The organism is Streptomyces sp. NPDC044704, from assembly GCF_056433525.1.
Genome location: NZ_JBWKGY010000008.1, coordinates 1 through 55,778, shown reverse-complemented (window position 1 = coordinate 55,778; position 55,778 = coordinate 1). Strand labels below are relative to the sequence as shown.

Sequence of the window (55,778 nt, the reverse complement as noted above, 5' to 3'; positions counted from 1 at the left end):
GTAGGCGAAGGGCAGCGCGAAGACCGAGTGCTCGATCATCACGAGCCGCAGGAAGGCCTTGACCTTGCCGTTCGCCCGGGGCGCGGGCGCGGGCCCGGACCCGAGGACGCCCTCGGCAGCCGACGTCATCGCAGGGACCTCCGGAACTGTTCGAGTTCGGCGCGCAGGTCGGTGACCGACTGCGGGCCGATCTCCACCTCCAGCTGGGGCGTGCCCTCCGAGGGCGGCGGGACGACGGCCGCCAGGAAGGCGAAGCCCTCGCCGGCCGGGCGGCCCTCCAGGCGGAGCACGTCGTGGGCGGCCACGGTGAGGACCACCGTGAACTCCTTCTCGGTGTCCGCGGTGGCGTCGAGCAGACTGGCGGCGAAGGCGTCCGCGTCGGCGGTGGACAGCTCGTCGAGGGCGATCTCGCGGCCCTCGCCGTCCGTCCGGTCGGCGATCAGCTGCCACAGGTCGGACGGCCCCGCGAACTCCTCGGGGGTCACTCCGGTGCGCTCGGCCGCTTCCCGGACGCCCGGCTGCGCCGGGTCGATCTCGGGGCGGACCAGCGCGACGCAGGGGGTGTCGCTGCCGATGAAGAGGGCGGGTCCGCCCACGGCGATGTCGCTCACAGGCCGTACTCCTTCCAGCGGCGGTCCACGAGGGCCGCCGTCGCGGGGTCGGACTCCACCATGTCGGGCCAGCCGCCGTCGCGCGTGTAACCCTCCTCCGGAAGTTTCTTCGTGGCGTCGATGCCCGCCTTGCCGCCCCAGAACTGCTGGTAGGAAGCGTGGTCCAGATGGTCGACCGGACCCTCGACCACCGTCAGGTCACGGGAGTAGTCGGTATTGCCCAGCGCGCGCCAGGACACCTCGTGCAGGTCGTGGACGTCGCAGTCCTTGTCCACCACGATGATCAGCTTGGTCAGCGACATCATGTGGGCGCCCCAGATGGCGTGCATGACCTTCTGCGCGTGCTTCGGGTACTTCTTGTCGATCGAGACGATCGCGCAGTTGTGGAAGCCGCCCGACTCCGGCAGGTGGTAGTCCACGATGTCCGGCACGATGATCTTCAGCAGGGGCAGGAAGAACCGCTCCGTGGCCCGGCCCAGCGGACCGTCCTCGGTGGGCGGCCGGCCGACGACGATCGACTGGATCAGCGGACGCTTGCGCATCGTCACGCAGTCGATCTTCAGCGCGGGGAAGGGCTCCTGCGGGGTGTAGAAGCCGGTGTGGTCGCCGAACGGCCCCTCGGGGAGCATCTCCCCGGGCTCCAGCCAGCCCTCGATGACGACCTCGGCGTTGGCCGGGACCTGGAGCGGGACCGTCTTGCAGTCGACCATCTCGATCCGCTTGCCCGCGACGAACCCGGCGAACAGGTACTCGTCGATGTCTCCGGGCAGCGGTGCGGTGGAGGCGTAGGTCACGGCCGGCGGGCAGCCGAAGGCGATCGCGACGGGCAGCCGCTCGCCCTTCGCCGCGGCGACGGCGTAGTGGTTGCGGCTGTCCTTGTGGATCTGCCAGTGCATGCCGATGGTGCGCTTGTCGTGGCGCTGGAGGCGGTAGAGACCGAGGTTGCGCACGCCCGTCTCGGGGTGCTTGGTGTGCGTCAGGCCGAGGTTGAAGAAGTCCCCGCCGTCCTTGGGCCAGGTGAACAGCGCCGGGAGCTGGTCGAGGTCGACGTCGTCGCCGGTGAGGACGACCTCCTGGACGGGCGCGGAGTCGCCCTTCACCTTCTTCGGCGGGACGTGCACCATCGAGCCGAGCTTGCCGAAGGCCTCGCGGACGCCGATGAAGCCCTGCGGCAGTTCGGGCTTGAGGAGGCCGCCGATCTTCTCGCTGATCTCGGCGTACGACTTCAGGCCGAGGGCCTTCAGCAGGCGCCGGTCGGTTCCGAAGACGTTCATGGCGAGCGGCATCGCCGAGCCCTTGACGTTCTCGAACAAGAGGGCCGGGCCGCCCGCCTTGTTCACTCGGTCGACGATCTCCCCGACCTCCAGGTACGGGTCGACTTCGGCCTTGATGCGCTTGAGGTCGCCCTCTCGCTCCAGAGCCCGGAGCAGCGAGCGGAGATCGTCGTAAGCCATGGGGCCCAGTATCCGTCACCCTCTACCCTGGAAGCGTCACCGGGGCCCGACGCGGGCCCGCCGTCACTGCCCGGGAGTCGGTCCCACACCGTGCTGCGCTATCTGCCGTTCCTGCTGATCCTCGCGCTGACCATCTACGCCTTCATCGACTGCCTGAACACGCCCGAGGAAGAGGTCAAGGTCCTCCCCAAGGGGGTCTGGGTGATCATCATCCTGCTCTTCTCGATCGTCGGCCCGGTGGTGTGGCTCTTCGCGGGCAAGAAGCGGGCCGCGGTGGGCGGCGGGGGCGGGGGCTTCGGCGGCGGCCGGTCGCGCCGGACCCAGTGGGTGGCCCCCGACGACAACCCGGAGTTCCTGAAGTCCCTGCGCGACGAGCAGGACGAGAAGGACCAGAAGGACGCGCGGGACGCGAAGGAAGCCCGGGACGCCAAGGAAGCCGCGGAGAAGGACGCCCCGGAGAAGGACGTCTCGGACACGGACGCCCCGGACACGGACAAGGGCAAGGGCAAGGACGACCAGGCCTAGGACCGTCAGGCCCGGGTCGCGTCCCGCGCGCACCGCGCGGGGAACTCTCCCGCGCCGTGCGCGCGTTGAACGGAGACGGACCGCCTCCCCCGCTGCGCCCGGCCTGTTGACCGGCCCGGTGACCTGCCCGGCGACCACCCCGCCCAGCGGCCCCCACATGTGACGCAAAGTTGATTGAACGCGTTCAAGTCGGCTGACAGAATGGCCCCATGCCACTGCCACGGGCCTCTCAGCACGGCGGGCCGCGGATCGTCGACACGGTCCTGCGCAATCTCCTCGCGTACGGCGTGCTCGTCGCCGCCCTGCTCACCATGACCGGCTGGAACACGCAGCACTCCGCCCCCGGCCCCGTCCCCGCCGTCTACGACGCCGACCTCTCCGAGATCGTCGGCACCTGGCGCTGCGTCGAGGGCACCGTGGTCGTCTTCCGTGCCGACGGCAGCGCCTCCGTCACCCTCCTCGACGGCCAGGAACGCGACTACGCGGCGGGCTGGCGGCTTTCCGGCCCCGCCTCCTGGAAGCTCACCAGCGACGACCAGCCGGCCGGCCGCAACCTCGGCCAGCACCTGCGCCTGGACCTGCCCGCCGCCACCGGCACCGCCACCCGCAGCGGCACCACGACCAGGGCCCCGGGCCGCTACTCGTGGACCTTCGAACTGCGCCGCGACGAACGCCGGACCCTGGAGCTGTACTTCTTCCTCGGCCCCGCGCAGGGGCACGGCGCGTACGTCCTGGAGAAGGACGCGTAGCGCCGCACGTACGGCGAGAGGCCCCGCCGCCCGCCCGACGTGGTCGGGGCGGGCGGCGGGGCCTCTCGGCGTACGGCGTCCTGCGTCCTGCGGCGGTCAGACGCCCGCGTACGAGTGCTTGCCGCTGAGCAGGATGTTCACGCCGTAGTAGTTCCAGATCCAGCAGGCGAACGCGAAGAGCGCGAGGTAGGCGGCCTTGCGGCCCTTCCAGCCCGCCGTGGCCCGTGCGTGCAGGTAGCAGGCGTACGCCACCCAGGTCACGAAGGACCAGACCTCCTTGGGGTCCCAGCCCCAGTAGCGGCCCCAGGCGTCGCCCGCCCAGATCGCGCCCGCGACGATGGTGAACGTCCACAGCGGGAAGACCGCCGCGTTGATCCGGTACGAGAACTTGTCGAGGGAGGCCGCCGAGGGCAGCCGCTCCATCACCGAGGTGCGCAGCCGGCCGGGCGTGCGGCCGGCCTCCAGGTGGCTCTCGTAGCTGTCGCGGAAGAGGTAGAGCACCGCGCCGGCCCCGCCGATGTAGAAGACGGCGCCGCAGAAGATGGCGGTGGAGACGTGGATCCACAGCCAGTACGAGTCCAGGGCCGGCACCAGCTGGTCGCTGTCGGTGTACAGCCACTTGGTGGCGATGCCGAGGTCCAGCAGGACGGTGGTGACCAGGATCAGGCCGAGCCAGCGCACGTTCTTCTTCAGCAGGAGCAGCACCAGGTACGCGCCGACGGCCACCGTGGAGAAGGTGATCGAGAACTCGTACATGTTGCCCCAGGGGGCCCGCCGCACCGACATGGCCCGGGCGACGACGCCGGCGGCCTCGATGAGGAAGCCGAGCACCGTCAGGGACACCGCGACGCGCCCGTACAGGTCGCCCTGCTCGTCGCCGCCCGCGGCGCCGGGGCCGTCCGGTACGTCGCGCGAGCCGGAGGCGGCGCGGGTGACGACCTTCGGCCTGTCGAGGACGGCGGTGCCCCCCTTGCCGCGCACCTGCACGGCGGGCGCCCCGGCGTCCTTCGCGGCGGTCAGCGCGGCGGCCGTACGGGCCACCTTGCTGCGGCTGCCGAAGGTCCACTCGGCGATGTGCGCGAGGAAGGCGAGCGTGTAGACCGCCATCGACGAATAGATCAGGTAGTTGCTGATCTGAGCCAGGCTCTCACTGAATGCGACTGCGAGCGGCGTCATCCGCGCTCCCCTTCAACAGATTCCTTGACAGGTGGTTCGGGCGCCGTGGGCGCCTGCTCGTGGAGCGCGGCGGAGAGCACCGCCAGTTCCTCCGGGAGCCGGGCGGACTCGCTGCGGCCGAGGCCCGCCATCTCGACGACGGTCACGCCGTCCTCGCCACGGACCGCCCGGACCCAGATCCGGCGGCGCTGGATGAACAGGGACGCGGCGAGGCCGCCGATGGCGACGACCGCGCCCGCGAGGGCGAGCCCGTTGGCGGGCTGCTGGGTGACCGAGAAGGTCGCCCAGCGCTCGATGCCCTCGAACTTCACGGTGCCGGCCCCGTCGGGCAGGGTCATGGTCTCGCCGGGGAGCAGCTTCTGCTTGAAGAGCTCGCCCTTCTCGTCCTTGAACATCTGCATCTTGGTCGTGTTGAGCTGGTACACGTTCTGCGGCAGGCCCGAGTCCACGCCGAGGCTGCCGTGGTAGGCGTTGAGCGCCAGGACCGGGAAGTTCAGCGCCGGGAACTGCGAGAACATCGTGCCCTGGCCCTCGCCCGCGTAGGTGGGCACGAACCAGGCGTTGAAGCCGAGCTGTTCCTTCTTGCCGGACTTGTCCTTGTACCCGTCGGTGACCTTGACGGCCCCGGAGGACGTGAGGTTGGAGTCCTGCGGCAGCATCGGCACGGCGTCCTTGAAGATCACCTTGCCGGTGGGGTCGGTCACCGAGATGACCGGCGCGTAGCCGTGGCCGAGCAGGAAGACCTTGGAGCCGTCGATCTCCAGCGGCTCGTTGACCTCGATCTCGGTCTTCCGCGGCGTTCCGTGGGCGCCCTCGCTGACGGTGACGTACGCCTTGAAGTCGCGCGGGGTGCCCTTCTGCGGGCCGCTCTCCTCGTAGGTCGCGTCGAACTTGTCGAGCGTGAAGGAGAACGGCGGCAGGCTGTCGGACGAGAAGAGGCTGCCGGACTTGAAGTCGTCGTACTGGGTGAGCGTGTTCGAGAAGCCCTTGCCGCGCAGGACGAGCTTGCCGCCCTCGGACTTGAAGAGCTGCCCCGCGGCGAAGGCCACCAGCATCACGATCAGAGCGATGTGGAAGGCCAGGTTCCCGGCCTCGCGCAGGTAGCCCTTCTCCGCGGCGACGGCTCCCGCGCCCGTCTCCGTACGGAAGCGCCGTCCGCCCAGGAGGGTCTTCGCCGAGGCGAGCACCTCCTCGGGGGACTTCTCCGTCCGCCACGTCGCGTAGACCGGCAGCCGGTCCAGGCGCCGGGGCGCGCCCGGCGGGCGGCCCGTGAGCTGGCCGACGAACTGCCAGGTGCGGGGCACGATGCAGCCGATGAGGGAGACGAACAGCAGGATGTAGATCGCGGAGAACCACACCGAGCTGTAGACGTCGAACAGCTGGAGCTTCTCGGCGACCGGAACCCAGAACTCGTGGGTCCGCTTCCACTCCTCGACCTTCATCGCGTCGACCTGCGTCTGCGGGACGAGCGAGCCGGGGATGGAGCCGAGGGACAGCAGGAACAGCAGGATCAGCGCCACCCGCATGGAGGTGAGCTGCCGCCAGAACCAGCGGGCCCAGCCGATCACGCCGATGCCCACGGGCGCCGACGGGCCGTCCTCCAGGGGGGCCGTGGACAGCTGCGCTCCGGCCGCCGCGTCGGTGGCGTCCGCGGACGCGGACTCGTGCGGCGCCCCGGTGGGCGCCTTGTCGGTCGTACTCATGTCCGTGTAGTCCTCAGATCCCCGCGGTGAAGCCGTCGGTCCAGCTCTGCATCTCCGTGACGATGCTGCTCCACATTCCTGTGACGAGCAGGATCCCGGTGAGGACCAGCATGCCGCCGCCGATGCGCATCACCCACGCGTAGTGCTTCTTCACCCAGCCGAAGGCGCCGAGGGCCTTGCGGAAGGCGACCGCGGCGAGGATGAACGGTACGCCGAGTCCGAGGCAGAAGACGGTGGTCAGCAGGGCGCCCCGGCCGGCGCTCGCCTGGTCGAAGGCCAGCGTGTTGACGGCGGCGAAGGTCGGGCCCATGCACGGGGTCCAGCCGACGCCGAACAGGACGCCCAGCACGGGCGCGCCGACCAGCCCGGCGGCCGGCTTCTTGTGGAAGCGGAGCTCGCGCATCGTCAGGCCGGGGATGAGCCCCATGAAGAACAGTCCGAGGACGATGACCAGGGCGCCGAGCACCCGGGTGATCACGTCCTGGTAGTCGTGGAGGGTCTCCCCGAAGTACCCGAAGAGCGCCCCGGTCGAGACGAACACGGCCGTGAAGCCGAGGACGAAGAGGGTGGCCCCGGTGACCATCCGGCCGCGCCGGGCCTCCGCGAGGTCGATCCCGCCGACGCCGGTGACGTAGGAGAGGTAGCCCGGGACCAGCGGCAGCACGCAGGGCGAGAAGAACGAGACCAGACCGCCGAGGAGGGCGATCGGCAGGGCGACCAGCAGGCCGCCGTTCAGGACCGTGGTGTTGACGCCGGTGGACTCGGCGGCCAGGAGGTACTCGACCACGAGGTCACTTCTCCGCGAGGAGCGGGTCGATCATCGAGCGGAGCTGCTCCTCGTTGAGGGCGACGAGGGCGCGCGAGGCGATCCGGCCCTCCTTGTCGAGGACGATCGTGGAGGGGATGGCCTGCGGGTTCAGCGTGCCCTTGGGGAAGCGGAGCATCAGCTTGCCGTCCGGGTCGTAGAGGCTCGGGTAGGTGATCCCGTAGGTCTCTTCGAAGGAGGCGGCGTTCTGCTTGCTGTTGTCGCGGGTGTTCAGTCCGACGAAGGCGACGTCCTTGCCGCCGTCGGCCATCTCCTGCGAGACCTTCGCGAAGTACGGGGCCTCCGCGCGGCACGGCGGACACCAGGAGCCCCACACGTTGAGGACGACGACCTTGCCCTTGAGCGTGGTCGTGTCGAGGGTCTGACCGGCCACGGTCTCCCCGTCGAGCTTGGGGGCCTCGGTGCGGTCGGCCTTGGCGACGGTGGAGATGCCGCTGGGGCCCGTGACGTAGTTGCCGCCGGCGGAGCCCGCGGACTTGCCGCCGCCGTTGCCGTCGCCGCACGCCGAGAGGGTCAGGGCGCTCGCGAGGGTCACCGCGGTCAGCAGGACGGCACGGCCGCTGGTCGAGCGGCGGCTACTTCGACGGACACGGGCGCGGCTAAGGCTCATGTGAAAAGTTTCGCATGAGCGATTTGCGGATCTTCCGCACCCCCCGACGGGATGTTAAGGCGCTGGTCAGGTACGTCAGCTGCGGGCGAGGTACGTTCCCCAGCCGCCGGCCGGGGCCCGGCCCGGGCCCAGGGCGTGCAGTTTGGCCAGCACGTTCGGGTCCTGGACGTCCAGCCAGTCGACGAACTGCCGGAAGGATATGAGGCGTACGTCCTTTTTGTCCGCCATGCCCTTGAGGGCCTCCTCGACGGCATCCATGTAGATGCCGCCGTTCCACTCCTCGAAGTGGTTGCCGATGAAGAGGGGTGCCCGGTTGGTCTCGTAGGCCCGCCGGAAGCCGCCGAGGTAGGTGGCGGTGGCCTGGGTGCGCCAGGCCGGGTAGTTGGCGGGGACGCCCCGGGTGCTGCTCCCGGACTGGTTGGCGAGGATGTTGTAGTCCATCGACAGCACCTCGAAGGAGCGCCCGGGGAAGGGCAGCGACTGCAGGGGCAGGTCCCAGAGGCCCTCCTTCTTCACCGGCCACGTCTGGAGGCCGCCCGGGGAGCTCGCGTCGTAGCGCCAGCCGAGCGCGCGGGCGGCGGGCAGCAGGGTCTCGCGGCCCAGGAGGCAGGGGGTGCGGCCGCCCGTCAGTTCCTTGCGGTAGTCGAAGGGGAGCGGGTCGAGGTCGGTGAAGCCGGTGTTCGTGCGCCAGCTGGTGACGAACGACACCGCCTGGTCGATCTCCTCGCGCCAGTCGTCCGCGGTCCACTTCGCGACGGAGCCCGGACCGCCGCAGAAGTGGCCGTTGAAGTGGGTGCCGATCTCGTGGCCGTCGAGCCAGGCCTCGCGGACCAGCCCGAGGGTGGTGCGGATGTTCTCGTCCTTCAGGTAGCCGATGTCGGAGGCGCCGACGGGGTTGTTGGGCGGCCGGTAGAGCTGCTTCTTGGACTCGGGCAGGAGGTAGAGGCCGGAGAGGAAGAAGGTCATGGCCGCGCCGTGGTCGCGGGCGAGCTTGAGGAAGCGCGGGAAGAGGCCGTTGCCGACCTCGCCGGCGCCGTCCCAGCTGAAGACCACGAACTGCGGCGGGGTCTCGCCGGGCTGGAGGGGTACGGGCGGGGCCGGCTGACGGGGCTGGGGGCCGGTGGTGGCGGTGGAGCCGTCACCGATCGGCTCGGCCGACGGCTTCGCGGGGCCGCCGGCGCCCTCCGCTCCCTGGCCGCCCGGGCCTGGTCCGCCGCCTCCGAACCCGCAGCCCGCGACACCCGTCGCGGCGGCAGCGCCAAGTCCGAGTCCGAGTACTCCCCTTCGACTGAATCCGCGCACGTCGCTCATGAACTGTCATATAAACGGACAATCCATGGCTGTCGACACCCCGACGCGGCCCAGGTGCGCGGACTTGCCCGAACCGATGCCGAAGCATGGCGTCGATTTGACCTACGGGCCGCCGGACGCGGGAGAGCCGGGGCTGGAGGGCCGGGGGCTGCGAGCCGGGGCGGGAGGGACGGCGGCTGGGAGCCGGGGCGGGAGGGCCGGCGGCTGGGAGCCGGGGGCGAATGCCGGATGCCGGGCCCCGGGTGGGGCCCGGCATCCGGGTCGGGCTGGGGGCGGCCGGGGTTCCGGTGGAACCCCGGCCGGGATCAGGCGCCGAAGGCCTTCGACTTGCCCTTCACCGGCTTCGCTCCGGCCAGCAGGTGCGCCGGGACCAGGTCCCGGGCCGGCTCGCTGTAACCCACCGACACCAGCCGCTCGCCCTGGTACGTGAACGACGTCAGCGAAGCCAGCGTGCACTGCCGGCGGCGCGGGTCGTGCCAGAGCCGCCGCTTCTCCGCGAAGCTGCGCACGATCCAGATCGGCAGCTGGTGGCTGACCGCCACCGCCTCGTGCCCGCGCGCGGCGTCCCGCGCGGCCTCGATCGCGCTCATCATCCGGACGACCTGCTCGACGTACGGCTCGCCCCAGGACGGCTTGAACGGGTTCGTCAGGTGCTTCCAGTTGCCCGGCTTGCGCAGGGCACCGTCGCCGACGCCGAAGGTCTTGCCCTCGAAGACGTTGCCCGCCTCCAGCAGCCGGCCGTCGGTGGCCAGGTCCAGGCCGTGCGTCTTCGCGATCGGCGTGGCCGTCTCCTGCGCCCGCTCCAGCGGGGAGGCCACCACGTACGTGATGTCCCGGTCCTGGAGGTGCTCGGCGACCCGGTCGGCCATCTGCCGGCCGAGCTCGGAGAGGTGGTAACCGGCGCGGCGGCCGTAGAGCACGCCGTCCGGGTTGTGCACCTCGCCGTGCCGCATCAGGTGGACCACGGTGATGTCGCTCACGCGCTCGCCTCCGGGCTCGCCTCGGCGGCCGCACGGGCCGCGGCGGGCAGGGCGGCGGCGATGCGCTCGACCGCCCGCTCGTCGTGCGCCGTCGACACGAACCAGGACTCGAACGCCGAGGGCGGCAGGTAGACGCCCTGCGACAGCATCGAGTGGAAGAACCCGTTGAAGCGGAAGCTCTCCTGCTTCTTCGCGTCGTCGTAGTTGCGGACCTCGTTCTCCGTGAAGAACACGGAGAACATGTTGGAGGCCGTCTGCACCCGGTGCGCGACGCCCTCCTTGGTCAGCGCCTCCGTCACCAGGCCCTGGATCTCCTTCGAGACCGCGTCGACCTTCTCGTACGCCGCCGCGTCCAGCAGGCGCAGCTGCGCGAGGCCGGCCGCGGTGGCGATCGGGTTACCGGAGAGCGTGCCCGCCTGGTAGACCGGGCCGGCCGGGGCCAGGTGGCCCATCACGTCGGCGCGGCCGCCGAAGGCCGCCGCCGGGAAGCCGCCGCCCATGACCTTGCCGAAGGTCATCAGGTCGGGCCTGACCCCGTCGACGCCGTACCAGCCGGCGCGGGAGGTGCGGAATCCCGTCATCACCTCGTCGGAGATGTACAGGGCGCCGTTCTCGCGGCAGAGGTCGGCCAGACCCTGGTTGAAGCCCTCGCCCGGGGTCACGACGCCCATGTTGCCGGGCGCGGCCTCGGTGATCACGCAGGCGATCTCGCCGGGGTGCGCGGCGAACGCCGCCCGCACGGAGTCGAGGTCGTTGTAGGGCAGCACGATCGTGTCCCCGGCCTGCGCGCCCGTCACGCCCGGGGTGTCCGGGAGCGCGAACGTCGCCAGCCCGGAACCGGCGGCGGCCAGCAGAGCGTCGACGTGTCCGTGGTAGCAGCCGGCGAACTTGACGACCTTGGCGCGACCGGTGAAGCCACGGGCCAGCCGGATCGCCGACATGGTCGCCTCGGTGCCGGACGACACCAGGCGGACCTGCTCGACGGGCTCGATGCGGGCGACGATCTCCTCGCCGAGGGCGACCTCGCCCTCACCGGGCGTCCCGAAGGACGTGCCGCGGGCGACCGCGGCCTGGACGGCCTCGATCACCTCGGGGTGGGAGTGGCCGAGAATCATCGGCCCCCACGAGCAGACGAGGTCGACGTACTCCCGCCCGTCGGCATCGGTCAGGTAGGGACCGGTACCGGACACCATGAACCGGGGCGTACCGCCCACGGCACGGAAGGCGCGGACGGGAGAGTTCACGCCGCCGGGGGTCACGAGGGACGCGCGCTCGAAGAGCGTCTGCGAAACTGGGGCTTCATACGGGTACGGGTAGCTCACACCAGCCATGGTCTCAGAGGCCGCGACAGACTTGCGGACGGGCGTTTCACCGCGCCGCCGCGGGGGAGGTCACTGCCATGATGATCAGGCTGCGTGGCGGGGGCCGCGGGGCCGGGGCAGGCAATACCAGTCGGGTGGAGATATGCAACGCGGTGGTGGACCGGGCGAGGGTACGGACGGCCTGGACCCGCAGCGCGCCCGCGATGCCCGCCGCAGAGGCAAGCACCGCCGCCGCGGTGCGGAAGCCGCCGAGCCCGTACCGGGTCCCACCCGCGCGCCCGACGGCGCGGACGGTGCGGACGGCCTCGCCCGGGGCCGCGGCATGGGAGTGACCTACAAGTACTTCGGCGCCCCCGACGGCGCGACGGCCGCGCGGGTCCCGGTGACGATGCGGCCGGAGGAGCTGGGCGGCGACGAGCTCGGCATGGGCGGCATGTTCACCAAGATCAAGCCGGAGACGGTCGCCGCGATGGTCCTGACCGGCATCGAGGGCATACCCCTGCACAAGGTGCCGCCGCTGGAGCTGGTCGTCCTCCACCCCGACTACGCGGTGGTCAAGCTCCCCATGACGGTGGTCGACCCGCTGCGCGGCGTCGGCGAGGAGTCCGTCGGCGCGGCCGCCTTCATCTGGTCCACGGTCCCCGACCGCGGGGGTCCGCGCGACGCGTTCAACGTCTACCAGCTGCTGCACGAGTGGCAGGACTTCTCCCACCGCCTCCACGAAGCCGGCCACCAGCCGTACTGCCTCGTCTGGCCCTGACAGCCCCCGACGGGTCTGGCCCTGATGCCCCCGACGGGGCGGAGCCGTCCGTGGCCCCGGACGCGGTCGCGGACCCGGTCGCGGCACCGGCCGCGGGGCGGGCGCCCGGTCCCGGCGCGATCCCGTTACCGGGTGCGGCTCCCGCGCGTGGCCCCGTTACCGGTCACGGCTCCCGCGCATGGTCCTGCCCGCAGGCGCGGCTCCCGCGCACGATCCCGTTATTGGTCGCGGCTCCCGCGCATGGTCCCGCCCGCGGGCGCGGTCCCTGGAGCGGTCCCCGGCGCGTTGCCCGTCCCTGGTCGCGACCCCACAGCCCGGCCCTGACCCGCCCCCGTTCCCGACCCGTTCCCGTGACCGTTCCCGTGCCCGGCCCCGCCTCCGACCCGTGCCCGTTCCCGCGCCTGACCCCGCCCCCTTCCCGCGCCCGTATCCGTTCCCGTTCCCGCGCCCGCGCCCGTTCTCGCGCCCGACCCCGCCCCGTGACCGTTCCCGTGCGCGTGACCGGGGACGTTCCGCGGACTCCCGGCCCGTTCGGTGCGTAGCGTGGCCCCATGGATCCCATGGAGACAGGACCCGCGGAGACACGCGTACGGCTGGAGCCCTGGGCGGCCGGGGACTTCTGGCTGCTGGAGCGCGCGAACGAGCCCGTCATGACCGAGCACCTCGGAGGCCCCGAGACGCCGGAGAAGCTCGCCGACCGGCACCGCCGCTACCTGGAGCTCGGCGCCCGCGAGCCGGCCGCCGGGCGCATGTTCCGGGTGGTGCTGGAGGATTCGGGCGAAACCGTCGGCTCGATCGGCTTCTGGGAACGCACCTGGCGGGACGAGCCGGTGTACGAGACCGGCTGGGGCGTCCTTCCCGAGCACCAGGGCCGGGGACTGGCCGCCGCCGCCCTGGCGGAACTCGTCCGCCACGTCACCGCCCACGGCGACCGCCCCGCCCTGCACGCCTTCCCCGGCACCGACCATCCGGCGTCCAACGCGGTCTGCCGCCGGGGCGGGTTCACCAACCTGGGCCGGGTCGACTTCGAGTACCCGCCGGGCGTCCCCCACCCCAGCAACGACTGGCGCCTCGACCTGCCCAAGAAGACCGAGCCCTCCTGACACCCCTGGCGCCACTGTCACTTCTGGCACTCCTGGCACTGGCGGGCCCGGCCGGCCCGGGGTTCAGGCCACCGTGAGGACCAGGCGGCCGCGCAGGCCGCCGGCGGCGAGGCGGGCATGGGCCCCGGCGGCGTCCGCGAGCGGCACGGTGTCCGCCACGCGGAGGGTCAGCTCGCCGGAGTCGACCAGCGACACCAGCCGGGCCAGGTGCGCACCGTCGGGCGCGACCTCCTGCTCCTCGACCCGGATCCCGCGCTCCGCCGCCGGCGCGGCGTGGGGGCGCAGGCCGACGTAGACCCCGCCGTCGCGGACGAAGGACAGCGCGGGCTCGCCCAGTACCGCCGCGTCCAGGACCCCGTCGACCGGCCCGGCGGGTGCCGTACCGCGCGGCACGAACCCGGCCGCGCCGAGCGACCGTACGAGACCTTCGTCCTCGGCGCCCGCCAGGGCCGTCACCTTCAGGCCGGCCCGGACTGCGAGCTGGACGGCGAGTCCGCCGACGACCCCCGCCGCACCGGTGACCAGGACCGAGGAGCCCGGGGCGAGCCCCAGCAGGTCGACCGCCCGCGCCGCGGTCAGCCCGCTCAGCGGGAGCGCCGCCGCCGCGGCCGCGTCCACCGACGCGGGGGCCACGGCCACCGCCGAGGCGTCCAGGACCGCGTACTCGGCGTGCGTTCCCAGCGGCTTCACCGGGCCGTACTGCAGCCCGACCACCCGCTGGCCGGCCTCCCAGCCGGACACCCCCGGGCCGACCTCGTCGATCTCGCCCGCCACGTCCCAGCCGAGCCCGAGCCGCTGCCCCTCGCCGCCGAAGACCCCGGAGCGGACCGCCCCGTCCACGGGGTTCACGCCGGCCGCGTGCACCCGTATCCGTATCTGCCCGGCCGCCGGTACCGGCACCGGCACCTCGGCGATCTCCACCCGCTCCGGTCCATCGAAGCCGTTCACCACCGCCGCCCTCATGCTCGAAGTCCCCGTGCTCGAAGCCCCCGTGCTCGAAGTCCGCGTGGCCGTCGTGCGCTCGCTCATGGTCTCTCCCCGTGTTGGTCCGCTGGTTTTCAGCCGTTCCGATGGGCACTAACTTATGGAGAGGTACTCTCCTTTCGTAAGTACGTACTCCGGAGTGCGTACCCGACCCGAAGGTGGGTTCCCCCATGGCCACCCGCACCGCCGCCGCCCTGCGCGAGGAAGCCCGCGCCGCCTACGACGCCTTCGTCAAGGAGTGCCCCACCGGCCAACTCCTGGCCCGCATCAGCGACAAGTGGGTCGGCCTCGTCCTCAGCGCCCTCGGCCAGTCCGAGACCGGCTCCCTGCGCTACAGCGACCTCGGCCGCAAGATCCCCGGCGTCAGCCAGAAGATGCTCACCCAGACCCTCCGCTCCCTCGAACGCGACGGCCTCGTCACCCGTACCGTCACCCCCACCGTCCCCGTGCGCGTCGACTACTCCCTCACCGAACTCGGCCGCAGCCTCGGCGGACTCCTCACCTCCGTGAAACTCTGGGCCGAAAGCCACTTCGACGAGGTCAACGCCCATCGAGAGGCCTACGACCAGGGCACCGCATCCGCTTAATCGGGCGGCGCGGCCCGGCTCGCCGATGGCATGCTGGGGCCGTGAACGGTCCCGGCATTCAGCTCACCCTCGCTCCCGAACTGCGCCTCTTCGCCCCGCCCAGCCGGCGCGCGGAACGCGTACCGACCGCCACCGACGGCGCCTCCAGCATCGGCCACGTCGTCGAGTCGGCGGGCGTCCCGCTGACCGAGGTCGGCCGCCTGCTCGTCGACGGCCACGAGGTGCCCGTCTCGTACGTGCCCCAAGCGGGCCAGTCCGTCGAGGTGTTCGGCGTGGACCGCCCCCAACGGATCCCCGGCGCCCCGCTGCGCTTCCTCCTCGACGTCCACCTCGGCACCCTCGCCCGCCGCCTGCGCCTGCTCGGCGTCGACGCCGCCTACGAGAACGAGGACATCGGCGACCCCGCCCTCGCCACCCGCTCCGCCGCCGAGCAGCGCGTCCTGCTCTCCCGCGACCGCGGACTGCTCCGCCGCCGCGAGATCTTCGCCGGCGCCTACGTCTACAGCGACAACCCCGACGAGCAACTGCGCGACGTCCTGGGCCGCTTCCGCCCGGAGCTCACGCCCTGGACCCGCTGCACCGCCTGCAACGGCCCGCTCCGCGAGGCCGACAAGGACAGCGTGGGCGACCGTCTGGAGCACGGCACGCAGCGCTCGTACGACGTCTTCGCCCAGTGCACCGCCTGCGAGCGCGTCTACTGGCGCGGCGCCCACCACGCCCGCCTGGAAGGGATCGTCGGCGACGCCGTGGCGGAATTCGGCGGCGGCGCCGCCTGACACGGTCCGGTGCGGGCGCCCGGCTGGCAGACTCCCCGGGCATGACCGCCGCCGAGAACACCACGGGCGCCGCCGGCGCCACGGGCCCCGCGAGCCGCCCGGAGACCGGTACAGCCGTCGCCAGTACAGCCGTCGTCGATTCGGCCGTCGCCAGTACAGCCGTCGCCGATGCAGCCGTCGTCGACGTGGCCGTCGTCGGCGCCGGACCCACCGGGCTCCTGATCGCCGGCGACCTCGCCGCCGCCGGTCTCTCCGTCGCCCTCGTCGAAAAACGCCCCCGCACGGCCGCCAACCTCACCCGCGCCTTCGCCGTCCACGCCCGCACCCTCGAACTCCTCGACGCGCGCGGCCTCGCCGACGAACTCGTCTCCACCGGCCGCCGCATCGACCGCCTGAACCCCTTCGGTGGCATGGCCCTCTCCCTTCAACGGCTGCGCAGCCGCTACCCGTTCGTCCTGATCACTCCTCAATATGAGACAGAGAAACTGCTGGAGCGCCGCGCGCTGTCCACAGGAGTGGACATCCAGTACGACAGTCAGGTCACAGACCTCCACCAGGACCACGACACCGCCACCCTCACCCTCACCGGCCCGGCGGGCGGCACCCGCCGCATCCACGCCCGCCACGTCGTCGGCGCCGACGGCGTCCGCTCCACCGTCCGCGAAGCCCTCGGCCTGCCCTTCCCCGGCAAGGCCGTCGTCCGCTCCATGGTCCTGGCCGACGTACGCCTCACCGATCCGCCCGAGGACCTCCTCGCCTTCAACGGCACCGCCGACGCCTTCGGCTTCCTCGTCCCCTTCCACGACGGCTGGTACCGCGCCATCGGCTGGCGCCGCCCCGGCCGGGCCTCCGCCGGCGCAGCCGAACCCGCAGACCCCGCCGAACCCGCAGGCCTCGACGAACCCGTAGGCCTCGACGAGGTCCGCGCCCTCATCACCGACGCCCTCGGCACCGACCACGGCATCCACGAGGCCCGCTGGACGTCCCGCTTCCGCAGCGACGAACGCCAGGTGCCCCGCTACCGCGTCGGCCGCGTCTTCCTCGCCGGCGACGCCGCCCACGTCCACTCCCCCGCCGGCGGCCTCGGCATGAACACCGGCCTCCAGGACGCCGCCAACCTCTCCTGGAAACTCGCCGCCGTCCTCCACGGCCAGGCCCCCGACCCCGAGACCCTCCTCGACAGCTACCACCGCGAACGCCACCCCGTCGGCCGCGCCGCGCTGCGCACCAGCGGCGCCATCGTCCGCGCCGTCATGGTGCCCGGCGCCGCCGCCCGCGCCGCCCGCGGCCTCGCCGCCACGTTCCTCGCCCGCGTCGGCCCCGCCCAGGACCACGCCCTCGGCCTGATCTCCGGGATCGGACTCGCCTACCCGGCACCGCCCGGCACCCGCCGCCCCTCCCCCGCCGGCCGGCGCGCCCCCGACGTCGCCCTGGCCCCCGACCCCCACCGCCCGGACCCCGCCCACCGGGCAACGCGCCTGTACGAGGCCCTGCGCGGCGGCGGCTTCGTCCTCGTCACCCCGCCCGGCGCGGCCACCCCGCCCGGAACCCCCCTCACGCACCGCCACTGGGCCGCGCGGCGACGTACGGCCTGTGTCCTCGTACGCCCCGACGGGTACGTCGCCTGGAGCGCCCCCCGGGCCACCGACGCCGAACTCGCGCACGCGGTGGCCGCCTGGCTGCTCCCCGGCAAGCCCCAGCCCGGACCGGAAGGGCCGGGGTGAACGGGCCGGGGTGAACGGGCCGGGGTGAACCGGGCCGGGGCAACCGGAGGACCCGCCCCGGAAGGGGGCGCCGCCTCAGAAGGCGTAGTCGTCGCCCGTGTCCAGCGCGAGCACCACGTGGTCGTTGTTGGTGCTGTTGCGGTCGGTCGCCCCGCCGTTCCACCACGTGTCGATCCGCACCACCACCTCCGACGGCCGCTCGCGCAGGTTCAGCAGCAGTCCGATGTGCCGGCCCCTGCCGTGCTCCGGGAGCGCGCCCGTCTCGCACACCACCTCGCGCAGACCCGCCCGCGCACAGCCCCCGGCCAGGTCCTGCCGGTCGGCGAGGTCCACCGACAGGCGGATGCGCAGGGTCGCGTTCGGCAGCGCCGAGGGCCCCTCGTTCTCCGGGACCGTCCACACCCTCAGCTGGCCCGGGGTCAGGGCGACCCGTCCGTGGTAGGCCACGTCGGCCTCCGGTCCCACCAGGGCCTCGGCCTGCCCGGCCCCGCCCAGCACCAGCAATCCCGCCAACACCACACTCCGTACGGCACCACGGCGCACCGCCACCACCTCCTCGCGCGGACGCTAGCCAGTCCGCACGCCCCCCGGTCGGACCATCACACGAACGAGGGCGAGCCCTCCCCCATTCGCCTGCGTAGGATTCGAGCCATGCCGATCGCCCGCTCCGCGCTCCTCTTCGCCCTCGCCGCCGTCCTGGAGATCGGCGGCGCCTGGCTCGTCTGGCAAGGCGTACGGGAGCACAAGGGCTGGGCCTGGATCGGCGCCGGAGTCATCGCCCTCGGCCTCTACGGATTCGTCGCCACCCTCCAGCCCCAGGGCGACTTCGCGCGCGTCCTCGCCGCGTACGGCGGGGTCTTCGTCGCCGGCTCCCTGGCCTGGGGCGCGGTCGCCGACGGCTACCGCCCCGACCGCTGGGACGTCACCGGCGCCCTCGTCTGCCTCGCGGGCATGGCCGTCATCATGTACGCGCCACGCGGCCACTGAGCTCACGCCCACCGCGCGCGGCCCCCGGCCGGGAGGCCACCGGCCGGAAGGCCACCGCGCGGGAAGCCGCCGCGCGACAGGCCCCCGGGCCGAAGCCCACCGCGCGAAAGGCGACCGGTCACCGCCCCCGCCTATGCTGACGGAAATCGCCCGTACGAACGAACGAGGAGCCCCGCCCATGAGCACGGCCACCCGCACCGCCGTAGTCACCGGCGCGAGCAGCGGAATCGGCGCGGCCACCGCCCGGCAGCTCGCCGCAGCCGGCTACCACGTCGTCCTGACCGCCCGCCGCAAGGACCGCATCGAGGCCCTCGCCGCCGAGCTCACCGCCGCGGGCCACGAGGCCACCGCCCACGCCCTCGACGTCACCGACCGGCCCGCCGTCGACGCCTTCGCGGCCTCCCTGGAGCGCTTCCCCTCCGTCGACGTCCTCGTGAACAACGCCGGCGGCGCGCTCGGCGCCGAGCCCGTCGCCACCGGCGACCCCGCCGACTGGCGCACGATGTACGAGGTCAACGTCATCGGCACGCTGCACGTGACCCAGGCCCTGCTCCCGGCCCTCACCGCCTCCGGCGACGGCACCGTCGTCGTGCTCTCCTCGACCGCCGGGCACTCCACCTACGAGGGCGGCGCGGGCTACGTCGCCGCCAAGAACGGTGCCCGCGTCCTCGCCGAAACCCTCCGCCTGGAGATCGTCGGCCAGCCGGTCCGCGTCATCGAGATCGCCCCCGGCATGGTCAAGACCGAGGAGTTCGCCACCACCCGCTTCCGCGGGGACACCGAGAAGGCCGCCAAGGTCTACGCGGGCGTGGCGGAGCCCCTGTCCGCCGACGACGTGGCCGACACCATCACCTGGGCGGTGACCCGTCCCAGCCACGTCAACATCGACCTGCTGGTGGTCCGGCCCCGCGCCCAGGCCTCGAACACGAAGGTCCACCGCGAGCTCTAGTGCCGCTCAGACCAGCCCGGCCGACTTCAGGTGCGGCATGAGGGCCGCCGGCTTCAGCCCGGCGGCCTTCGCCGCGTCCAGGGCCCGCTGGAGGTCGGCCGCCAGCGTCGGCGTGAAGTGCAGCAGCACGATGTCGCCCGCCTTCAGTTGCGGCGTCGGCGGGGTCTGGTTCCAGGTCGTGAAGTCGTGCGTCCACGTGACCAGCGCCTTCACCCCGCACGCCTTCGCCGCGAGCCGCACGTCGTCGTTGACGGCACCGTACGGGGGCCGCAGCAGCTTCGGCGTCTTCCCGAAGACCGCCTCCAGCTGCTCCCCGGCCCCGCACACCTCGGCGTCCTTGCCGGCGGCGTCGAGGGTGGTCAGGTCGGGGTGGTTCACCGTGTGGTTCTCCACCGTCACCCGCCCCTGCCCGGTCAGCCCGGTGAAGTAGCCGGTGTCGTACGAGGTCGCCCCCGGCAGCAGGAACAGCGCGGCCGGGACCCGCTTCTCCAGCAGGATCCGGGCGGCCTCCGGATCGTGGTTCCAGCCGTCGTCGACGGTGATGAAGACGACCTTCTCCTGGGTCGGTACGTGCGAGACGACGGGCGGCAGCCCCACTCCGGCGGCCTGGGCCTGACCTGCGGCACCGAGGGCGAGCGACAACGACGCGAGCGCGGCGACGACCACGCGGGATCTCCACATGCCGCACACCTTGGTCTAGACCAACTCCCCCCGTCAAGCCCCTACTTGGCGACCCCGTCGGCCCACAGCGGGAACGGCCGCAGGCAGCTGCACCCCACCACGTCGGCCGGCCCCCGTTCCGGCACCTCGACGCTCGCCGTCACGCTCCACCGCACCGTCGTGCGCCGCCATGCCTTCCCCTCCCCGCCCAGCAGCGCCTCCGCCTCCCGGTAGCGGAGGCCGGAGCCGTACCGGAACGCCATCGAACGGGGCGCCGACAGCCGGTCGGTCCGCGTGAACGTGCAGGTGACGAGGGACTTGCCGTCCGCCAGCCGCACCACCGGCAACTCCAGCCCCCCGGCCACCTCCAGCTCCTGGCGCCACGTGACCTCCCGCATCTCCGCGTCCCCGGCGTTGTACGCCCCCACCACCTCGGTGGTCAGCTCACCCGGCACGAAGTCCGCGCTCTCCGCCTCCCCGTCCGGGGCGGTGAAGGTCAGGTACTTCGCGTACCGCCCGCACACCTCCCGGTCCGCCCCGGCCGCCGGCGACAGCACCGCCGCGCCCCCCGCACCCCGCGCGAACCCCGCCACCTCCCGGTCCCGCACGTCGAATCCGTACCGCGCGTACGCGGTGTCGTCGAACACCCCCGGCCTGCGGGGCGCGTCGTACACCCAGGACAGCGCGACCGCCTTCCACTCGGCGCCCGGCGCCGCCTGGACGAAGTAGTGCACGGCGCGCGCCCGCGGGTTGTCGATGGGCGAGTCGCCCCGGCTCAGCGAGACGAACGACCGCGGGTACGCCGGCTGGTCCTTCTGCGCCGGGATCAGGAACTCCGCCCCCCGGAACAACTCCGCCGTCCACTCCGTCGTCCGCTCCGTCGTCCGCTCCGCCTTCCGCTTCTGCCGCACCTCGACCCGCGCGAGGCTCTCCGCCAGCAGCGGCCCGGCCTCCACCTGGGCGAAGCCCCCGCCGTCCAGCCCCTCGATCGCCGCCTTCCGCACCGTGACGTACCGGTCGAAGACCTGCCGCGCCTGCTCCGCGCCGATGACCTTCGCCACGACGGGCACGGCGGCCGGCGCCTTCCCGCCCCCGCCACCGGGCGCGCACCCCCCGGCCCCGACCAGGCAGCCCACGACCACCCCGGCCACCCGAACCCGCCACCGACCAGCCACGCCCCACTCCCCCACACCCGCCCGGCCCACCAGATCAGCGCATGAAAACACGCCCCCGGCCACACCCGGACGACGCCCCGATCACGATCGAGCCACCCCGCCACGGCATGTGCCCGTACGAGCGTCTCCCTGGAACTCCCGCGGGCCTCCTCCTGGGCCTCCTCGGCGGCGACGGCCGAGACGCGCGGAGGGGCCCGGACCGCAACCGGTCCGGACCCCTCCGCTTTCCCGCCGACCACACGGCGGCAGCCGCCCCGCGGCGGCCTCAGCCCTTGATGCAGATGACCTGCTTCAGCTTCGCCACGACCTGGACGAGGTCGGTCTGCTGCTCGATGACCTGGTCGATCGACTTGTACGCGGCCGGGATCTCGTCCACGACGCCGGAGTCCTTGCGGCACTCCACGCCCTGCGTCTGCTCCGCGAGGTCGCGCGCCGAGAACCGCTTCTTCGCCGCCGTACGGCTCATCTTGCGGCCCGCTCCGTGCGAGGCCGAGCTGAAGGACTTCTCGTTTCCGAGGCCCTTCACGATGTACGAGCCCGTACCCATCGAGCCCGGGATGATCCCGTACTCGCCGCTGCCCGCGCGGATGGCGCCCTTACGCGTGACGAGCAGGTCCATGCCGTCGTACCGCTCCTCCGCCACGTAGTTGTGGTGGCAGCTGATCTCATGGTCGAAGGAGACCTTCGCCTTCCGGAACTCCTTCCGGATGACCTCCTTGAACAGGCTCATCATCGCCGCGCGGTTGTACTTCGCGTACTCCTGCGCCCAGAAGAGATCCTGCCGGTAGGCGTCCATCTCCGGCGTGGCGGCCAGGAAGACCGCGAGGTCGCGGTCCACGAGCCCCTGGTTGTGTTCGAGCCCCCGGGCCACGCCGATGTGATGCGCCGCGAGCTCGTTGCCGATGTTCCGGGAGCCGGAGTGCAGCATCAACCAGACCGAACCCGACTCATCCAGGCAGAACTCGACAAAATGGTTTCCTCCGCCGAGCGTTCCGATCTGCTTCACGGCGCGCTCCTGACGGAATTTGACCGCGTCGGTGAGGTAGTCGAACCGCTGCCACAGGTCCTCGTACCCCGTGACCGAGAAGCCGTACAGCCGCGCGGGGTCCACCGCCTCCTTGTGCAGCGCCGCGCCCACCGGAATCACCTGCTCGATCCGCGACCGGAGCTTCGACAGGTCGCCCGGGAGGTCGTTCGCCGTCAGGGAGGTCTTGACCGCCGACATGCCGCAGCCGATGTCGACGCCGACCGCCGCCGGGCAGACCGCGTCCTTCATGGCGATCACCGAGCCGACCGTGGCGCCCTTGCCGTAGTGGACGTCCGGCATCACGGCCAGGCCCTTGATCCAGGGGAGGCCGGCGGTGTTGTGGAGCTGGCGCATGGCGCTGTCCTCGACCGATGCCGGATCCGTCCACATCCGGATCGGGACTTTCCCGCCCGAAACCTCTACATACGACATAAGACGTCAATCCCCCGAAGACCACAGAAAAGTAGGAAAACGCAAAAAGCCTCGCTCATCGCCCCAAAGCAGTCAGGGAACCGGCGCCGGCACCAGCGTGTGCGATAGACATTGTGTCCATCCGCGCCCAAGTCGCGGCAACGCATTTTCCCCAGGGAGCCAGGAAGCCAGTGGACGTGGAGCGCAAGACGGTACGTCGGCGGGTCCTGCCCGGCATCGCGATGCTCACCGCCCTCGCGGCAGCCGTGACCGGCCTGACCGGCTGCACCGACGGCAGCGGCATGGGCACCGGCGACCCGAAGAACGGCGGGAACACCGCCGCCCCCGCGCAGCCCGGCAAGTACCGCAGCCTGCCGCAGCCCTGCAAGGCGGCCGACGGCAAGCGGCTCCGGGCGATGCTCCCGGCGTCCGAGTCCCTCACTTCCGAGGCCCGCGAGCAGCTGTACGAGGGGACCGCGGACGCCTCGTACGACGGCGACCGGCACGTGGGCTGCCGCTGGAACACGCAGGTCCCCGAGGGGACCCTGCTGCTGTCGGTCAACTTCGAGCGGGTGGTCTCGTACGACCGGGCCACCACGAGCGACGACGACAAGGCGCACCAGGTGTACGTCAGCCGGCTGACGGCGGCCCACCTGCCGTTCCCCGGACCGGCCACGACCCCGGGTGCGGGCTCCAGTGGCAGCCCGAGCCCCGGCGGCGCGCCCGCGCCGGGCGCCACCCCCGGGGCCGGGGCCCCCGCGTCCCCGTCCGACGCACCCTCCGGCGCCCCGTCCGGCACCCCGGGCGCCCCTTCCGCTTCCGCCTCCGCTTCTGCCTCCGTCGCCGCCTCTCCCTCCGCGTCTCCGTCCGCCTCTCCGGAGCTCGGCTCCCGCGTCCTGGAGGGGCTCGGGAACGAGGCCTTCCTCGACGACAAGCTGAGCGCGGCCGGCGCCACCGCCGCCCAGGCGCGCACCGTACGGATCGTGTTCCGCACCTCGAACGTGATCGTCACCGTCGAGTACAGCGTGCAGCCCGCCGGCCCGGGCACCGTGCCCCCGAGTGCGGAAACGCAGGACAAGGCCCGCCAGTTGGCACAGGCCCTGGTGGAGCGTTTCAACGAATGACAGCCCCGCCCGCCCGGGGCGTGCGCGCCCCGCGTGACGGCGCGCACAGCAGGCGGGCGCCCGGTCGGGCTACCGTTGCACGGGTCCAGCGCCCGCAACGCGTCCGTCAGAAGACCGTCGAATGACCCTCAACGTCTGAAGGAAACATGCACCGATCAGCCTCGCGCCTCACCCGCGTCCTCGCCTGCGCAGCCGTCCCGGTGATACTCACCGTCGCCGGGTGCTCCTCCGATTCGGGCAAGGACTCGGGCAAGTCCTCCGGCAAGAAGTCCGAAGCCTCCGCGTCGTCCAAGCCGAGCGCGAAGCCGTCGGCCGTGCTGGAGAAGGTGGCGTTCGCGAAGCTGCCCGACCCCTGCAAGACCGTCGCTTCGAAGAGCATCGACTCCCTCGTCCCCGAGGCGAAGGAGAAGAACGGCACGGCGACCAAGTCGAACGACCTCTCCAGCCGCGCCAGCTGCTCCTGGAACGGCCTCGACACGGACGGCCTGAAGGGCTCGCAGTACCGCTGGCTGTCCATCTCCCTGGTGCGCTACGACTCGCACGCCTCCCTCGGCAGCGGCAACAAGCGCGCCGAGGAGCAGTACAACAAGCAGATCGAGGCGTCGAAGACCACCGAGGGCGCGAACGACGTCAAGGTCGAGCAGGCCGGCGGGATCGGCGACCAGGCCACGTCCGTCGTGTACGGCGTGAAGAAGGACGTCGACTTCTTCAACACGACCGTCGTGACCCGCACCCAGAACGTCGTGATCACCATCGACTTCAACGGTGCCGCCTACGAGGGCGCGGGCGCCCCGGACAAGACGAAGATGCTGGAGAACGCGATCGCGGCGGCCAAGGAGAGCGTGACCTCGGTCGGCACCGCCAACGAGCAGCCGGACGCCTCGCAGGCCCCGGACGCGGGCTCGCCTTCGTCCTCCGCTTCGGGTTCCGCTTCCCCGTCCTCCTCGGCTGCGGCGCAGTAGCAGGTCACTGGGGGGACCTACGGGACCACTGACATCCAGTCACCCGTACGCTGTGCCTGCCGTAGCTCGACAAGGGGAGGGGATCGCGTGTGGCCGCGATGCAGCTGACTCGTACGCACCGGATACTCATCGGTGTCGTGGTCGCCGGAGCCTTGGTCATCGCGGGCATCGGTTTCGCGGGTTCGTACTCCGCGGTGCGCGCGCTGGCGCTGCAGAAAGGCTTCGGCAGTTTCTCGCTGGTGTTCCCGATCGGCATCGACGCGGGCATCTGCGTGCTGCTGGCGCTGGACCTGCTGCTGACGTGGATGCGGATCCCGTTCCCCCTGCTCCGCCAGACCGCCTGGCTGCTGACCGCGGCGACGATCGCGTTCAACGGCGCGGCGGCCTGGCCGGACCCGCTGGGCGTCGGCATGCACGCCGTGATCCCGATCCTGTTCGTGGTCACGGTGGAGGCCGCCCGGCACGCCGTGGGCCGGATCGCGGACATCACCGCGGACCGGCACATGGAGGGCGTGCGCATCACGCGCTGGCTGCTCTCCCCGGTACCCACCTTCAAGCTGTGGCGCCGGATGAAGCTGTGGGAGCTGCGCTCCTACGAGCAGGCCGTCTCCATGGAGCAGGACCGGCTGATCTACCAGGCCCGGCTCCAGGCCCGGTACGGGCGGGCCTGGCGCCGCAAGGCCCCGGTGGAGGCGCTGATGCCGCTGCGGCTGGCCCGCATCGGCGTACCGCTGTCGCAGACGGCTCCGGAGGGGCTGGCGGCGGCGGGCATCGACCCGGTGCTGCTGCCCCCGGCCCCGGTGAGCGTCGCGGCGCCGGTGGCGGCCGCTGCCCCGGTGGCCGCCGCGGCCCTGCCGGCGGCCGCCCCGCAGGAGGCCGAGCTCGCGGCCCCGGTGGCCGGTCAGCCGGTACCGGAGACGGCCCCCGGAGCCCCGGAGCGGCTCCAGAAGCAGCAGCCGGAACAGGCACCGGAGCAGGAACAGGCTCAGGTACAGCCGCAGGCTCCGGAGCAGTTGCAGGCCCAGCCGCAGGCCGCGGTCCCGGCCCAGCCCGCCGTCACGCACGCCCCGCCGCCCTTCGCGGTGGACCCGACGGCCATGCCGGCCGCCCACAACAGCGCCTGGTTCGCCGGGCCCGTGGCCCCGGACGCGACGGAGTACAAGGGGTCCTACAACCCCCAGTACGTCGAGGGCCTGGAGCCGACCCCGGTCATGCCCCCGGCGGGCCCGGAGGAGCAGCTGCCCGTCCCGGCGCCGCGGGACGAGCCGGGCGAGGAGCTGGACCAGGAGAAGTTCGAGGAGGCGGCGTACGAGGCGTACCAATCCCACGTGGAGGCGAACGGCCGCCACCCGAGCGCCCAGCAGGTGGACCAGGCCCTCACGGAGCTGCACGGGTTCATCCACCCGGACAGCGTCTCGATCATCGACGCGATGATGCCGATGCTCAAGCAGCGCTACCAACGCCACCTGGAGAACGACTTCATCTCCTGAACCCGCCGGACCTCCCGGACCGGTTCCGGGAGACACGGACAAGGGCCCGCACCCCCACCGGGGTACGGGCCCTTCGTCACGTTCCCGCGATCAGACGGCCAGCAGCTTGCGCACCCGGTCCGCCCCCACCGCGAGGAGCAGCGTGGGCAGGCGCGGTCCGGTCTCCCGGGTGACGAGCAGCCGGTAGAGCAGGGCGAAGAAGGTCCGCTGCGCGACCTTGAGCTCCGGCGTCGGTTTGGCGTCGGGCTCCAGGCCGGCCATGACCTTCGGCACGCCGTAGACGAGGGTGGTCAGCCCGTCGAGGGACCAGTGCGTGTCGAGCCCGTCCACCAGCATCCGCAGCGACTGCCGCGCCTCCTCGTCGAGGGAGGACAGCAGCTCGGTGTCGGCGTCCTCGCGGACGAGGGTGCGCTGGTCGGCCGGGACCTGGGTGGTGATCCAGTTCTCGGCGCGGTCCAGGCGCGGCCGTACCTCGTCGAGGGAGGTGAGCGGCTGCGTCGGGTCGAGGTCGGTCAGGATGCGCAGGGTCTGCTCGTCGTGGCCGGCGGTGATGTCGACGACCGACGCGAGCGTCCGGTACGGGAGCGGGCGCGGGGTGCGGGGCAGCTCGGCGGCGGCGGTGCGCACGGCGCGGGTGTGCGCGGCGGCGTCGGCGGGCAGGACGGAGCCGTCGGCGACCTTGGCCTCCAGCTTGTCCCACTCGTCGTAGAGCCGCTGGATCTCCTGGTCGAAGGCGATCTTGAAGGACTGGTTGGGGCGGCGGCGCGCGTACAGCCAGCGCAGCAGCTGCGGCTCCATGATCTTCAGCGCGTCGGCCGGGGTCGGGACCCCGCCCTTGCTGGAGGACATCTTCGCCATGCCGCTGATGCCGACGAACGCGTACATCGGTCCGATCGGCTGCTCGCCGCCGAAGATGTGCACGATCTGGCCGCCGACCTGGAACGACGAGCCGGGCGAGGAGTGGTCGACGCCGGAGGGCTCGAAGATCACGCCCTCGAAGGCCCAGCGCATCGGCCAGTCGACCTTCCAGACGAGCTTGCCGCGGTTGAACTCGCTGAGCTTGACCGTCTCGGTGAACTCGTCCTCGGTGCAGACGTAGGTCAGCTCGGTGCTCTCGTCGTCGTACGAGGTGACCTTGGTGAAGTCCTTGCCGCACTCGCCGCAGTACGGCTTGTACGGGAAGTACCCGCCCTCGCCGGCGCTGCCGTCGTCCTCGGCGGCCGCGCCGGAGCCCTCGGCGGCCTCCAGCTCGGCCTCGTCGACCTGCTTCTGCTGGGGCTTCTTGCCCGGCTTCTGCTTGGTGCGGTACTGGTCGAGGACGGCGTCGATGTCACCGCGGTGCTTCATCGCGTGCAGGACCTGCTCGCGGTACACGCCGGAGGTGTACTGCTCCGTCTGGCTGATCGGGTCGTACTCGACGCCCAGCTCTTCCAGGGCGCCGATCAGGGCGGCCTTGAAGTGCTCGGCCCAGCTGGCGTACGGGGATCCGGCCGGGGCCGGGACGGAGGTCAGCGGGCGGCCGATGTACTGGCCGTAGGTGTCCTCGTCCACGCCCGGGATGCCCTGGGGCACCTTGCGGTAGCGGTCGTAGTCGTCCCAGGAGATCAAGTGCCTGACCTCGATGCCCCGGCGGCGGATCTCGTCCGCGACCAGGTGCGGGGTCATGACCTCGCGCAGGTTGCCCAGGTGGATCGGACCGGAGGGCGAGATTCCGGACGCGACGACGACAGGTTTGCCGGGTGCTCGGCGCTCCGCCTCGGCGATGACCTCGTCCGCGAAACGGGAGACCCAGTCGGTCTCGGTGCTGCTCTGAGCCACGACACGTCCTTCTACTCGAATGCTGGCTTCAGCCATTCTCCCAGACGGAGGGGAGCGCTCCGGGGTTGCTTCCACCCCCTGATATCCCGCGAGGCCGACGGTCCCCACGTGGGATACTCGGCACTTGTCGGAACACCCAAGTGCACCTTCAGGCACAACCTCACAGGAACGGCAGCTCATGGCCTCGGTCCCTTCCCTCGCTTCTTCCGTCAATCAGCGCGTCGCGGACGCCCTCGCCTCCGCCCTGCCGGAGGCCGGTGCGACCGACCCGCTGCTGCGACGAAGCGACCGGGCCGACTTCCAGGCCAACGGGATCCTCGCGCTCGCGAAGAAGGCCAAGGCCAACCCGCGCGAGCTGGCGACGACCGTGGTCGAGGGCATCCCGACGGGCGACCTGATCAAGGAGATCGAGGTCTCGGGCCCCGGCTTCCTGAACATCACGATCACCGACAAGGCGATCATCGAGACCCTGGCCGCGCGCGCCGCGGACGACCGCCTCGGCGTCGCCCGCGCGGCGAACCCGGGCACCACGGTCATCGACTACGCGCAGCCGAACGTCGCGAAGGAGATGCACGTCGGCCACCTGCGTTCCGCCGTGATCGGCGCCGCGATGGTCGAGATCCTGGAGTTCACCGGTGAGACGGTGATCCGCCGCCACCACATCGGCGACTGGGGCACCCAGTTCGGCATGCTCATCCAGTACCTGCTGGAGCACCCGCACGAGCTGGACCACAAGTCGGACGAGGAGGTGTCCGGCGAGGAGGCCATGTCCAACCTGAACCGGCTCTACAAGGCCTCGCGCGCCCTCTTCGACTCCGACGAGGAGTTCAAGACGCGGGCCCGGGCCCGGGTGGTCGACCTCCAGGCGGGCGAGCCGGAGACCCTCGCCCTGTGGCAGCGGTTCGTCGACGAGTCGAAGATCTACTTCTACTCCGTCTTCAACAAGCTGGACATGGACATCCAGGACCAGGACGTGGTCGGCGAGTCCGGCTACAACGACATGCTCGTCGAGACGTGCAAGCTGCTGGAGGACTCGGGCGTCGCCGTCCGCTCCAACGGCGCGCTGTGCGTGTTCTTCGACGAGTACAAGGGCCAGGACGGCAACCCGACCCCGCTCATCGTCCAGAAGTCCGACGGCGGATTCGGCTACGCCGCGACCGACCTGTCCGCGATCCGCGACCGCGTCGGCAACCTGAAGGCCTCGACGCTGCTGTACGTCGTCGACGCCCGCCAGTCGCTGCACTTCAAGATGGTCTTCGAGACGGCCCGCCGGGCCGGCTGGCTGAACGACGGGGTCAAGGCCGTCCAGCTGGCCTTCGGCACCGTCCTCGGCAAGGACGGCAAGCCGTTCAAGACCCGTGAGGGCGAGACCGTGCGGCTCGTGGACCTGCTCGACGAGGCCGTGGAGCGGGCGACGGCCGTGGTCCGGGACAAGGACGAGGAGCGCGGCCTGCTCACCGCGCAGGAGATCACCGAGAACGGCCTCCAGGTCGGCATCGGCGCGGTCAAGTACGCGGACCTGTCCACCTCGGCCGCGCGCGACTACAAGTTCGACCTGGACCAGATGGTCTCGCTGACCGGTGACACGTCCGTGTACCTCCAGTACGCCTACGCCCGGATCCGGTCCATCCTGCGCAACGCGGGCGACCGTTCCCCGGCGGCCCACCCGGAGCTGGAGCTGGCTCCGGCCGAGCGGGCGCTGGGGCTGCACCTGGACGGGTTCGGCGCGCTGATCGAGGAGGCGGCCGCGGAGTACGCCCCGCACAAGGTGGCGGCGTACCTGTACCAGCTGGCCTCGCTGTTCACGACGTTCTACACGGAGTGCCCGGTCATCAAGCCGCAGCCGGAGCTCGTCGTCGGCGAGAACCGGCTGTTCCTGTGCGAGCTGACCGCCCGCACCCTCAACAAGGGCATGTCCCTCCTCGGGATCCGCACTCCCGAGAAGCTCTGACACCGGCCCGGCGCACGGCCGGGTGAAACGCGTACGGCCCCGGCACCCGCTGCCGGGGCCGTACGTATTTCGGATTTCAATTTCCTCCTGCCGGGCCCTCCGCTCTCACTAACCTGGGCGCGTTCCAAGGGGTTCGGGGTGGGTCCGGGCGTGGGTTCGGAGCCCGGGGAGGAAAGAAACATGCAGTTCAAGCGGATGGCCGTGGTGGCCGCGGCGGCAGTGGCGGGTCAAACACTGCTGATGGCGGCACCGGCGCTGGCCGAAGACCAGCCGGCGGTGACGGTGCCCGACGCGGCACCGACGGAGGAGCCGGCCGCGCAGCCGACGGGGGCGGAACCGGAAGCCGAACCGGAGGCGGGGGCGGAGAAGCCGGAGTCGGAGAAGCCGGCCGGGCCGCCCGAGGCCGTGGAACCGGTGCAGGTACCGGCACCGGCACCAGCCCCCGTGGAAGCGCAGGCTCCCGTACCCGTACCCGTACCGGCGCCCGTGTCCGCATCCGCGGAGGCCGCCGGGGACGAGGCCCAGGAGTCCGGGTCCGCCCGGATGCTGATGGGCCCCGAGGTCACCGTCCGCGGCATCCCCCAGGGCGGCTTCCCGGCCGACGGCAGCTGGACGCCGCTCACCGTGACCGTCGACAACTCGGGGCACGTCACCGTGCCGGACTACACGCCGGTACTGGGCGTCGCGCAGCCCTCGGGGGCGTTCCAGCCCGCCCACGTCAACGTCGAGTTCCGTACGGCCGGCGGGGCCTGGCAGGCCGCCGCGCCGGTGCAGGGCCCGGACGCGGCGCACGCCCTGGGGTACGCCCTGGGCACCGCCGCGTCGGTGCCGGCCGGCCAGGTCCACACGGTCGAGGTCCGGATCAGCTTCGCGGCGGGCACGCCGGCCGTGCCGTTCGACCTGACGGCGGACGGCACGAGCCGCGTCGGGAACACCACCAGCGCCTCCCCCACGTCCTCGTACGCGACGAGGATCGCCGGCGCGCCCGGCGGTGACGAGGAGCCGGTCCACGTCGACGGACCCGCGCTGACGGTGAGCGGCGTACCGGAGAGCCTGCGGGCGGGCGGCGACTGGACGAACCTCTCGGTCCGCGTGGACAACACGGGGAAGGGGGCGTTGGCGGCGTTCAACATGGGACTGGTCATGGCCCGGCCGGACTTCGTCTCCATGGAGGCCTCGCAGATCACGGTCGAGGCGCAGCGCACGGGCGCCGACGGCACGCAGAGCTGGCAGCCCCTGGAGGTCCTGTCGGAGGAGGGCGGCTACTTCTTCGCGGCCGGTCTCACGGACGGCCCGATCGCCGCCGGGCAGACCTTCGACGTCCAGGTCCGCGTCCGCTTCGCCGCCGACACCCCGACCGGATCGGTGTCCTTCTTCTCCTGGGGCACGTCCCAGGTCGACGCGGAAACCCCCCCGCCCTGGGCCGGCTCCCGCTCTCCCCGCCACCTCACCACCCTCCTGACCCCATCCACCCCGGGCACCGACCCAGGCGGCACCCCGGGCGGCACGCCCGGCGGAGACCCCGGCGGCACGCCGGGCGGCGACCCCGGCGGGAACCCCGGCGGGAACCCAGGTGGAGACCCCGGCGGCACCCCTGGCGGAGACCCGGGCGGAACGCCCGGTGGGAACCCTGGTGGCACGCCGGGCGGCGACCCCGGCGGGACCCCGGGCGGGAACCCCGGAGGGAACCCCGGCGGCGACCCGGGCGGGAACCCCGGTGGCGACCCAGGCGGGAACCCCGGCGGCACCCCGGGCGGGAACCCCGGAGGGGACCCGGGTGGCACGCCGGGCGGAACGCCCGGAGGGGACCCGGGTGGAACGCCGGGCGGCACGCCCGGTGGGAATCCCGGCGGCGACCCGGGTGGCACGCCGGGCGGCAACCCCGGCACCCCGGGCGGAACGCCGGGCGGGACGCCCGGCGGCACGCCGGGCGTCGACCCCGGCACCCCGGGCGGAACGCCCGGCGGGAACCCCGGCGGAACGCCCGGTGGCACCCCCGGCGGTGTGACGGGCGGCCTGCCCACCGGTACCGGGAACGTGCCCGTGCCGAACGGCGGTGCCCAGCCAATCGGCGGCCAGCCGGGCGGCGGCCAGCCGGGCGGCGGCCAGCCGGGCGGTGAACTCGCCGCCACCGGCAGCGCCACCGGCTGGGCCTTCGGCGGAGCCGGCCTCACCGTCGCCCTCGGAGCCGCACTGGCGGCCGGCACGGGCCGCCACCGCCGCCGCACCACCTGACGGGCCGGCCGCCGGGGTCCCCACCTGAAGCCCGCCGTCAGCCGACCCGCACCACCTGACGCCCGCCGCCAGACGACCAGGCGACCCGGCCCCACCAGAAGGGGCCGCCGCCGGGCGGCCGCCCCACCCCGTCGGCCCGCCGCCAGGCGACCCGTCACCCGTACGGCTCGGTTCGGGCCGTACGGGCCGGGTAGGGGACGGCCCGTCCTTCCCCCTGCACCACCCGGAGGCACCCGTGCCCGACATGAACGGCCCCTACAAGCCCGGCACTCCCTGCTGGATCGACCTGTTCGTCCCCGACCAGCAGGCGGCCCTCGACTTCTACTGCGACCTCTTCGGCTGGCAGGGCGAGATCGGGCCCGCCGAGCAGGGCGGGTACTCCGTCTGCACCCTCAAGGGCAAGCCCGTCGCCGGCATCATGAAGGCGTCGAACCCGGACGGTTCGGTCCCCGACCCGATGCCGCCGACCGTGTGGACGACGTACCTGTCCACCGACTCCATCGACTCCACCCTCAAGTCCGTCTCCGACGCGGGCGGCACGGTCATGATGGGCCCGATGGACGTCATGGACCTCGGGCGGATGGCGGTCGTCTCCGACCCCACCGGCGCGGTGTTCGGCCTGTGGCAGCCCGGCACGTTCGACGGAGCGGGCATCGTCAACGAGCACGGCGCCCTCATCTGGAACGAACTCAGCACCAGCGACGTCCCCGCCGCCGCCGCGTTCTACACGTCCGTCCTGCCCGTCACCACGGCCGCGTCCGACATGCCGGGCGCCGAGGGGTACACCGAGTTCAAGGTCGGCGGGCGCGCGGTCGGCGGGATGATGAACCTCGACAACCTCCCGCCCGGTACACCGCCCAACTGGCTGCCGTACTTCCACGCCGACAGCGTCGACGACATCCAGGCCGCCGCCACCCGCGCCGGGGGCAACGTCCTCGCCCCGGCCTTCGACATGGCGGCCGGCCGCATGGCCGTCCTCACCGACCCGCAGGGCGGCCCGTTCGCGGTGATCACGGCGCGCGCCCCGGAGCAGCCGGCGTAGTCGCTCCGCGTGGTGTGACGGGGCCCACGGGAATGTTCCTCCCGAGGGCCCCCTCCTTTCCGGCATGAACACCACGACACGCCTCCGCCTGGGCCGCGCGACGGCCGCCCTCCTCGCCGCCGACGGGCTGCTGCACCTGTACTGGGCCACCGGCGCGACCTGGCCCGCCGCCGACGAACGGGCCCTGTCCCTGGCCGTACTCGGCCTGGAGACCTCCTTCGCCCCGCCGGTCGTACTGCCGCTGGCCGCCGCCACCCTGACCGGGGCCGCGGCCGTCCTCGCCCACTCCCGGGGCCGGGGCGGGCGCGTCTCCCGCGCGGTGACGGGCGCGGTGGCGGCGGGCATGGCCGTACGCGGACTCGCGGGCCTGGGGTGGGCGGCCGGTGTCCTCGACTCGCCGTCCGGCAGCCCCTTCTACGTGCTCAACCTGGCGGTCTACACCCCGGCGTGCCTGGTCTTCGGCTGGGCGGCGGCACGGCTGGCGCGGGCCGCCTGAGGTCAGCGGAACTCGCACCAGACGACCTTGCCGGGGGACCTCGGCAGCACGCCCCAGCCGTCGGCGAGGGCCGCCACGAGTGTCAGGCCCCGGCCGGGCGGGCCGTCCGTCATCCGCGCCAGCCCGGGCCCGCTGTCGTGCACTTCGGCCCGTACGGTCCCCCCGAAGACGAGCAGCCGCAGCAGGTAGCCCCGGCCGCGCGGAACCCCGTACCGCAGGGCGTTCGTCGCGAGCTCGCTCACGCAGAGCAACACGTCGTCCTGCCGGGCGGTCGCGTCCCACGCGTGCAGGGTGTCCCGTGTGAAGTGCCGGGCGGCTGCGACGCTTTGGGGCGCGCGGAGGTACAGCCGCTCGCGCAGCAGGGCAGCTTGAATATTTAGGTTCACGGGACGATCGTCGCGTTCCGTGACTAGCCTGTGGCAGTACGCCAACCCGTACCCGCACATCCAGTACGGGTTGGTGCGGGTACTTCGCGGGCGCAGGTGGGGAGTTCACGTTCATGCCACCAAGGAAACGGGCTCGGCCCAACTCGACGGCAATGCGGATGGTCGGCGAGCAGGTAGCCGTCTGCCGGATCGCAAAGGGACTGACCCAGAAGGAACTAGGCAAACGGGTGGGCCTCACGGAAGAGAGCATCGCCTCGATCGAGCAGGGCCGACGGCCGCTGATGCCGGATGTGGCCGAGCTGATGGACCGGGAGCTGGGACTACCCGGGGTGCTGACGGTCGCCGCGCACAGGATGCCGCAGGTCGACGTGATCCCGCCGTGGGCGGAGCCGCTGATCAACCTGGAGAAGAAGGCCATTGGGCTGGCCTCCTACGAGAACCAGGTCGTCCCGGGGCTGCTCCAGACCGAGGCCTACGCGCGCGCGGTTTTCCGGAGCCGGACGCCGATCTACACCGACGGCGAGATCACGGACCAGACAAATGCCCGGCTCGACCGCCAGTCAGCACTCCGGCGTGAGAAGCCGATGCTGGCAAGCTTCGTGATCTGGGAGCCCGTCCTGCGCTGCCCGATCGGCGGTCGCGAGGTACTCGACGAGCAGTTCCGGCACCTGCTGGCCTGCTCCGAGCTGACCGGCGTGTCCCTACAGGTCCTACCGCTTGACCGGCCCGTCCATCCGGCCCTGGACGGGCCGTTCGTCCTGATGGAGACCCCTGACCACCAGCACATCGCGTACCTCGAAACGCACCGCGGCAGCCTGGTCGTTTCGGACCTCGACGAGGTCAGCATCCTCTCCCAGAAGTATGCGATGCTGCGAACTCAGGCCCTCAACCCCGACGAAACCAGGGACCTGTTGAAACGGCTGCTAGGAGATCCATGAGCACCCAACTCACGTGGTTCAAGTCCAGCTACAGCGGCAGCGAGGGCGGCAACTGCGTAGAGGTCGCCGCCGGCGCCGACACCGTCCACGTCCGGGACTCGAAGGTCCAGGACGGCCCCGTCCTGGAGCTGGCCCCCGCCGCCTGGGCGGCGCTCACGGCGTGGACCGCTCGCTGATCAGCGAGGCCAGGCCGTCCAGGATGCGGTTCAGGCCGAAGCCGAACTGGAAGTCCGGCTCGTCGGAGCCCGAGAACGCGTCGGAGTCCAGCAGCCGCGTCACCGCCGGGTGGGTTTCCGGGCCGGTCATCAGCCGCAGGGTGCGTACGTAGCGGCCCATCACCTGGTCCGGTGAGACCCCGGACTTCACGATGGCGTCCATCATGTCCGCGGCCATGACCGCCTCGTTCCGCACCAGGCCGCCGATCAGGATGATCGCCGAGATCTTCTCGCCCTCGCCCAGGCCGGTGCCGGCCAGCGCCGCGAGCCCCCGTTCCATCCAGGCGAGCTGGTTCGGGCTGACCGGTGCCCCGGTGAGCGGGATGCGCAGGATCCAGGGGTTGGCCATCAGGACGGCGCGCTGCGCGTACGCCCACTCCGACGCCAGCTCCCGCCAGCCCGCGTCCGGCCCCGCGGCGGACTCCGGCGGCAGGCCGACCCCCGCGTCCGACATCAGGATGTAGAGCTCTTCCTTCGCCGTGACGTACCGGTAGAGGGACATCGTGGAGACGCCCAGTTCCTTGGCCACCCGGCCCATGGACACGGCGTCCATGCCCTCCGCCGCGGCCAGCGCGACCGCCGTTTCCACGATCTTCGGGAGCGTGAGCGTCGGGCGCGGGCCCTTGCCGGGGCGTTCGCGCAGGCCCCAGGCCATTTCCAGGCTCGCCGGAAGCCCGGTGTCCCGTCCGTCCCGCGCCGGTTCGTCCGCCGGTTCGTCCGCCGGTTCCTTCGCCATGGCCGCTCCCTCCCTCCTCAGTCGTTGACCCACATCCTAGTTCTGTGTATTACTTACACAGAAGCGCGTAACCCATACGCAGAAGGGATCCGCTCCCGATGGCCAAGCCCATGACCACGACCACACCCGCGCCCGCGCCCACCTCCGCGCCCGGCGCCACACCCCCCACAGACCTCGGCATCCACGCCACCGCCCTGACCAAGTCCTACGGACCGATCCGCGTCCTCGACGGCATCGACCTGGCCGTCCCGCGCGGCAGCGTCCTCGCCCTCCTCGGCCCCAACGGCGCCGGCAAGACCACCGCCGTACGCCTCCTCGCCACCCTCACCGCCCCCGACTCCGGCACCGCCCGCGTCGCCGGGTACGACATCACCGCCGACCGCGCCCACGTACGCCGGCGCATCAGCCTCACCGGGCAGTTCGCGGCCGTCGACGAGCTCCAGACCGGCGCCGAGACCCTCCGCATGATGGGCCGCCTCAGCGGCCTCAGCGGCCCGCGGGCCCGCGCCCGGGCCGCCGAGCTCCTCGAACGCTTCGGGCTGACCGAGGCCGCCGGCCGCACCGCGAAGACGTACTCGGGCGGCATGCGCAGGCGCCTCGACCTCGCCGCGAGCCTCGTCTCCCGGCCCGAGGTGGTCTTCCTGGACGAGCCGACCACCGGGCTCGACCCGCGCAGCCGCCAGGACCTGTGGGAACTCGTACGGGAACTGCGCGACGACGGCACCACCGTCCTGCTCACCACCCAGTACCTGGAGGAGGCCGACCGGCTCGCCGACCGCGTCGCCGTCCTCTCCGAGGGCCGCATCGCCGCCGAGGGCACACCGCAGGAGCTCAAGGCCCGCGTCGCCGGACACCGCCTCGACCTCACCCTGACCGGACGGGCCGCCTACGACGCACTGGCCCCGCGCGCGGTGCACCGCGCACCGGACGAGCTCACCCTCGGCCTGCCCACCGACGGCAGCGCCGCCCACGTCCGGGCCCTGCTCGACGAACTCGACCCCGACCGCACCGCCGTCGCCCGCTTCGCGCTGCGCACCGCCACCCTCGACGACGTGTTCCTCACCCTGACGGGAGCCGCTCCGTGACGACCCCCACCGCCTTCGCCCCCACCGCCTCCGCCCTCGCGGGCCGCAGCCTGCGGATCAGCAGCCGGCAGCCGGACGTGCTGATCACCGCCCTGATGCTGCCGGTCATGCTGATGCTGATCTTCGTGTACTTCTTCGGGGGCGCCATCGACACCGGCACCGCCTACGTGACGTACGTGGTCCCCGGCGCCATGCTGCTCTGCGCGGGTTTCGGCGCGGCGAGCACCGCCGTCAGCGTCGCCGACGACATGAAGAACGGCATCATCGACCGCTTCCGCTCCCTGGACGTCGGCGGCGTCCCGATCCTCGCCGGGCACGTCACCGCCTCCGTCGCGCGGAACCTGCTCTCCACGGCCCTCGTGCTGGCCGTGGCCCTCGCCATCGGCTTCCGCCCCCAGGCCGGGCCCCTCGCCTTCCTGGCGGCCGCCGGACTGCTGCTCGCGTACATCACGGCCATCTCCTGGCTCGCGGCGACGCTCGGCCTGCTCGCGAAGTCCCCCGAGGCGGCAGGGGGGTTCACGTTCCTGATGATGTTCCTGCCCTACCCGTCCAGCGCCTTCGTGCCCATCGACACCATGCCCGGCTGGCTCCACGGCTTCGCCGACCACCAGCCCCTCACCCCGGTGATCGAATCCCTGCGCGCGCTCCTGCTGGACCAGCCCGCGGGCAACGCCCCCTACCTGGCACTGACCTGGTGCGCGGGCATCCTCGCCCTGGCCGTCACCCTGTCGGCGGCCCTCTTCAACCGCCGCACCCGCTGAGGGAGTTACGCCCCACTGGAGCCCCACAGGAGCCCCTCAGGAGCGGCGAGCCCCCGCCCCCTGCCGTCCCCCGAGGTCCGGCAGGGGCCCGTCGGCCCGACCGCTCCCGACGCGTCCGCGAGGTCAGCTCTCCAGCGGGTAGGAGTGCCTGCCCGTGGCCTCGTCGATCTCGCTGTGTGCCTTCTGGAGCATCTGGGACGCGAGGTCCATGAGCGCACGCGCGCCCGCGATCTCCTCACCGACCCGCAACTGCTCCGGGTCGGAAGGGTGGCGCATGGCATAGCCGCGCGCCCTCATCTCGGAGCCGTCACCGAGTCTGAGCATCGCCGCCGCGCTGGTGCGGTGGCCCTCCTCGGAGAACTCCAGCTCTACATGCCACCCGACGAGCGTGGGCATGGCGGATCACCTCCACAGTCGGCCTCTGCCTCCAGGGTGCGCCCGTACCTCCCCGCCCGCACCCCGCGCCCGGCCCCGCGCCCGACCGCGCCCCCGCCACGCTCCGCCCGCTACCGCGGCGCGGTCAGCGCTCGGCGCGCAGCCAGCCCGCGACCTCGGTCGCCCAGTACGTCAGGATCGTGTCCGCGCCCGCCCGCTTGATGCCGAGCAGCGCCTCCAGGATCGCCCGGTCGCGCTCGATCCAGCCCTTCTCCGCGGCCGCCTCGATCATCGCGAACTCGCCGCTGATCTGGTACGCCGCCACCGGCACGTCCACCGCCTGCGCCACCCGGTACAGGACGTCCAGGTACGGGCCGGCCGGCTTGACCATGACCATGTCGGCGCCCTCGTCCAGGTCCAGCGCCAGCTCCCGCAGCGACTCCCGGGCGTTCGCCGGGTCCTGCTGGTAGGTCTTGCGGTCGCCCTGGAGCGAGGAGCCGACGGCCTCACGGAAGGGACCGTAGAAGGCGGAGGAGTACTTCGCGGTGTAGGCGAGGATCGACACGTCCTCGTGGCCCGTCTCGTCCAGCGCGTCGCGGATGACGCCGACCTGGCCGTCCATCATGCCGCTGGGCCCCACGACGTGGACGCCCGCGTCGGCCTGGACCTGCGCCATCTCCGCGTACCGCTCCAGCGTCGCGTCGTTGTCGACCCGGCCGTGCTCGTCGAGGACCCCGCAGTGCCCGTGGTCGGTGTACTCGTCCAGGCACAGGTCCGACATGATCACCAGGTCGTCGCCGACCTCGGCCCGCACGTCACGGATCGCGAGCTGGAGGATGCCGTCCGGCTCGGTGCCCGCCGTGCCCAGCGCGTCCTTGTTCTCGTCGGCCGGGACACCGAAGAGCATGATCCCCGCGACGCCCGCCTCGACCGCCTCGACCGCCGCCTTCCGCAGCGTGTCCCGGGTGTGCTGGACGACGCCCGGCATCGCCGAGATCGCGAAGGGCTCGCTGATGCCCTCCCGTACGAACGCCGGCAGGATCAGGTCCGAGGGGTGCAGCCGGTTCTCCGCGACCATCCGCCGCATCGCCGGGGTGGTGCGCAGCCGCCGGGGCCGCGAGCCGGGAAAGGATCCGTACGCGCTCATCTTCAGTCGCCTCTTCGAGCATCGACAGCAGTCGGGAACAAGCGTAGAGCCCCCTCACCCGCTCCCCCGCGCCGGTCCTCGCCCGGTCGTTCGGCGCGCCCGCCGGGACGGCGAGGGCCCGGACGCGTTCCACGTCCGGGCCCTCGCCGATCCTGCCGCGACCGTCAGGTCGTACGACGCCTGCGCGCGCCGGGGCGGCGTTCGCTCGGGCGGGAGACCGCCTCGCCGGCCTCCTTGGCCGCCTCGCGGCGGGCCTCTCCGTACGCGGCCAGCGCCTCCGCCAGCTTGCCGACGCTCGGCTCCGGCGACAGCACGTCCACGCGCAGCCCGTGCTCCTCCGCGGTCTTGGCCGTCGCCGGCCCGATGCACGCGATGACGGTCACGTTGTGCGGCTTGCCCGCGATGCCGACCAGGTTCCGCACCGTCGACGAGGAGGTGAAGAGCACCGCGTCGAAACCGCCGCCCTTGATCGCCTCGCGGGTGTCCGCCGGCGGCGGCGACGCGCGGACCGTCCGGTAGGCGGTCACGTCGTCGACCTCCCAGCCGAGCTCGATCAGCCCGGCCACCAGGGTCTCGGTGGCGATGTCGGCGCGCGGCAGGAAGACGCGGTCGATCGGGTCGAAGACCGGGTCGTAGGGCGGCCAGTCCTCCAGCAGCCCGGCCGCCGACTGCTCGCCGCTCGGCACGAGGTCCGGCTTCACGCCGAACTCGACCAGCGCGGCCGCGGTCTGCTCGCCCACCGCGGCGACCTTGATGCCCGCGAAGGCCCGCGCGTCGAGCCCGTACTCCTCGAACTTCTCGCGCACCGCCTTCACCGCGTTGACGGAGGTGAAGGCGATCCACTCGTAGCGGCCCGTGACCAGGCCCTTGACCGCCCGCTCCATCTGCTGCGGGGTGCGCGGCGGCTCCACGGCGATGGTCGGCACCTCGTGCGGCACCGCGCCGTACGAACGCAGCTGGTCGGAGAGCGAAGCGGCCTGCTCCTTCGTCCGCGGTACGAGGACCCGCCAGCCGAACAGCGGCTTCGACTCGAACCAGGCCAGTTCCTCGCGCCGCGCGGCGGCGCCCTGCTCACCGACCACGGCTATGACGGGACGCGCGCCCTCCGGCGAGGGCAGCACCTTGCCCTGCTTGAACACCTGGGCGATGGTGCCCAGGGTCGCGCTCCAGGTCCGCTGCCGGGTCGTCGTACCGCCGACGGTCACCGTCAGCGGGGTCTCCGGCTTGCGGCCGGCGGACACCAGCTCGGCGGCCGCGGCGGACACCGTCTCCAGCGTCGCGGTGACGACGAGGCTGCCGCCACTGGCGCCCACCTCGCTCCAGCACTTCGCCGAGGCGTGCCGCGCGTCCACGAACCGTACGTCGGTCCCCGACTCCCCGCGCAGCGGCACACCCGCGTACGCGGGCACGCCGACGGCGGTCGCGACACCGGGCACCACCTCGAAGGGGATCCCCTCCGCGGCGCAGGCGAGCATCTCGCCGGACGCGTTCCCGTCGAGCCCGGGGTCGCCGGTGACGGCGCGGACGACCCGCCTGCCGGACCGCGCGGCCTCCATGACAAGATTGGCGGCGTCGCGGATCACCGGGACCCCGGCGGCGGCTGACACTTCGTCAGCCACCGTCAGCTGCGGCGTGTCGACACCCGCGCGCGCGTGGGTCCGTACGACCTCGAGCACCTCGGGCTCGGCGATCAGTACGTCCGCGGCGGCGAGCGCCTCGACGGCGCGCAGCGTCAGCAGACCCGGGTCGCCGGGGCCGGCACCGAGGAAGGTGACGAGTCCGTGGGCGGCGACGACCGGAAAAGCGGAGGTGGTCGGACGTGAGGGGTTCAAAGCGATCGCTCCCCCATAAGACCGGCCGCGCCCTTGGCCAGCATCTCGTCCGCGAGTTCGCGGCCGAGCGCCATGGCCTCGTCATACGACTGGGGCACGGGACCGGTGGTGGACAGCTGCACCAGCGTCGAGCCGTCGAGGGTACCGACGACGCCGCGCAGGCGCATTTCATTGACAATCTGCCCGTCGGCCAACAGGTCGGCGAGCGCGCCCACGGGTGCGCTGCAGCCGGCCTCCAGGGCGGCGAGCAGGGAACGCTCCGCGGTCACGGCGGCCCGGGTGTGCGGGTCGTCGAGCTCGCCGAGCGCGGCGATGAGGTCCGTGTCGGACGCGAGGCACTCCACGGCCAGGGCCCCCTGGCCGGGAGCGGGCAGCACGCTGTCGACGGACAGCAGGTCGGTGGCCTCGTCACCGCGGCCGATCCGGTTCAGCCCGGCCGCGGCCAGCACGACCGCGTCGAGCTCGCCCGCCCGCACGAACCCGATCCGGGTGTCGACGTTGCCGCGGATCGGGACCGTTTCGATCCGCTTGCCGAGGCTCCGGGCGTACGCGTTGAGCTGCGCGGTGCGGCGCGGCGAACCGGTGCCGATCCGCGCGCCGTCGGGCAGCTGCTCGAAGGTCAGCCCGTCCCGGGCGACGAGCGCGTCACGCGGGTCCTCCCGCTTCGGCATGGCCGCGATGACCAGCTCGTCGGGCTGCGCGGTCGGCAGGTCCTTCAGCGAGTGCACGGCGAAGTCGACCTCGCCGCGCACCAGGGCGTCGCGCAGCGCGGTGACGAACACGCCGGTGCCGCCGATCTGCGCGAGGTGCTCGCGGGACACGTCACCGTAGGTCGTGATCTCCACGAGCTCGACGGGCCGGCCGGTGATCGCCCGGACCGCCTCGGCGACGTGCCCGGACTGGGACATGGCCAGCTTGCTGCGCCTCGTGCCGAGCCGGAGGGGCTGGTCGGGACGTGTGTTCATGATGCCCGTCCTGGGTCGTCGTTCTTCGGATCGGCCGCGTCCGCCCGGCTGACGGATGCCACCGTCTGAGGGTCGAGGTCGAAGAGTTCGCGCAGCGCCTCCGCGTACCCGGCGCCGCCGGGCTCGCTCGCGAGCTGCTTGACGCGCACGGTCGGCGCGTGGAGGAGCTTGTCGACGACGCGGCGCACGGTCTGGGTGACCTCGGCCCGCTGCCGTTCGTCGAGATCGGGTACCCGCCCGTCGAGCCGCGCCACCTCCATGGCGACGACCTCGGCGGCCATCGCCCGCAGGGCGACGACGGTGGGGGTGATGTGCGCGGCCCGCTGGGCGGCCCCGAACGCGGCCACCTCCTCGGCGACGATCCCGCGCACGGCGTCGACGTCGGCCGCCATCGGCGCGTCGGCGGAGGTCTCCGCCAGCGACTCGATGTCGACCAGCCGTACTCCCGGGATCCGGTGCACCGCGGCGTCGATGTCCCGCGGCATGGCCAGGTCCAGCAGCGCCAGCCGTACGGGGGCCCCGTCGGCCCGGCTGCGGGCCGTCCGGCGGGGCTGCCGCTGGGCGGCGGCCTCCCCCTGGTCGGCCCAGGTGCCGTGCAGTTCGAGCGAGTCGGCGTCGACCCCGGTCAGCGCGGCGCGGCCTTCGCCGGCCGGCGCGTCCAGGCCCAGGGGGCAGCCCTCGGGCTCGGCGGCGGCGATGGTGCGTACGGCTCCGGCGTCGGAGAGGCGCCGGCCGGCCTCGGCGGCGGCCACCAGCCGGGCCAGTACGTCGGCCCCCGCGGGGCCCGCGGCCCGCGCGCCGGACGCCTGCGCGGGGACCCCGGACCCGTCCGGGCCCACCGCCGCGGGTTCCACCGTCACGTCCCCGGACAGGGCGGCGAGGACGTCGTCCCCGCTCAGCACCAGCCCGGTCGCGCCCGTACAGGACACGACCACGTCAACACGTGTCAGCTCCTCGGCCACCGAGCCCATGGTCACGGCCCGCGCCGTCACACCGGTGCCCGAGGCAACCAGAATCTCGGCGAGACGCTCGGCCCGCTCCGCGGTCCGGTTCGCCACCGCGATGTCGGCGACGCCCACCCGGGCCAGCGTGGCGGCGGCCAGCGAGGACATCGAGCCGGCGCCGATCACCAGCGCCCGCTTGCCCGCGGCCCACCGCTCCACCGGCTCGTGCACGGCGAGCTGCTCCAGCCCGAAGGTCACCAGGGACTGCCCGGCCCGGTCGATCCCGGTCTCGGAGTGCGCCCGCTTGCCGACCCGCAGCGCCTGCTGGAAGAGGTCGTTGATCAGCCGCCCGGCGGTGTGGAGCTCCTGCCCCAGCGCCAGCGCGTCCTTGATCTGCCCGAGGATCTGGCCCTCGCCGACGACCATCGAGTCCAGCCCGCACGCCACCGAGAACAGGTGGTGCACCGCCCGGTCCTCGTAGTGGACGTAGAGGTACGGAGTGAGCTCCTCCAGGGCCACCCCGCTGTGCTGGGCCAGCAGCGTCGACAGCTCGGCGACACCGGCGTGGAACTTGTCCACGTCCGCGTACAGCTCGATCCGGTTGCAGGTGGCCAGTACGGCGGCCTCGGTGGCCGGCTCGGCGGCCAGCGTGTCGTGCAGCAGCTTGACCTTGGCATCGGCGGACAGCGAAGCCCGCTCCAGCACGCTCACCGGCGCGCTGCGATGACTGAGGCCTACGACGAGCAGACTCATGCCGGCATCACCGCCGGGACGTCACCCTCGGGACCGCCCTTGCGCGCGGCCGCGGCGGCCCGCCCGGCCGGCGGCACGAGGGCGGCGGCCGGAGCGGCCCCGGTGCCCGTGCCGGCGCCGGAGTCGGCGAGGTCCTCGGCGGCAGCGGCGGCCGCCGCTCCCTCACCGGCCTTGCGCTGCTCGTGGAACGCCAGGATCTGGAGCTCGATCGACAGGTCGACCTTGCGCACGTCGACGCCGTCCGGCACGGACAGCACGGTCGGCGCGAAGTTCAGGATGGAGGTGACGCCCGCGGCGATCAGCCGCTCGCTCACCTGCTGCGCGGCGCCGGCGGGGGTCGCGATGACCCCGATCGAGACGCCGTTGTCCTCGATGATCGCCTCGAGCTCGTCGGTGTGCCGCACGGGCATGCCGGCGACCATCTTCCCGGCCATCGCGGGATCGGCGTCGATCAGCGCCGCCACGCGGAAGCCGCGGGAGGCGAAACCGCCGTAGTTGGCCAGGGCGGCGCCGAGGTTTCCGATGCCGACGATGACGACCGGCCAGTCCTGGGTCAGGCCGAGCTCGCGGGAGATCTGGTAGACGAGGTACTCGACGTCGTAGCCGACGCCCCGCGTACCGTAGGAGCCGAGGTACGAGAAGTCCTTGCGCAGCTTCGCCGAGTTGACTCCGGCGGCGGTCGCGAGCTCTTCGGAGGACACCGTGGGCACCGATCGCTCGGAGAGCGCGGTGAGGGCACGCAAGTACAGCGGAAGCCTGGCGACAGTGGCCTCGGGAATACCTCGGCTGCGGGTCGCCGGTCGGTGAGTTCGGCCAGTTGCCACGATGCTCCTGCGGGATGAGCGGGGCTGCAGGCGGCCTCTTGTCCCAGGACCGCCCCGTCGAATGCAGGCTATGTCTTTGTGAACGCGTGCACAAAGATTGTGTCCGCTTTGTCCGACCAAAGTGACCGGGGTCACGCGGGTCGGGCACCCGGGGGTGGAACCGGGAACGGGTCGAACCCGTTCAAATCCCGAGGGGGGCAAAACCGTACACACTCCTCATCAATACGCCCCCGAGTCCCCATAAATCGCCCATGATGGTAACGGCCAGAACGGTCAGGCTCCCAATGCCCGTCGCAGCCGGTCCGGGTTCACCCTCCAGAAGGTGTGCTGCTCGCCGTCCACGAGCACCACCGGAATCTGCTCCCAGTGCAGCCGGTACAGCTCCTCGTCCTGCGAGATGTCCTTCTTCTCCCACTGTGCGCCCGTCTCGGCGCAGATCTCCTCGATCACCGACTGGGCGTCGTCACAGAGGTGACAGCCCGGCTTCCCGATGAGGGTGACCATCCGCTCGGCGGGACGCTTCTTTTCCTTACGGCGCAGCAAAGGGCTCATGTCCTCATTGTCCCGCCCGGGAGCGGGGTGCCCGAAGTGTTAACCACCCCCTAACCCGGCGGTTCGGGAACTCCCGAACACAATGGCTATGCTCGCGTCATGGCCGCTCTGGGATGGCTCACCCCCCGTAGGCGCTCCGCCACCGCGCGGAGCGTGCTGGCAGGCGAGGCCTCGGCCGAGGCCGCCCGCAAGACCGCACAGGCCGACACCCCACCTTCCGCCACGACCGCCGAAGCGGAAGCAGAAGCGGAAGCTGCCGCCGGGGCGGCGGCCGAGGCCGCCGAACCCGAGTTCCCGGTCCCGGGCGACGACCTCGCCGCGGCCTTCTTCGACCTCGACAACACCGTCATGCAGGGCGCCGCGATCTTCCACTTCGGCCGCGGCCTCTACAAGCGCGAGTTCTTCCAGCGCCGCGAGCTCGCCCGCTTCGCCTGGCAGCAGGCCTGGTTCCGGCTGGCCGGCGTCGAGGACCCCGAGCACATGCAGGACGCCCGCGACAGCGCCCTGTCCATCGTCAAGGGCCACAGGGTCTCCGAGCTGATGTCCATCGGCGAGGAGATCTACGACGAGTACATGGCGGAGCGGATCTGGCCGGGCACCCGCGCCCTCGCCCAGGCCCACCTCGACGCAGGCCAGAAGGTGTGGCTGGTCACCGCCGCCCCCGTCGAGACGGCCACGATCATCGCCCGCCGCCTCGGCCTGACCGGCGCCCTGGGCACCGTCGCCGAGTCCGTGGACGGGATCTACACCGGGCGCCTGGTCGGCGAACCCCTGCACGGCCCCGCCAAGGCGGAAGCGGTCCGCGCGCTGGCCGCCGCCGAGGAGCTGGACCTCGACCGCTGCGCCGCGTACAGCGATTCGCACAACGACATTCCGATGCTGTCCCTGGTCGGACACCCGTACGCGATCAATCCCGATACAAAACTGCGCAAGCATGCCCGCGCCAACGACTGGCGTCTGCGCGACTACCGGACCGGCCGCAAGGCGGTGAAGGTCGGCGTCCCGGCCGCCGCCGGAGTCGGCGCGATCGCGGGCGGCACGGCCGCGGCCATCGCCCTGCACCGCCGCCGCAAGTAGCAACGCCGGGCCGGAGGCCGGTTCCGGCCCGCCCGGCCCGCATTCGCTCACCTCTACCCGTGCCTCCGGCACGGCACTCCGGCCTGCCCGACTCGGTCGCGAGCCTCTGTGGAAGCGTCCATTCCGCGCACCCAAGCGATCACCAACCGATCAACAACTGGGCCTGAATATGCCCTGGACACGTAAGAGAAGTGTCGTAACCGGTGATTTAGACAACTGGGTGTAGCGCTGCCTGTACGAAGCGTTATTCTCCTCAAACGCATGCCACCGGCCATCTGTCGCCACGACGGGTGAACGGTCCCGCACTGCACGTGATGGAAGCTCTGCCTCTGGGAGTCCCGTGTACCCACCTGTCGGGGTTGACGCCTCGGGCCTGGCTACGCTGCGCGCAACGGTCCTCGACCACCTGCGCGGCTTCGTCCCCACCGCGTACGCCGTCCCCGCCTTCGCCGTACCCGCCGGCCTCGGCCCGGCCGGCCCTTGCTACGCCCTGACCGACGGCGGCGCGACGGTGGGCAGACGAGGTCGCGCGGCCGCCGGATCGACCGGCTCCGCCGGCACGACCGCGCCCACCGCCCGCCGCCCCACCGCGGACAGCGACCAGGCCCGCATGATGGACCTGGTCGAACGCGCCCAGGCCGGCGAGGCCGAGGCCTTCGGCCGCCTCTACGACCAGTACAGCGACACGGTGTACCGCTACATCTACTACCGCGTCGGCGGCAAGGCGACCGCGGAGGATCTCACCAGCGAGACCTTCCTGCGCGCGCTGCGCCGCATCTCCACCTTCACCTGGCAGGGCCGTGACTTCGGCGCCTGGCTGGTGACCATCGCGCGGAACCTGGTGGCGGACCACTTCAAGTCCAGCCGCTTCCGCCTGGAGGTCACCACCGGCGAGATGCTCGACGCCAACGAGGTGGAACGCAGCCCCGAGGACTCCGTCCTGGAGTCCCTCTCCAACGCGGCGCTCCTCGAAGCCGTGCGCAAACTCAACCCGCAACAGCAGGAGTGCGTCACGCTGCGCTTCCTCCAAGGCCTCTCGGTCGCCGAAACGGCCCGGGTCATGGGGAAGAACGAGGGCGCCATCAAGACGCTCCAGTACCGGGCGGTCCGCACCCTGGCCCGCCTGCTCCCGGACGACGCGCGCTGACCCGCACGGCGGGCCGCACCCCGCAGCCCGCCCGCCCCTACCGACGACGCCCCACCAGACAACGCCCCACCAGATGATGTCCGACGACGACACGACCTCACACCCGGTGACCCCTCGATGACGCTGTGGTCCGATCATCCTTCGTCCGTAACCCAAGTGCCGCGCCGCTCGTTGTGCGGAATGCAGGCTCCCTGTGGACACGCCCTGCCCGAAGCCGCTCACTCGAAAGTGTGGATGTGCTCAAGGAAGGCAACCTTCCGGACACTCAGGGGAGTCGATCGTCATGACGAGAGGAGGTGCCGCCAGTGATCGCGAACGTGACTCCGCACCGGCGGGCGAACGCCTTCGCCCAGGCCCTGGAGGATCGGAACCCATCCGATCTTTCAGAACCGGACCCGGCGGCCGAGCAGTCCGAGGCACCTGCCGAACCTGCCGACCACGACCGGCTGTTGGCCCTGGCGAACGCACTCGGCGAAAGAATGCCGCGCCCCGTGCTGGACCCCGAGGTCAAAGTGGTGCAACGAGCACAGCTCGTCGCCGCCATGGAGGCCATGGTGATGGAGGAGAGGGCCGGGGGCGGTGCCGCCTCGGACCCTCTGGTGCCCGAGCAGCGGACCGGCCGCGGCGCCCACCGGGCGACGTCGCTCCGGAAATTGCGGCCCCGCTCCCGCTGGTCCAAGGGCATCGCAGCGGGTGGCCTCACCGTGGGTGTGGCCGCAGGGGCCTTCAGCGGAGTGGCCGCTGCCAGCACGGACGCCCTGCCCGGTGACTCCCTCTACCCGGTCAAACGGGGCATGGAGGACCTGAAGTTGGGCATGGCCGACGAGGATTCGGACCGGGGCGAGCTCTACCTCGACCGGGCCTCGAACCGTCTGTCGGAGGCCCGCCGGCTGATGGAACGGGGCCGCACGGGCGTCCTCGACCACGAATCCCTGGGCGAGATCCGCCGAGCGCTGGCGGGCATGAAGCACGACGCGGCGGAGGGCCACCGGCTGCTCCAGGCCGCGTACGCACGGGACGGTTCGCTGGGCCCGATCCAGACCCTGTCCTCGTTCTCCCGCTCCCACCGCGACGCGTGGGGCCGGCTCCGGGAGAAGCTCCCGGCGCAGCTCACCGACGTCGGAGGAGAGGTCGAATCGGTCTTCCAGGCCATAGACGATGACGTCGCGCCGCTCCAGGGCCTGCTGCCGAAGCCCCCGGAGCAGACCCGCGGCCAGCCGGGCACCTCGGCCAAGCCGAGCACCCCGGCCACCGGGAAGCAGCATTCCGCACCGGCTCCGGCCGCGCCCTCCTCGGCACCGGCGGCCTCCTCCCCGACCCCGTCGTCCGGCAGCCGGCCCCCGGCACCCGCCGGAGGCGGCCTCCTGGGCGGTACGGGCGACCTGCTGAACCCCCCGGCGGGCCAGGCCCCTCCCGGGACCCAGGCACCGCACACCCCGGAGCTCCCGCAGCCGGACATCACCCTGCCGCCGCTCCTCCCGGGCCTCCTCCCGGGCCTCGGCCTCAACGCCGAGGACGCGGACCAGTAAGGACGAGGGGGCCGCGCGACCGCGCGGCCCCCTCGCTCTGCCGGCGCTTCTTCTGCCGGCCCTCGCTCTGCCGGCCCCGACCCGTCGGCCCCGGTCCGCTGCCGTCCGTCAGAAGAACACGGACCGCCGCTGCACCAGCAGCTTGTACAGCGTGTGCTGGATCTGCTCCCGCACCTGGTCCGTCAGGTTGAACATCAGCATCGGATCCTCCGCGGCCTCCGCCGCGTACCCGTCCGTCGGGATCGGCTCACCGAACTGGATCGTCCACTTCGTCGGCAGCGGTACCGCCCCCAACGGCCCCAGCCACGGGAACGTCGGCGTGATCGGGAAGTACGGGACCCCCAGCAGCCGCGCGAGCGTCTTCGCGTTGCCGACCATCGGGTAGATCTCCTCCGCCCCCACGATCGAGCAGGGCACGATCGGCGTACCCGCACGCAGCGCCGTCGACACGAACCCGCCCCGCCCGAACCGCTGCAGCTTGTACCGCTCTCCGAACGGCTTCCCTATCCCCTTGAAGCCCTCCGGCATCACACCGACCAGCTCCCCGGCCTCCAGCAGCCGCTGCGCGTCCTCCGCGCAGGCCAGGGTGTGACCGGCCTTCCGCGCCAGCTCGTTCACCACCGGCAGCATGAAGACCAGGTCGGCCGCCAGCAGCCGCAGGTGCCGCTCGGCGGGGTGGTGGTCGTGCACGGCGACCTGGAGCATCAGACCGTCCAGCGGCAGCGTCCCCGAGTGGTTCGCCACGATCAGCGCGCCACCCTCCTTCGGGATGTTCTCGATGCCCTTGACCTCGACCCGGAAGTACTTGTCGTACAGCGGCCGCATCAAGGTCATCAGGACCTGGTCCGTCAGCTCCTTGTCGTAGCCGAAGTCGTCGACCTCGTAGTCCCCGGTGATCCGCCGCCGCAGGAACGCCAGCCCGCCCGCGATCCGCCGGTCCCAGCCGTCACCGGAAGCCTGCGCCGGCACGGCGACGGGCGGCTCCGCCGGCCCGGCCTCCGGCTCGGGCGCCGGTGCCGGTACCGCCCGCACCTTCCGGGGCACGGTCCGCCGGCGCGGCCGGTCCTCGTCGAAAGGAATGACCTTGGCGTCCGCCACTATCGCTTCGCTCCCTCGTTCGCACCGGCGCCCGCACCCGCGCCCGTATCCACATTCAGCATCCCCGCCACCCGCTCCACGGCCCGCTCGACGCGCTCCGCCGGCAGCAGCCCGCTCCCACGGCTGCGCGCGAAGTCGGCGAACGTCTCGGCGGTCGTGTAGAGCGGCCGGAACCCCAGGGTGTCCCGCATCTGCGTGGTCTCCACGACCCGCCCGTGCGTCAGCAGCCGGATCTGCTCGGGGGAGAAGTCCGTCACCCCGACCGCGCGCAGCGCCGAACCCACCCACGTCACCGCGGGCAGCAGCAACGGCACCGTCGGCCTCCCCAGCCGCCGCGAGCACTGCGACAGCAGCAGCACCCCGTCACCGGCGATGTTGAAGGTCCCGCTGTTCAGGGTGCCGCGCTGCGGCTCCCCCGCCGCCAGCCGCAGCACGTCCACCACGTCGTCCTCGTGGACGAACTGGAGTCTGGGGTCGTAACCGAGGACCGTCGGCATGACCGGCATCGAGAAGTACTCGGCGAGGGCCGAGTCCGCGTACGGCCCCAGGATGTTCGCGAAGCGCAGCACGCACACCGCCACGTCCGGCCGCCTGCGCGCGAACCCCCGTACGTACCCCTCGACCTCGGCGGCCTCCTTCGCGAAACCGCCCGCCGGCAGCGACTTCGGCTGCGTGGTCTCGGTGAACACGGCCGGATCCCGGGACGTGCCCCCGTACACGCTGGTGCTCGACTTCACGACGAGCCGTCGTACGGTCGGCGACTTCTGGCAGGCCCCGAGGAGCTGCATCGTCCCGATGACGTTCGTTTCCTTGACCGTGCTGCGCGCACCGGCCGCTCCCGGGCCGCCCCCGGTGACCGCGAGGTGCACCACGGTGTCCACGGCGTGCTCGGCGAGCACGCGGGCGATCCCCGACTGTCTGATGTCCGCCTGTACGAACTCGGCCGAGCCGAGCCGGTGCGGCGGTCTCACCGCGTCGACCGCGATGACCCGCTCCACCTCCGGGTCGCGCTGGATCCGCCGCACGAAGCGGCCCCCCAGCTGCCGGGCAGCCCCGGTGACGAGCACGACCTTCCCCACGAGCTCAGCGCCTCCCTCGAAGAAGTACCCCGGCTGCACCGCAGCCCCTCCACCAGGATGGTGGAGGGGCTGCGGAGAACACGTACAGCTGCCGTTTACTTCTTGTTACGACGCTGGACGCGGGTGCGCTTGAGCAGCTTGCGGTGCTTCTTCTTAGCCATCCGCTTGCGCCGCTTCTTGATAACAGAGCCCACGACTACCCTCGCTCACTTCTCTTCACTCGGTGCGGGGCGTCTGGGCCCACACGACCTACGTCGGCCTAGCCTACCCGCCCAAGCTCTGAGCTTGTAATCCGCGGCCTCCGCAGGAGTTCCGGAGCCTCCCCTCAGGCCGATTCCACCCCCACGAAAGACTCCCGGAGGTACTCGTGGACCGCGTTCTCGGGGACCCGGAAGGACCGGCCCACCCGGATCGCGGGCAGATGACCGTTGTGCACCAAGCGGTACACGGTCATCTTCGACACTCGCATCACCGAGGCGACCTCCGCCACGGTCAGGAACTGAACCTCACTGAGAGGCCTCTCGCCAGCAGCCATGACACCCACCTTGACCTTCCGCGCATGACGGGCACCGGCTTCCCCTCCGGTTACTCCTCGTCGTCGCACGCTCACTCCCCAGAGTAGGGGCGTGTGATACGAGTGGGGAAGAGGAGCTACGGCCACTCCTGACGCCCCGGCAGTCTTGCGCGGTGCAGCAGGTATCGCGTAAGCGGCCGGTAGTAGTCCGGCCGCACCCCGTCATCAAGCGGAACGGCCACCGCCACCCGCCCCTCGGCCTCCCCGACGAACAACGCGGGATCATCCGTATCGGCCAGCCCGATCGCCTCGACACCGAGCTGACCTGCACCGCAGACCCACCCGTGGTCCCCCACCACCAGTTCCGGCAACGGCCCGCCGGCCTCCGCCAGCGCCCCGAGCGCGATCCGAACCGGCAGCGGCGAATGGGAGTGCGCGCCGGTGGCACTCCCCGCCGGCCGCGCGCCGGGTTCCCGCACCAACGCGACTCCCCGCACGTAGTCGATCCGATGCGGACGTACGCCGAACCGGGTCGCCATGTCGACACGGACCCCCTGCGCCGGAGTGAGGACAACACATCCCGCCGCCGACAGGGCCTCGGCCAAACAGGCGTAGAACTCCAGGAGCCGGTGCGGGTGACCCGTCCCGAACAGTACGGGCGCCCGTGCCCCCGCCACCGCCCCCAGCCGCTGCGCGAACGCCTCCAGAGCGGCCACCGTCCGCTCCGGATCGATCACGTCCGGCCCGCTGACGTGCGCGGGATCCGCCGACACCCCGCACTTGGCCGCCATCAGCCCCAGCAGCTCACCCTCGTCCCACACCCGCTCCGGGTCCAGCCCCAGCAGCACCCGCGGATCGCGCGCCGCGAACAGCCGGTAACTGCGCAGGCTCTCCTCCCGCGTCGTGGCGACGGGCCCGGCCAACCGGGCGGCCAGCAGATGCGCACGCAGCGCGCCGGTGCTCAACACCCTCCGATGCTGCCGCACGCGACCTGGTGGTTCATCAATTACACGGAACCGCCCCACAGTTGGCGTAACGACGCACCGCCGGACGACACCCCGTCAGGTCAGCATCCCGCGCAGCGGGAACACCGCCCGCCGCGTCGCGAGAACGGCCTGATCCGTACGGTCCGCCGGATCGTAGCCCCCCTCCCAGTCCCGCCACGCCACCGTCCGGCCGTCCGTCATCCGCGCCGGCGCGGGCTGCCGCGTCCGCGCGTACACCTCGTCCCGCCACTCCCGCGGCACCTCCGCCGCCGGATCCACCGGCCGGTGCGCGGCGATCCCCACCAGGTGCGTCCACGACCGCGGTACGACGTCCACCACCGCGTACCCGCCGCCGCCCAGCGCCAGCCACCGCCCGTCACAGTGCTCGTGCGCCAGCCGGTGACACGCCTCCTGAACCTCCCGCTGCGCGTCCAGCGACACCGCCAGGTGGGCCAGCGGATCCTCGAAGTGCGTATCCGCCCCGTGCTGGCTCACCAGCACCTGCGGCCGGAAGTCCGCCAACAGCTCGGGCACCGTCGCGTGGAACGCCCGCAGCCACCCCTCGTCACCCGTCCCCGCGGGCAGCGCCACGTTCACGGCGCTCCCCTGCGCCCCGGCGCCGCCGGTCTCCTCCGGCCAGCCGGTCTGCGGGAACAGCGTGCGGGGATGCTCGTGCACCGAGACCGTCAGCACCCGCGGATCGTCCCAGAACGCCGCCTGCACCCCGTCGCCGTGGTGGACGTCCACGTCCACGTACGCGACCCGCTCCGCGCCCAGCTCCAGCAGCCGCGCCACGGCCAGCGCCGCGTCGTTGTAGACGCAGAAGCCGGCCGCCGCGCCCGGCATCGCGTGGTGCAGCCCGCCGGCGAAGTTCACCGCGTGTTCCGCGTCACCCCGCCAGACCGCCTCGGCCGCCGCCACGGACTGCCCCGCGATCAGCGCCGAAGCCTCGTGCATCCCGGCGAACGCCGGGTCGTCCATGGTCCCCAGCCCGTACGAGCCGTCCGCCGTCCCCGGGTCGGCGGACACCGCCCGCACTGCGGACACGTACTCCTCACGGTGGACCAGCCGCAGCGTCGAATCCCCGGCCGCGCGGGCCGCCCGTACCTCCACCGCCCGGTCCAGCCCGAAGGCGCGCACCAGGCCCATGGTCAGCGCCAGGCGCACCGGGTCCATCGGATGGCCCGGTCCGAAGTCATACTTCGTTACCGCCTCGTCCCACATCAACAACCCGTGGCCGCTCATGCCCGCCACCGTATCGGGCCCCGCTCGAACCGAACGAGCGGGTACTGAACAGCGGCACCAACACCAGCACCATCGGCACGAGCATCGCGCCCCGGTAGTTCCACGCGTCCCCGATCCCCCCGACGAGCGGCGAACCGATCAGGAACCCGACGTAGTTGAAGATGTTCAGCCGTGCGACGGCCGTGTCCGAGGCCCCGGGGAAGAGCCGCCCCGCCGCCGCGAACGTCTGCGGCACGATCACGCACAGCCCGATCCCCAGCAGCGTGAACCCGAGCATCCCCCACCACGCCCCCGGCGCGGCGGCCACCACCGCGAACCCTCCCGCGGCCACCACCGTCCCGCCCCGCACCACGGCCACCGCACCGAACCGGCGCACCCCGAGGTCCCCCACGGCCCGCCCGATCAGCGTCGTCACCATGTACACGTTGTAGGGGACGGTCGCGAGCTGCTCCGAACTCCCCAGCACGTCCTGGAGGTACTTGGCACTCCAGTTCGCGACGGTCGAATCACCGATGTACGCGCACGCCATCACCAGGCACAGCGGCAGCAGCAGCTTGCCGCCCTTCTCCGGCCACCCCTGCCCCTCGTCCTTCGCCCCGGCCGTCGCGTCGACGTAGTACCGGCTCCCCACGAGCGCCAGCGGCAGCACCACCACCACGGCCGGCAGGTACCCGGTGAACAGCTCCAGGTGCCAGTGCGCCCCCGCCCACGCCGCGGACGCCCCCAGGATCCCGCCCAGGCTGTACGAGGCGTGGAACCCGAGCATGATGCTGCGCCCGTACGCCCGCTGGAGGCTGACCCCGAGCATGTTCATCGAGGCGTCGAGCGCGCCCACGGACAGCCCGAACACCCCCAGGGCCACGGCCACCTGCCACATCGCGCTGCCGGCCCCCACCCCCAGGAGCGACAGCAGCACCACCGGCTGCGCCCACCGCAGCACCGCACTGGGCGGGACCCGCTTCACCAGGTGCTCGGTCGCGACGCTGGACACCCCGGCCAGGACCGGCACGGCGGCGAGGAACGCGGGTAGGAGCCCGTCGGATATCCCGTACCGGTCCTGGATGGCCGGGATGCGGGTCACGAGGAGGGCGAAGGCCACCCCCTGGGCGAAGAAGCTGAACCCCAGCGCCCGGCGCCCACGCCGCAGCCGCACATCAACTGTCATGGCGGCTGAGCGTAGGCCCAGGGGCTACCGGTGGGTAGAGCGATCACACACCCAATCCGAGCAGCCCGTACAGCTCCTTCATCTCTCCGAAGTAGGCGTTGGCTCCGGGGAGGGCCTCGGCGGGGGTCATGGACGTGAACGCCAGCACGTCCATGCCGGCCGCCCGGGCCGCTTCCACTCCGAGCCGGCTGTCCTCGACGACGACGCACCGCGCGGGCGGGACGCCCATCATGTCCGCGGCGTGGAGGAACAGGTCGGGCGCCGGCTTGCCCCGGCCGACGTCCTCGGAGCTGAAGATCCATTCCTCTTCGAACCATTCGCCGAGCCCGGCGCTGCGGTGCCCGACCCGGATCCGTTCGTGGGTCCCGGAGGAGGCGAGGCAGTACGGCACTCCTTGCGCGGACAGTTCCGCGAGCACCTCGGTGATTCCGGGGACGGGCCGCAGGTCCCGCTCGAACGCGGCGAAGATCCGCTGATGGAGGACCTGGTCGAAGTCCTCGGGCAGCGGCTGTCCGGTGCGTTCGAGGACCAGGTCGTGCACCCGGTGCACGGCGGCGCCCATGTAGTCGCGCAGCGACTCGTCGTAGGTCGTGGGGTGCCCGAGCTCCGTCAGGTACGCGGAGAGGATGGTGTTCGAGAGCGGCTCGCTGTCCACGAGGACGCCGTCGTTGTCGAAGATGACCAGCTCATAGCCCATCCACCCACAGTACGAGCGTTCGGTCCGACTTCCCGGTAGCCGGATGCCGGTAAACGGACGAACTCTGCCCCCGGGGCCGGCGCCTCGCGGGCGGAACTGGCCGTAAACGCAGAAAAGCCCCGCACCATAAGGTGCGGGGCTTTCCCACAATGATTGTTCGGCGGCGTCCTACTCTCCCACAGGGTCCCCCCTGCAGTACC

General features: G+C 72.2%; 56 protein-coding genes (1 of these 56 running past the window's edge). 23 read left to right on the top strand and 33 right to left on the bottom strand.

The annotated features are described in order from the left end of the window. The 3 genes in view from mqnP to AC07B0_RS20910 are tightly spaced (each overlapping or abutting the next) and all read right to left on the bottom strand, a layout consistent with a single transcriptional unit that may run on beyond the window. A protein-coding gene (gene mqnP, locus AC07B0_RS20920; RefSeq protein ID WP_356872340.1) for a menaquinone biosynthesis prenyltransferase MqnP crosses the window boundary here: on the bottom strand, positions 1–129 show its 5' end (the start). It extends 801 nt beyond the left edge of the window; 129 of the gene's 930 nt are visible here — the first part of the coding sequence; it begins with the start codon at positions 127–129; its stop codon lies off the left edge, out of view. Continuing rightward, the gene (locus AC07B0_RS20915; protein ID WP_356872342.1) at positions 126–611 is read right to left on the bottom strand and encodes a hypothetical protein; all 486 of its coding nucleotides are present in this window, start codon (positions 609–611) and stop codon (positions 126–128) included. The genes mqnP and AC07B0_RS20915 overlap by 4 nt, the downstream gene beginning before the upstream one ends. Then, on the bottom strand, positions 608–2,065 hold the full coding sequence (locus tag AC07B0_RS20910) for a menaquinone biosynthesis decarboxylase (RefSeq protein WP_356872344.1): 1,458 nt from the start codon (positions 2,063–2,065) through the stop codon (positions 608–610). Before AC07B0_RS20910 ends, AC07B0_RS20915 begins: the two co-directional genes overlap by 4 nt. A gap of 90 nt (positions 2,066–2,155) precedes the next feature. On the opposite strand from AC07B0_RS20910, the gene AC07B0_RS20905 reads away from it, so the two are divergent. Together AC07B0_RS20905 and AC07B0_RS20900 are read left to right on the top strand one after the other, a co-directional pair. Beyond that, on the top strand, positions 2,156–2,590 hold the full coding sequence (locus tag AC07B0_RS20905) for a PLD nuclease N-terminal domain-containing protein (RefSeq protein ID WP_356872346.1): 435 nt from the start codon (positions 2,156–2,158) through the stop codon (positions 2,588–2,590). A gap of 209 nt (positions 2,591–2,799) precedes the next feature. Beyond that, complete coding sequence (locus AC07B0_RS20900) at positions 2,800–3,339, top strand: hypothetical protein (protein ID WP_467296114.1); 540 nt, start codon at positions 2,800–2,802, stop codon at positions 3,337–3,339. 96 nt (positions 3,340–3,435) lie between these two features. On the opposite strand, the gene ccsB is transcribed toward AC07B0_RS20900, so the two are convergent. From ccsB to hemL, 7 genes are all read right to left on the bottom strand, one after another. Beyond that, entirely contained in the window at positions 3,436–4,515 is a 1,080-nt protein-coding gene (gene ccsB / locus AC07B0_RS20895; protein ID WP_356872350.1) for a c-type cytochrome biogenesis protein CcsB, read from the bottom strand. Then, positions 4,512–6,218: a cytochrome c biogenesis protein ResB gene (gene resB / locus AC07B0_RS20890; protein ID WP_356872352.1), complete on the bottom strand. Its 1,707-nt coding sequence runs from the start codon at positions 6,216–6,218 to the stop codon at positions 4,512–4,514. Before resB ends, ccsB begins: the two co-directional genes overlap by 4 nt. A gap of 13 nt (positions 6,219–6,231) precedes the next feature. After that, a complete protein-coding gene (locus AC07B0_RS20885; protein WP_356872354.1) occupies positions 6,232–7,005 on the bottom strand; it encodes a cytochrome c biogenesis CcdA family protein in 774 nt (257 codons plus the stop codon). A gap of 4 nt (positions 7,006–7,009) precedes the next feature. Further along, positions 7,010–7,654, bottom strand: coding sequence for a TlpA family protein disulfide reductase (locus AC07B0_RS20880; protein WP_478898699.1), 645 nt, complete (start codon positions 7,652–7,654; stop codon positions 7,010–7,012). Positions 7,655–7,729: 75 nt separating this feature from the next. After that, entirely contained in the window at positions 7,730–8,956 is a 1,227-nt protein-coding gene (locus AC07B0_RS20875) for a polysaccharide deacetylase family protein (protein ID WP_478898763.1), read from the bottom strand. A gap of 314 nt (positions 8,957–9,270) precedes the next feature. After that, positions 9,271–9,918, bottom strand: coding sequence for a histidine phosphatase family protein (locus AC07B0_RS20870; protein ID WP_356872464.1), 648 nt, complete (start codon positions 9,916–9,918; stop codon positions 9,271–9,273). Between the two features lie 23 nt (positions 9,919–9,941). After that, positions 9,942–11,276: a glutamate-1-semialdehyde 2,1-aminomutase gene (hemL, locus tag AC07B0_RS20865; RefSeq protein WP_356872359.1), complete on the bottom strand. Its 1,335-nt coding sequence runs from the start codon at positions 11,274–11,276 to the stop codon at positions 9,942–9,944. 133 nt (positions 11,277–11,409) lie between these two features. Here hemL and AC07B0_RS20860 point away from each other — a divergent pair, with 133 nt between their 5' ends. Both AC07B0_RS20860 and AC07B0_RS20855 read left to right on the top strand, forming a co-directional pair. Next, on the top strand, positions 11,410–12,027 hold the full coding sequence (locus tag AC07B0_RS20860) for a hypothetical protein (protein WP_356872361.1): 618 nt from the start codon (positions 11,410–11,412) through the stop codon (positions 12,025–12,027). Positions 12,028–12,578: 551 nt separating this feature from the next. Then, on the top strand, positions 12,579–13,130 hold the full coding sequence (locus AC07B0_RS20855; RefSeq protein ID WP_469382257.1) for a GNAT family N-acetyltransferase: 552 nt from the start codon (positions 12,579–12,581) through the stop codon (positions 13,128–13,130). Between the two features lie 63 nt (positions 13,131–13,193). Here the strand turns inward: AC07B0_RS20855 and AC07B0_RS20850 are convergent, their stop codons facing one another. Further along, on the bottom strand, positions 13,194–14,093 hold the full coding sequence (locus AC07B0_RS20850) for an NADP-dependent oxidoreductase (protein WP_478898762.1): 900 nt from the start codon (positions 14,091–14,093) through the stop codon (positions 13,194–13,196). 191 nt (positions 14,094–14,284) lie between these two features. Here AC07B0_RS20850 and AC07B0_RS20845 point away from each other — a divergent pair, with 191 nt between their 5' ends. From AC07B0_RS20845 to AC07B0_RS20835, 3 genes are read left to right on the top strand one after another with little or no spacing between them, the layout of a single operon-like run. Further along, positions 14,285–14,701, top strand: a complete 417-nt coding sequence (locus AC07B0_RS20845; protein WP_356872365.1) for a winged helix-turn-helix transcriptional regulator — start codon at positions 14,285–14,287, stop codon at positions 14,699–14,701. Positions 14,702–14,742: 41 nt separating this feature from the next. Beyond that, positions 14,743–15,477, top strand: coding sequence for a Mut7-C RNAse domain-containing protein (locus tag AC07B0_RS20840; protein ID WP_356872367.1), 735 nt, complete (start codon positions 14,743–14,745; stop codon positions 15,475–15,477). Positions 15,478–15,518: 41 nt separating this feature from the next. Beyond that, the gene (locus tag AC07B0_RS20835) at positions 15,519–17,201 is read left to right on the top strand and encodes an FAD-dependent oxidoreductase (protein ID WP_478898698.1); all 1,683 of its coding nucleotides are present in this window, start codon (positions 15,519–15,521) and stop codon (positions 17,199–17,201) included. 75 nt (positions 17,202–17,276) lie between these two features. On the opposite strand, the gene AC07B0_RS20830 is transcribed toward AC07B0_RS20835, so the two are convergent. Next, the gene (locus AC07B0_RS20830; RefSeq protein WP_356872468.1) at positions 17,277–17,717 is read right to left on the bottom strand and encodes a hypothetical protein; all 441 of its coding nucleotides are present in this window, start codon (positions 17,715–17,717) and stop codon (positions 17,277–17,279) included. 135 nt (positions 17,718–17,852) lie between these two features. Here AC07B0_RS20830 and AC07B0_RS20825 point away from each other — a divergent pair, with 135 nt between their 5' ends. After that, the gene (locus AC07B0_RS20825; protein WP_356872371.1) at positions 17,853–18,188 is read left to right on the top strand and encodes a YnfA family protein; all 336 of its coding nucleotides are present in this window, start codon (positions 17,853–17,855) and stop codon (positions 18,186–18,188) included. A 178-nt stretch (positions 18,189–18,366) separates the two neighbouring features. Next, positions 18,367–19,137, top strand: a complete 771-nt coding sequence (locus tag AC07B0_RS20820; RefSeq protein WP_356872373.1) for an SDR family oxidoreductase — start codon at positions 18,367–18,369, stop codon at positions 19,135–19,137. Positions 19,138–19,143: 6 nt separating this feature from the next. Here AC07B0_RS20820 and AC07B0_RS20815 read toward each other — a convergent pair whose 3' ends face one another. From AC07B0_RS20815 to AC07B0_RS20805, 3 genes are all read right to left on the bottom strand, one after another. Beyond that, positions 19,144–19,818 (bottom strand): polysaccharide deacetylase family protein, encoded by a 675-nt coding sequence (locus AC07B0_RS20815; RefSeq protein ID WP_478898697.1) that lies wholly within the window; start codon positions 19,816–19,818, stop codon positions 19,144–19,146. Between the two features lie 41 nt (positions 19,819–19,859). Beyond that, a complete protein-coding gene (locus tag AC07B0_RS20810) occupies positions 19,860–20,972 on the bottom strand; it encodes a DUF8094 domain-containing protein (protein WP_478898696.1) in 1,113 nt (370 codons plus the stop codon). A gap of 265 nt (positions 20,973–21,237) precedes the next feature. Then, complete coding sequence (locus AC07B0_RS20805) at positions 21,238–22,431, bottom strand: RtcB family protein (RefSeq protein WP_478898695.1); 1,194 nt, start codon at positions 22,429–22,431, stop codon at positions 21,238–21,240. Between the two features lie 176 nt (positions 22,432–22,607). Here AC07B0_RS20805 and AC07B0_RS20800 point away from each other — a divergent pair, with 176 nt between their 5' ends. The 3 genes from AC07B0_RS20800 (at position 22,608) to AC07B0_RS20790 (ending at position 25,986) form a co-directional block, all read left to right on the top strand. After that, positions 22,608–23,534 (top strand): DUF3558 domain-containing protein, encoded by a 927-nt coding sequence (locus AC07B0_RS20800; protein ID WP_478898694.1) that lies wholly within the window; start codon positions 22,608–22,610, stop codon positions 23,532–23,534. Positions 23,535–23,680: 146 nt separating this feature from the next. Beyond that, complete coding sequence (locus AC07B0_RS20795; protein ID WP_356872383.1) at positions 23,681–24,496, top strand: DUF3558 domain-containing protein; 816 nt, start codon at positions 23,681–23,683, stop codon at positions 24,494–24,496. 89 nt (positions 24,497–24,585) lie between these two features. Next, entirely contained in the window at positions 24,586–25,986 is a 1,401-nt protein-coding gene (locus tag AC07B0_RS20790; RefSeq protein WP_478898693.1) for a DUF2637 domain-containing protein, read from the top strand. Between the two features lie 90 nt (positions 25,987–26,076). Here AC07B0_RS20790 and lysS read toward each other — a convergent pair whose 3' ends face one another. Further along, the gene (gene lysS, locus AC07B0_RS20785) at positions 26,077–27,840 is read right to left on the bottom strand and encodes a lysine--tRNA ligase (protein ID WP_478898692.1); all 1,764 of its coding nucleotides are present in this window, start codon (positions 27,838–27,840) and stop codon (positions 26,077–26,079) included. A gap of 142 nt (positions 27,841–27,982) precedes the next feature. On the opposite strand from lysS, the gene argS reads away from it, so the two are divergent. The 4 genes from argS to AC07B0_RS20765 all read left to right on the top strand — a co-directional run bounded on the left by argS (position 27,983) and on the right by AC07B0_RS20765 (position 33,528). Beyond that, on the top strand, positions 27,983–29,755 hold the full coding sequence (gene argS / locus AC07B0_RS20780) for an arginine--tRNA ligase (RefSeq protein WP_356872389.1): 1,773 nt from the start codon (positions 27,983–27,985) through the stop codon (positions 29,753–29,755). Between the two features lie 180 nt (positions 29,756–29,935). Then, positions 29,936–31,990 (top strand): hypothetical protein, encoded by a 2,055-nt coding sequence (locus tag AC07B0_RS20775; RefSeq protein ID WP_478898691.1) that lies wholly within the window; start codon positions 29,936–29,938, stop codon positions 31,988–31,990. Positions 31,991–32,234: 244 nt separating this feature from the next. Beyond that, positions 32,235–33,032 (top strand): VOC family protein, encoded by a 798-nt coding sequence (locus tag AC07B0_RS20770; RefSeq protein WP_467296345.1) that lies wholly within the window; start codon positions 32,235–32,237, stop codon positions 33,030–33,032. Positions 33,033–33,096: 64 nt separating this feature from the next. Beyond that, complete coding sequence (locus AC07B0_RS20765) at positions 33,097–33,528, top strand: DUF3995 domain-containing protein (RefSeq protein ID WP_469382262.1); 432 nt, start codon at positions 33,097–33,099, stop codon at positions 33,526–33,528. A 2-nt stretch (positions 33,529–33,530) separates the two neighbouring features. On the opposite strand, the gene AC07B0_RS20760 is transcribed toward AC07B0_RS20765, so the two are convergent. Continuing rightward, entirely contained in the window at positions 33,531–33,914 is a 384-nt protein-coding gene (locus AC07B0_RS20760) for an ATP-binding protein (protein ID WP_478898690.1), read from the bottom strand. Between the two features lie 158 nt (positions 33,915–34,072). Between AC07B0_RS20760 and AC07B0_RS20755 the strand changes: the two genes are divergently transcribed. Together AC07B0_RS20755 and AC07B0_RS20750 are read left to right on the top strand one after the other, a co-directional pair. After that, positions 34,073–34,852, top strand: coding sequence for a helix-turn-helix domain-containing protein (locus AC07B0_RS20755; protein ID WP_469382264.1), 780 nt, complete (start codon positions 34,073–34,075; stop codon positions 34,850–34,852). Beyond that, on the top strand, positions 34,849–35,028 hold the full coding sequence (locus AC07B0_RS20750) for a DUF397 domain-containing protein (protein WP_478898689.1): 180 nt from the start codon (positions 34,849–34,851) through the stop codon (positions 35,026–35,028). Before AC07B0_RS20755 ends, AC07B0_RS20750 begins: the two co-directional genes overlap by 4 nt. Here AC07B0_RS20750 and AC07B0_RS20745 read toward each other — a convergent pair. Next, positions 35,006–35,803, bottom strand: a complete 798-nt coding sequence (locus AC07B0_RS20745) for a TetR/AcrR family transcriptional regulator (RefSeq protein WP_478898688.1) — start codon at positions 35,801–35,803, stop codon at positions 35,006–35,008. The two genes, AC07B0_RS20750 and AC07B0_RS20745, sit on opposite strands and share 23 nt — an antisense overlap. Before the next feature lie 98 nt (positions 35,804–35,901). Between AC07B0_RS20745 and AC07B0_RS20740 the strand changes: the two genes are divergently transcribed. Then, on the top strand, positions 35,902–36,888 hold the full coding sequence (locus AC07B0_RS20740; RefSeq protein WP_478898687.1) for an ATP-binding cassette domain-containing protein: 987 nt from the start codon (positions 35,902–35,904) through the stop codon (positions 36,886–36,888). Further along, positions 36,885–37,649, top strand: a complete 765-nt coding sequence (locus AC07B0_RS20735; protein ID WP_467296072.1) for an ABC transporter permease — start codon at positions 36,885–36,887, stop codon at positions 37,647–37,649. Before AC07B0_RS20740 ends, AC07B0_RS20735 begins: the two co-directional genes overlap by 4 nt. A 123-nt stretch (positions 37,650–37,772) precedes the next feature. Here the strand turns inward: AC07B0_RS20735 and AC07B0_RS20730 are convergent, their stop codons facing one another. The 7 genes from AC07B0_RS20730 to AC07B0_RS20700 form a co-directional block, all read right to left on the bottom strand. Further along, complete coding sequence (locus tag AC07B0_RS20730) at positions 37,773–38,045, bottom strand: DUF1876 domain-containing protein (RefSeq protein WP_356872408.1); 273 nt, start codon at positions 38,043–38,045, stop codon at positions 37,773–37,775. A 124-nt stretch (positions 38,046–38,169) separates the two neighbouring features. After that, positions 38,170–39,171, bottom strand: a complete 1,002-nt coding sequence (gene hemB, locus AC07B0_RS20725) for a porphobilinogen synthase (protein ID WP_356872410.1) — start codon at positions 39,169–39,171, stop codon at positions 38,170–38,172. Between the two features lie 164 nt (positions 39,172–39,335). Next, positions 39,336–41,003 (bottom strand): bifunctional uroporphyrinogen-III C-methyltransferase/uroporphyrinogen-III synthase, encoded by a 1,668-nt coding sequence (locus AC07B0_RS20720; RefSeq protein ID WP_356872412.1) that lies wholly within the window; start codon positions 41,001–41,003, stop codon positions 39,336–39,338. After that, a complete protein-coding gene (hemC, locus tag AC07B0_RS20715; protein ID WP_356872414.1) occupies positions 41,000–41,968 on the bottom strand; it encodes a hydroxymethylbilane synthase in 969 nt (322 codons plus the stop codon). Before hemC ends, AC07B0_RS20720 begins: the two co-directional genes overlap by 4 nt. After that, positions 41,965–43,665 (bottom strand): glutamyl-tRNA reductase, encoded by a 1,701-nt coding sequence (locus AC07B0_RS20710; RefSeq protein WP_356872416.1) that lies wholly within the window; start codon positions 43,663–43,665, stop codon positions 41,965–41,967. The genes hemC and AC07B0_RS20710 overlap by 4 nt, the downstream gene beginning before the upstream one ends. Then, positions 43,662–44,489, bottom strand: coding sequence for a redox-sensing transcriptional repressor Rex (locus AC07B0_RS20705; RefSeq protein ID WP_356872418.1), 828 nt, complete (start codon positions 44,487–44,489; stop codon positions 43,662–43,664). The genes AC07B0_RS20710 and AC07B0_RS20705 overlap by 4 nt, the downstream gene beginning before the upstream one ends. Before the next feature lie 273 nt (positions 44,490–44,762). Continuing rightward, positions 44,763–45,041, bottom strand: a complete 279-nt coding sequence (locus AC07B0_RS20700) for a glutaredoxin family protein (protein ID WP_356872420.1) — start codon at positions 45,039–45,041, stop codon at positions 44,763–44,765. Positions 45,042–45,140: 99 nt separating this feature from the next. Here AC07B0_RS20700 and AC07B0_RS20695 point away from each other — a divergent pair, with 99 nt between their 5' ends. The 3 genes from AC07B0_RS20695 (at position 45,141) to AC07B0_RS20685 (ending at position 48,794) form a co-directional block, all read left to right on the top strand. Continuing rightward, on the top strand, positions 45,141–46,118 hold the full coding sequence (locus tag AC07B0_RS20695; RefSeq protein ID WP_478898686.1) for an HAD family hydrolase: 978 nt from the start codon (positions 45,141–45,143) through the stop codon (positions 46,116–46,118). Between the two features lie 340 nt (positions 46,119–46,458). After that, complete coding sequence (locus AC07B0_RS20690) at positions 46,459–47,265, top strand: ECF subfamily RNA polymerase sigma factor, BldN family (RefSeq protein WP_356872424.1); 807 nt, start codon at positions 46,459–46,461, stop codon at positions 47,263–47,265. A gap of 305 nt (positions 47,266–47,570) precedes the next feature. Further along, on the top strand, positions 47,571–48,794 hold the full coding sequence (locus tag AC07B0_RS20685) for a DUF5667 domain-containing protein (protein ID WP_467296059.1): 1,224 nt from the start codon (positions 47,571–47,573) through the stop codon (positions 48,792–48,794). A 108-nt stretch (positions 48,795–48,902) separates the two neighbouring features. Here the strand turns inward: AC07B0_RS20685 and AC07B0_RS20680 are convergent, their stop codons facing one another. The 8 genes from AC07B0_RS20680 to AC07B0_RS20645 form a co-directional block, all read right to left on the bottom strand. Beyond that, the gene (locus tag AC07B0_RS20680) at positions 48,903–49,892 is read right to left on the bottom strand and encodes a lysophospholipid acyltransferase family protein (RefSeq protein WP_478898685.1); all 990 of its coding nucleotides are present in this window, start codon (positions 49,890–49,892) and stop codon (positions 48,903–48,905) included. After that, positions 49,892–50,971: an NAD-dependent epimerase/dehydratase family protein gene (locus AC07B0_RS20675; RefSeq protein WP_356872430.1), complete on the bottom strand. Its 1,080-nt coding sequence runs from the start codon at positions 50,969–50,971 to the stop codon at positions 49,892–49,894. Before AC07B0_RS20675 ends, AC07B0_RS20680 begins: the two co-directional genes overlap by 1 nt. 95 nt (positions 50,972–51,066) lie before the next feature. Continuing rightward, the gene (locus AC07B0_RS20670) at positions 51,067–51,165 is read right to left on the bottom strand and encodes a 30S ribosomal protein bS22 (RefSeq protein ID WP_003948845.1); all 99 of its coding nucleotides are present in this window, start codon (positions 51,163–51,165) and stop codon (positions 51,067–51,069) included. Positions 51,166–51,296: 131 nt separating this feature from the next. Continuing rightward, on the bottom strand, positions 51,297–51,506 hold the full coding sequence (locus AC07B0_RS20665; protein WP_162688852.1) for a helix-turn-helix domain-containing protein: 210 nt from the start codon (positions 51,504–51,506) through the stop codon (positions 51,297–51,299). A 116-nt stretch (positions 51,507–51,622) separates the two neighbouring features. Then, positions 51,623–52,453 (bottom strand): phosphatase, encoded by an 831-nt coding sequence (locus AC07B0_RS20660; protein WP_478898684.1) that lies wholly within the window; start codon positions 52,451–52,453, stop codon positions 51,623–51,625. 93 nt (positions 52,454–52,546) lie between these two features. Further along, positions 52,547–53,695 (bottom strand): acetoin utilization protein AcuC, encoded by a 1,149-nt coding sequence (locus AC07B0_RS20655; RefSeq protein ID WP_478898761.1) that lies wholly within the window; start codon positions 53,693–53,695, stop codon positions 52,547–52,549. Next, on the bottom strand, positions 53,667–54,881 hold the full coding sequence (locus AC07B0_RS20650) for an MFS transporter (RefSeq protein ID WP_478898683.1): 1,215 nt from the start codon (positions 54,879–54,881) through the stop codon (positions 53,667–53,669). The genes AC07B0_RS20655 and AC07B0_RS20650 overlap by 29 nt, the downstream gene beginning before the upstream one ends. A 43-nt stretch (positions 54,882–54,924) precedes the next feature. Next, the gene (locus AC07B0_RS20645; protein WP_356872436.1) at positions 54,925–55,578 is read right to left on the bottom strand and encodes an HAD family hydrolase; all 654 of its coding nucleotides are present in this window, start codon (positions 55,576–55,578) and stop codon (positions 54,925–54,927) included. Between the last annotated feature and the right edge of the window lie 200 nt (positions 55,579–55,778).

Bases quoted from the DNA above. Each gene is read 5' to 3' on its own strand.
- AC07B0_RS20910 (WP_356872344.1), bottom strand. From the start codon at position 2,065: ATGGCTTACGACGATCTCCGCTCGCTGCTCCGGGCTCTGGAGCGAGAG.
- AC07B0_RS20900 (WP_467296114.1), top strand. From the start codon at position 2,800: ATGCCACTGCCACGGGCCTCTCAGCACGGCGGGCCGCGGATCGTCGAC.
- ccsB (WP_356872350.1), bottom strand. From the start codon at position 4,515: ATGACGCCGCTCGCAGTCGCATTCAGTGAGAGCCTGGCTCAGATCAGC.
- resB (WP_356872352.1), bottom strand. From the start codon at position 6,218: ATGAGTACGACCGACAAGGCGCCCACCGGGGCGCCGCACGAGTCCGCG.
- AC07B0_RS20880 (WP_478898699.1), bottom strand. From the start codon at position 7,654: ATGAGCCTTAGCCGCGCCCGTGTCCGTCGAAGTAGCCGCCGCTCGACC.
- AC07B0_RS20870 (WP_356872464.1), bottom strand. From the start codon at position 9,918: ATGCGGCACGGCGAGGTGCACAACCCGGACGGCGTGCTCTACGGCCGC.
- hemL (WP_356872359.1), bottom strand. From the start codon at position 11,276: ATGGCTGGTGTGAGCTACCCGTACCCGTATGAAGCCCCAGTTTCGCAG.
- AC07B0_RS20860 (WP_356872361.1), top strand. From the start codon at position 11,410: ATGCAACGCGGTGGTGGACCGGGCGAGGGTACGGACGGCCTGGACCCG.
- AC07B0_RS20855 (WP_469382257.1), top strand. From the start codon at position 12,579: ATGGATCCCATGGAGACAGGACCCGCGGAGACACGCGTACGGCTGGAG.
- AC07B0_RS20850 (WP_478898762.1), bottom strand. From the start codon at position 14,093: ATGAGGGCGGCGGTGGTGAACGGCTTCGATGGACCGGAGCGGGTGGAG.
- AC07B0_RS20845 (WP_356872365.1), top strand. From the start codon at position 14,285: ATGGCCACCCGCACCGCCGCCGCCCTGCGCGAGGAAGCCCGCGCCGCC.
- AC07B0_RS20835 (WP_478898698.1), top strand. From the start codon at position 15,519: ATGACCGCCGCCGAGAACACCACGGGCGCCGCCGGCGCCACGGGCCCC.
- AC07B0_RS20825 (WP_356872371.1), top strand. From the start codon at position 17,853: ATGCCGATCGCCCGCTCCGCGCTCCTCTTCGCCCTCGCCGCCGTCCTG.
- AC07B0_RS20820 (WP_356872373.1), top strand. From the start codon at position 18,367: ATGAGCACGGCCACCCGCACCGCCGTAGTCACCGGCGCGAGCAGCGGA.
- AC07B0_RS20815 (WP_478898697.1), bottom strand. From the start codon at position 19,818: ATGTGGAGATCCCGCGTGGTCGTCGCCGCGCTCGCGTCGTTGTCGCTC.
- AC07B0_RS20805 (WP_478898695.1), bottom strand. From the start codon at position 22,431: ATGTCGTATGTAGAGGTTTCGGGCGGGAAAGTCCCGATCCGGATGTGG.
- AC07B0_RS20795 (WP_356872383.1), top strand. From the start codon at position 23,681: ATGCACCGATCAGCCTCGCGCCTCACCCGCGTCCTCGCCTGCGCAGCC.
- lysS (WP_478898692.1), bottom strand. From the start codon at position 27,840: ATGGCTGAAGCCAGCATTCGAGTAGAAGGACGTGTCGTGGCTCAGAGC.
- argS (WP_356872389.1), top strand. From the start codon at position 27,983: ATGGCCTCGGTCCCTTCCCTCGCTTCTTCCGTCAATCAGCGCGTCGCG.
- AC07B0_RS20775 (WP_478898691.1), top strand. From the start codon at position 29,936: ATGCAGTTCAAGCGGATGGCCGTGGTGGCCGCGGCGGCAGTGGCGGGT.
- AC07B0_RS20770 (WP_467296345.1), top strand. From the start codon at position 32,235: ATGAACGGCCCCTACAAGCCCGGCACTCCCTGCTGGATCGACCTGTTC.
- AC07B0_RS20765 (WP_469382262.1), top strand. From the start codon at position 33,097: ATGAACACCACGACACGCCTCCGCCTGGGCCGCGCGACGGCCGCCCTC.
- AC07B0_RS20755 (WP_469382264.1), top strand. From the start codon at position 34,073: ATGGTCGGCGAGCAGGTAGCCGTCTGCCGGATCGCAAAGGGACTGACC.
- AC07B0_RS20750 (WP_478898689.1), top strand. From the start codon at position 34,849: ATGAGCACCCAACTCACGTGGTTCAAGTCCAGCTACAGCGGCAGCGAG.
- AC07B0_RS20745 (WP_478898688.1), bottom strand. From the start codon at position 35,803: ATGGCGAAGGAACCGGCGGACGAACCGGCGGACGAACCGGCGCGGGAC.
- AC07B0_RS20740 (WP_478898687.1), top strand. From the start codon at position 35,902: ATGGCCAAGCCCATGACCACGACCACACCCGCGCCCGCGCCCACCTCC.
- AC07B0_RS20730 (WP_356872408.1), bottom strand. From the start codon at position 38,045: ATGCCCACGCTCGTCGGGTGGCATGTAGAGCTGGAGTTCTCCGAGGAG.
- hemB (WP_356872410.1), bottom strand. From the start codon at position 39,171: ATGAGCGCGTACGGATCCTTTCCCGGCTCGCGGCCCCGGCGGCTGCGC.
- hemC (WP_356872414.1), bottom strand. From the start codon at position 41,968: ATGAACACACGTCCCGACCAGCCCCTCCGGCTCGGCACGAGGCGCAGC.
- AC07B0_RS20710 (WP_356872416.1), bottom strand. From the start codon at position 43,665: ATGAGTCTGCTCGTCGTAGGCCTCAGTCATCGCAGCGCGCCGGTGAGC.
- AC07B0_RS20700 (WP_356872420.1), bottom strand. From the start codon at position 45,041: ATGAGCCCTTTGCTGCGCCGTAAGGAAAAGAAGCGTCCCGCCGAGCGG.
- AC07B0_RS20695 (WP_478898686.1), top strand. From the start codon at position 45,141: ATGGCCGCTCTGGGATGGCTCACCCCCCGTAGGCGCTCCGCCACCGCG.
- AC07B0_RS20665 (WP_162688852.1), bottom strand. From the start codon at position 51,506: ATGGCTGCTGGCGAGAGGCCTCTCAGTGAGGTTCAGTTCCTGACCGTG.
- AC07B0_RS20655 (WP_478898761.1), bottom strand. From the start codon at position 53,695: ATGTGGGACGAGGCGGTAACGAAGTATGACTTCGGACCGGGCCATCCG.
- AC07B0_RS20650 (WP_478898683.1), bottom strand. From the start codon at position 54,881: ATGACAGTTGATGTGCGGCTGCGGCGTGGGCGCCGGGCGCTGGGGTTC.
- AC07B0_RS20645 (WP_356872436.1), bottom strand. From the start codon at position 55,578: ATGGGCTATGAGCTGGTCATCTTCGACAACGACGGCGTCCTCGTGGAC.